General features: G+C 58.5%; 53 protein-coding genes and 1 other RNA gene (1 of these 54 running past the window's edge). 31 read left to right on the plus strand and 23 right to left on the minus strand.

Annotation, left to right across the window (positions count from 1 at the left end):
- Positions 1–221 precede the first annotated feature (221 nt).
- The 3 genes from ACW4YW_RS12225 to ACW4YW_RS12235 all read right to left on the minus strand — a co-directional run bounded on the left by ACW4YW_RS12225 (position 222) and on the right by ACW4YW_RS12235 (position 4,209).
- Positions 222–2,363 carry a TonB-dependent receptor family protein gene (locus tag ACW4YW_RS12225; protein ID WP_457137806.1) on the minus strand — a complete coding sequence of 714 codons (2,142 nt, stop codon included), beginning with the start codon at positions 2,361–2,363 and terminating at the stop codon, positions 222–224.
- A gap of 82 nt (positions 2,364–2,445) precedes the next feature.
- On the minus strand, positions 2,446–3,426 hold the full coding sequence (locus tag ACW4YW_RS12230) for a PfkB family carbohydrate kinase (protein ID WP_457137807.1): 981 nt from the start codon (positions 3,424–3,426) through the stop codon (positions 2,446–2,448).
- A 6-nt stretch (positions 3,427–3,432) separates the two neighbouring features.
- Entirely contained in the window at positions 3,433–4,209 is a 777-nt protein-coding gene (locus ACW4YW_RS12235) for a GntR family transcriptional regulator (RefSeq protein WP_457137808.1), read from the minus strand.
- Between the two features lie 194 nt (positions 4,210–4,403).
- On the opposite strand from ACW4YW_RS12235, the gene ACW4YW_RS12240 reads away from it, so the two are divergent.
- Positions 4,404–4,526 carry a hypothetical protein gene (locus tag ACW4YW_RS12240; protein ID WP_457137809.1) on the plus strand — a complete coding sequence of 41 codons (123 nt, stop codon included), beginning with the start codon at positions 4,404–4,406 and terminating at the stop codon, positions 4,524–4,526.
- 229 nt (positions 4,527–4,755) lie between these two features.
- Here the strand turns inward: ACW4YW_RS12240 and moeA are convergent, their stop codons facing one another.
- The 4 genes from moeA to moaA all read right to left on the minus strand — a co-directional run bounded on the left by moeA (position 4,756) and on the right by moaA (position 8,276).
- Entirely contained in the window at positions 4,756–6,021 is a 1,266-nt protein-coding gene (gene moeA / locus ACW4YW_RS12245; RefSeq protein WP_457137810.1) for a molybdopterin molybdotransferase MoeA, read from the minus strand.
- Positions 6,018–6,566, minus strand: coding sequence for a molybdopterin-guanine dinucleotide biosynthesis protein B (mobB, locus tag ACW4YW_RS12250; RefSeq protein ID WP_457137811.1), 549 nt, complete (start codon positions 6,564–6,566; stop codon positions 6,018–6,020). Before mobB ends, moeA begins: the two co-directional genes overlap by 4 nt.
- On the minus strand, positions 6,563–7,141 hold the full coding sequence (mobA, locus tag ACW4YW_RS12255; RefSeq protein ID WP_457137812.1) for a molybdenum cofactor guanylyltransferase MobA: 579 nt from the start codon (positions 7,139–7,141) through the stop codon (positions 6,563–6,565). Before mobA ends, mobB begins: the two co-directional genes overlap by 4 nt.
- 127 nt (positions 7,142–7,268) lie before the next feature.
- Positions 7,269–8,276: a GTP 3',8-cyclase MoaA gene (gene moaA / locus ACW4YW_RS12260; protein WP_457137813.1), complete on the minus strand. Its 1,008-nt coding sequence runs from the start codon at positions 8,274–8,276 to the stop codon at positions 7,269–7,271.
- A gap of 122 nt (positions 8,277–8,398) precedes the next feature.
- On the opposite strand from moaA, the gene ACW4YW_RS12265 reads away from it, so the two are divergent.
- Entirely contained in the window at positions 8,399–8,746 is a 348-nt protein-coding gene (locus tag ACW4YW_RS12265) for a winged helix-turn-helix domain-containing protein (protein ID WP_457137814.1), read from the plus strand.
- Between the two features lie 19 nt (positions 8,747–8,765).
- Here ACW4YW_RS12265 and ACW4YW_RS12270 read toward each other — a convergent pair whose 3' ends face one another.
- The 4 genes from ACW4YW_RS12270 to trxA form a co-directional block, all read right to left on the minus strand.
- Complete coding sequence (locus ACW4YW_RS12270) at positions 8,766–10,469, minus strand: ArnT family glycosyltransferase (protein ID WP_457137815.1); 1,704 nt, start codon at positions 10,467–10,469, stop codon at positions 8,766–8,768.
- A gap of 119 nt (positions 10,470–10,588) precedes the next feature.
- Positions 10,589–10,831, minus strand: coding sequence for a type B 50S ribosomal protein L31 (locus ACW4YW_RS12275; RefSeq protein WP_457137816.1), 243 nt, complete (start codon positions 10,829–10,831; stop codon positions 10,589–10,591).
- 137 nt (positions 10,832–10,968) lie between these two features.
- The gene (gene rho, locus ACW4YW_RS12280) at positions 10,969–12,228 is read right to left on the minus strand and encodes a transcription termination factor Rho (protein ID WP_457137817.1); all 1,260 of its coding nucleotides are present in this window, start codon (positions 12,226–12,228) and stop codon (positions 10,969–10,971) included.
- Between the two features lie 132 nt (positions 12,229–12,360).
- Positions 12,361–12,687 (minus strand): thioredoxin TrxA, encoded by a 327-nt coding sequence (trxA, locus tag ACW4YW_RS12285; protein WP_226757751.1) that lies wholly within the window; start codon positions 12,685–12,687, stop codon positions 12,361–12,363.
- A gap of 207 nt (positions 12,688–12,894) precedes the next feature.
- Here trxA and ACW4YW_RS12290 point away from each other — a divergent pair, with 207 nt between their 5' ends.
- Entirely contained in the window at positions 12,895–14,154 is a 1,260-nt protein-coding gene (locus ACW4YW_RS12290; RefSeq protein WP_457137818.1) for a sensor domain-containing phosphodiesterase, read from the plus strand.
- Between the two features lie 80 nt (positions 14,155–14,234).
- On the opposite strand, the gene ACW4YW_RS12295 is transcribed toward ACW4YW_RS12290, so the two are convergent.
- The 6 genes from ACW4YW_RS12295 to ACW4YW_RS12320 form a co-directional block, all read right to left on the minus strand.
- A complete protein-coding gene (locus ACW4YW_RS12295; RefSeq protein WP_457137819.1) occupies positions 14,235–15,770 on the minus strand; it encodes a hypothetical protein in 1,536 nt (511 codons plus the stop codon).
- A 109-nt stretch (positions 15,771–15,879) separates the two neighbouring features.
- On the minus strand, positions 15,880–16,203 hold the full coding sequence (locus tag ACW4YW_RS12300; RefSeq protein ID WP_457137820.1) for a DUF3579 domain-containing protein: 324 nt from the start codon (positions 16,201–16,203) through the stop codon (positions 15,880–15,882).
- Positions 16,204–16,287: 84 nt separating this feature from the next.
- On the minus strand, positions 16,288–16,872 hold the full coding sequence (locus ACW4YW_RS12305; protein ID WP_457137821.1) for a BON domain-containing protein: 585 nt from the start codon (positions 16,870–16,872) through the stop codon (positions 16,288–16,290).
- Position 16,873: 1 nt separating this feature from the next.
- A complete protein-coding gene (locus tag ACW4YW_RS12310; protein WP_457137822.1) occupies positions 16,874–17,467 on the minus strand; it encodes a phosphoheptose isomerase in 594 nt (197 codons plus the stop codon).
- Positions 17,468–17,496: 29 nt separating this feature from the next.
- Positions 17,497–17,838, minus strand: coding sequence for a YraN family protein (locus ACW4YW_RS12315; RefSeq protein ID WP_457137823.1), 342 nt, complete (start codon positions 17,836–17,838; stop codon positions 17,497–17,499).
- A complete protein-coding gene (locus ACW4YW_RS12320) occupies positions 17,835–19,475 on the minus strand; it encodes a penicillin-binding protein activator (RefSeq protein ID WP_457137824.1) in 1,641 nt (546 codons plus the stop codon). Before ACW4YW_RS12320 ends, ACW4YW_RS12315 begins: the two co-directional genes overlap by 4 nt.
- On the opposite strand from ACW4YW_RS12320, the gene rsmI reads away from it, so the two are divergent.
- From rsmI to ACW4YW_RS12455, 27 genes are all read left to right on the plus strand, one after another.
- Complete coding sequence (gene rsmI / locus ACW4YW_RS12325; protein ID WP_457137825.1) at positions 19,467–20,312, plus strand: 16S rRNA (cytidine(1402)-2'-O)-methyltransferase; 846 nt, start codon at positions 19,467–19,469, stop codon at positions 20,310–20,312. The two genes, ACW4YW_RS12320 and rsmI, sit on opposite strands and share 9 nt — an antisense overlap.
- Before the next feature lie 34 nt (positions 20,313–20,346).
- Positions 20,347–21,381 (plus strand): dihydroorotase, encoded by a 1,035-nt coding sequence (gene pyrC, locus ACW4YW_RS12330; RefSeq protein ID WP_457137826.1) that lies wholly within the window; start codon positions 20,347–20,349, stop codon positions 21,379–21,381.
- Between the two features lie 185 nt (positions 21,382–21,566).
- Positions 21,567–21,899: RNase P RNA component class A (gene rnpB, locus ACW4YW_RS12335), an RNA gene on the plus strand.
- A 377-nt stretch (positions 21,900–22,276) separates the two neighbouring features.
- Positions 22,277–22,723 carry a division/cell wall cluster transcriptional repressor MraZ gene (gene mraZ, locus ACW4YW_RS12340; protein WP_309566220.1) on the plus strand — a complete coding sequence of 149 codons (447 nt, stop codon included), beginning with the start codon at positions 22,277–22,279 and terminating at the stop codon, positions 22,721–22,723.
- Complete coding sequence (rsmH, locus tag ACW4YW_RS12345) at positions 22,720–23,685, plus strand: 16S rRNA (cytosine(1402)-N(4))-methyltransferase RsmH (RefSeq protein WP_457137827.1); 966 nt, start codon at positions 22,720–22,722, stop codon at positions 23,683–23,685. Before mraZ ends, rsmH begins: the two co-directional genes overlap by 4 nt.
- Positions 23,685–23,945, plus strand: a complete 261-nt coding sequence (gene ftsL / locus ACW4YW_RS12350) for a cell division protein FtsL (protein ID WP_309566222.1) — start codon at positions 23,685–23,687, stop codon at positions 23,943–23,945. Before rsmH ends, ftsL begins: the two co-directional genes overlap by 1 nt.
- Entirely contained in the window at positions 23,942–25,693 is a 1,752-nt protein-coding gene (locus ACW4YW_RS12355) for a peptidoglycan D,D-transpeptidase FtsI family protein (RefSeq protein WP_457137828.1), read from the plus strand. Before ftsL ends, ACW4YW_RS12355 begins: the two co-directional genes overlap by 4 nt.
- The gene (locus tag ACW4YW_RS12360; RefSeq protein WP_457137829.1) at positions 25,690–27,114 is read left to right on the plus strand and encodes a UDP-N-acetylmuramoyl-L-alanyl-D-glutamate--2,6-diaminopimelate ligase; all 1,425 of its coding nucleotides are present in this window, start codon (positions 25,690–25,692) and stop codon (positions 27,112–27,114) included. The genes ACW4YW_RS12355 and ACW4YW_RS12360 overlap by 4 nt, the downstream gene beginning before the upstream one ends.
- Positions 27,111–28,463, plus strand: coding sequence for a UDP-N-acetylmuramoyl-tripeptide--D-alanyl-D-alanine ligase (locus ACW4YW_RS12365; protein WP_457137830.1), 1,353 nt, complete (start codon positions 27,111–27,113; stop codon positions 28,461–28,463). The genes ACW4YW_RS12360 and ACW4YW_RS12365 overlap by 4 nt, the downstream gene beginning before the upstream one ends.
- Entirely contained in the window at positions 28,463–29,548 is a 1,086-nt protein-coding gene (gene mraY, locus ACW4YW_RS12370; protein WP_457137831.1) for a phospho-N-acetylmuramoyl-pentapeptide-transferase, read from the plus strand. The genes ACW4YW_RS12365 and mraY overlap by 1 nt, the downstream gene beginning before the upstream one ends.
- 20 nt (positions 29,549–29,568) lie before the next feature.
- A complete protein-coding gene (murD, locus tag ACW4YW_RS12375) occupies positions 29,569–30,930 on the plus strand; it encodes a UDP-N-acetylmuramoyl-L-alanine--D-glutamate ligase (protein ID WP_457137832.1) in 1,362 nt (453 codons plus the stop codon).
- Positions 30,927–32,105: a putative lipid II flippase FtsW gene (gene ftsW, locus ACW4YW_RS12380; RefSeq protein ID WP_457137833.1), complete on the plus strand. Its 1,179-nt coding sequence runs from the start codon at positions 30,927–30,929 to the stop codon at positions 32,103–32,105. The genes murD and ftsW overlap by 4 nt, the downstream gene beginning before the upstream one ends.
- Positions 32,102–33,208: an undecaprenyldiphospho-muramoylpentapeptide beta-N-acetylglucosaminyltransferase gene (murG, locus tag ACW4YW_RS12385; RefSeq protein ID WP_457137834.1), complete on the plus strand. Its 1,107-nt coding sequence runs from the start codon at positions 32,102–32,104 to the stop codon at positions 33,206–33,208. The genes ftsW and murG overlap by 4 nt, the downstream gene beginning before the upstream one ends.
- On the plus strand, positions 33,205–34,632 hold the full coding sequence (murC, locus tag ACW4YW_RS12390; protein WP_457137835.1) for a UDP-N-acetylmuramate--L-alanine ligase: 1,428 nt from the start codon (positions 33,205–33,207) through the stop codon (positions 34,630–34,632). Before murG ends, murC begins: the two co-directional genes overlap by 4 nt.
- Positions 34,629–35,522, plus strand: coding sequence for a UDP-N-acetylmuramate dehydrogenase (gene murB / locus ACW4YW_RS12395; RefSeq protein WP_457137836.1), 894 nt, complete (start codon positions 34,629–34,631; stop codon positions 35,520–35,522). Before murC ends, murB begins: the two co-directional genes overlap by 4 nt.
- The gene (locus tag ACW4YW_RS12400; protein WP_457137837.1) at positions 35,515–36,423 is read left to right on the plus strand and encodes a D-alanine--D-alanine ligase; all 909 of its coding nucleotides are present in this window, start codon (positions 35,515–35,517) and stop codon (positions 36,421–36,423) included. The genes murB and ACW4YW_RS12400 overlap by 8 nt, the downstream gene beginning before the upstream one ends.
- Complete coding sequence (locus ACW4YW_RS12405) at positions 36,413–37,144, plus strand: cell division protein FtsQ/DivIB (protein ID WP_457137838.1); 732 nt, start codon at positions 36,413–36,415, stop codon at positions 37,142–37,144. Before ACW4YW_RS12400 ends, ACW4YW_RS12405 begins: the two co-directional genes overlap by 11 nt.
- A gap of 25 nt (positions 37,145–37,169) precedes the next feature.
- Complete coding sequence (gene ftsA, locus ACW4YW_RS12410; RefSeq protein WP_457137839.1) at positions 37,170–38,408, plus strand: cell division protein FtsA; 1,239 nt, start codon at positions 37,170–37,172, stop codon at positions 38,406–38,408.
- A gap of 89 nt (positions 38,409–38,497) precedes the next feature.
- Entirely contained in the window at positions 38,498–39,661 is a 1,164-nt protein-coding gene (gene ftsZ / locus ACW4YW_RS12415) for a cell division protein FtsZ (RefSeq protein WP_309566234.1), read from the plus strand.
- Positions 39,662–39,776: 115 nt separating this feature from the next.
- Entirely contained in the window at positions 39,777–40,706 is a 930-nt protein-coding gene (gene lpxC / locus ACW4YW_RS12420) for a UDP-3-O-acyl-N-acetylglucosamine deacetylase (protein WP_457137840.1), read from the plus strand.
- 3 nt (positions 40,707–40,709) lie between these two features.
- Positions 40,710–40,892, plus strand: coding sequence for a hypothetical protein (locus ACW4YW_RS12425; RefSeq protein WP_407993082.1), 183 nt, complete (start codon positions 40,710–40,712; stop codon positions 40,890–40,892).
- Between the two features lie 156 nt (positions 40,893–41,048).
- Positions 41,049–42,983, plus strand: coding sequence for a transglycosylase SLT domain-containing protein (locus tag ACW4YW_RS12430; protein WP_457137841.1), 1,935 nt, complete (start codon positions 41,049–41,051; stop codon positions 42,981–42,983).
- A gap of 38 nt (positions 42,984–43,021) precedes the next feature.
- A complete protein-coding gene (locus ACW4YW_RS12435) occupies positions 43,022–43,987 on the plus strand; it encodes a complex I NDUFA9 subunit family protein (protein WP_457137842.1) in 966 nt (321 codons plus the stop codon).
- A 4-nt stretch (positions 43,988–43,991) separates the two neighbouring features.
- Positions 43,992–45,230 carry a multifunctional CCA addition/repair protein gene (locus ACW4YW_RS12440; RefSeq protein WP_457137997.1) on the plus strand — a complete coding sequence of 413 codons (1,239 nt, stop codon included), beginning with the start codon at positions 43,992–43,994 and terminating at the stop codon, positions 45,228–45,230.
- Positions 45,231–45,329: 99 nt separating this feature from the next.
- Positions 45,330–45,902, plus strand: coding sequence for a sigma-70 family RNA polymerase sigma factor (locus ACW4YW_RS12445; RefSeq protein WP_457137843.1), 573 nt, complete (start codon positions 45,330–45,332; stop codon positions 45,900–45,902).
- Positions 45,889–46,926, plus strand: a complete 1,038-nt coding sequence (locus ACW4YW_RS12450) for a FecR domain-containing protein (protein ID WP_457137844.1) — start codon at positions 45,889–45,891, stop codon at positions 46,924–46,926. The genes ACW4YW_RS12445 and ACW4YW_RS12450 overlap by 14 nt, the downstream gene beginning before the upstream one ends.
- A 158-nt stretch (positions 46,927–47,084) precedes the next feature.
- On the plus strand, positions 47,085–49,472 hold the full coding sequence (locus ACW4YW_RS12455; RefSeq protein ID WP_457137845.1) for a TonB-dependent siderophore receptor: 2,388 nt from the start codon (positions 47,085–47,087) through the stop codon (positions 49,470–49,472).
- A gap of 47 nt (positions 49,473–49,519) precedes the next feature.
- Here the strand turns inward: ACW4YW_RS12455 and slmA are convergent, their stop codons facing one another.
- The 3 genes from slmA to argB are packed head-to-tail and all read right to left on the minus strand — an operon-like array spanning position 49,520 to position 51,724.
- On the minus strand, positions 49,520–50,098 hold the full coding sequence (slmA, locus tag ACW4YW_RS12460) for a nucleoid occlusion factor SlmA (RefSeq protein WP_457137846.1): 579 nt from the start codon (positions 50,096–50,098) through the stop codon (positions 49,520–49,522).
- Positions 50,099–50,139: 41 nt separating this feature from the next.
- Entirely contained in the window at positions 50,140–50,817 is a 678-nt protein-coding gene (locus ACW4YW_RS12465) for a pyrimidine 5'-nucleotidase (RefSeq protein WP_457137847.1), read from the minus strand.
- A gap of 22 nt (positions 50,818–50,839) precedes the next feature.
- A complete protein-coding gene (gene argB, locus ACW4YW_RS12470; RefSeq protein ID WP_457137848.1) occupies positions 50,840–51,724 on the minus strand; it encodes an acetylglutamate kinase in 885 nt (294 codons plus the stop codon).
- 442 nt (positions 51,725–52,166) lie between these two features.
- Between argB and ACW4YW_RS12475 the strand changes: the two genes are divergently transcribed.
- Complete coding sequence (locus ACW4YW_RS12475) at positions 52,167–53,843, plus strand: formate--tetrahydrofolate ligase (protein WP_457137849.1); 1,677 nt, start codon at positions 52,167–52,169, stop codon at positions 53,841–53,843.
- A gap of 96 nt (positions 53,844–53,939) precedes the next feature.
- Here ACW4YW_RS12475 and ACW4YW_RS12480 read toward each other — a convergent pair whose 3' ends face one another.
- The 3 genes from ACW4YW_RS12480 to ACW4YW_RS12490 form a co-directional block, all read right to left on the minus strand.
- Positions 53,940–54,689: a PEP-CTERM sorting domain-containing protein gene (locus tag ACW4YW_RS12480; protein ID WP_457137850.1), complete on the minus strand. Its 750-nt coding sequence runs from the start codon at positions 54,687–54,689 to the stop codon at positions 53,940–53,942.
- A 165-nt stretch (positions 54,690–54,854) separates the two neighbouring features.
- The gene (argA, locus tag ACW4YW_RS12485; RefSeq protein WP_457137851.1) at positions 54,855–56,420 is read right to left on the minus strand and encodes an amino-acid N-acetyltransferase; all 1,566 of its coding nucleotides are present in this window, start codon (positions 56,418–56,420) and stop codon (positions 54,855–54,857) included.
- A 74-nt stretch (positions 56,421–56,494) separates the two neighbouring features.
- Positions 56,495–56,708: the end of a 16S rRNA (uracil(1498)-N(3))-methyltransferase gene (locus ACW4YW_RS12490; RefSeq protein ID WP_457137852.1), read on the minus strand. The gene runs 524 nt beyond the window's last position; the window shows 214 of its 738 coding nt (coding positions 525–738); the start codon falls outside the window, past its right edge — the gene reads right to left on this strand; it ends in the stop codon at positions 56,495–56,497.

Consider the following 56,708-nt stretch of genomic DNA (forward strand, 5'->3'; position numbering starts at 1 on the left):
AGTCTTATTCATCATCGTCTCCAAATAGTGAATTAATATTTTGTCTTGCAATGGTGCTCATCCTACTAGACGAAGATCACAAGAAAAACATACTATTCTCTGATCAATACTTCGGGATTTTCGAAGAGTTGAGTTCGGGATCAAATTGATTGCACATGAAAAACAAAAGGGATGCTGCAATCGCAGCATCCCTTTCTATTTGAAGATGAGGTCAGTAAAGCCTAGAAGATATAGGTCGCGTTAAGCCCTAACAACCAATTACGGCCTGCAGCAGGCTCGAAAAAGCGGGCATTGCCATCATTGACGCGGATGGATCCAATGTAATCTTTGTCAAAGATATTCTCTACACGTACATACTCGCTGAAACGCCAGTTTTCTAGCTTTTGCTGCAGTCCTGCACGGATATTGAAGATAGTGTAGGAGCCGGCAGTGTCTGTATTGACATCGTTTACATAGACTTTGCTGTTGTGTCGAGCTTCAAAAGCAGTGTTGAATCCACTGGCTTGATGTTTCCATGCGACTTCACCATAAATCTGGGTTTTGTACGTGCCAGGAAGATAATTACCTGACTCAACAGTGGTGTTGAGAGTATTTGTATAGGTTGAGTCAAATTTTGCATTGAGCAAAGTGTATGAACCGAATAATGAAATATTATTGGCAAATTTTGACTCTATAGAGAGCTCAGCGCCATGACGTTTGGTTTTTCCAGCATTCATATAGGAAGAGCGGCCACTTACCGTATCATCAACGACGATTTCATCGTCTGTTAGTGTCTTAAATAATGTTAAGTTAGCGGAGGTATTATTGCCGATGATTGCCTTGGTACCAATTTCAAAATTACGACTTTCGCTTGGTTTTAAGGATAAATTAGGCGTGCTATTAGCGGCTGTGGATGCATATGCGGCTTCAATGAAAGTCGGAGTTTCAAAGCCCTTGCCATAGTTGGCATAGAAATTTAGGGCAGGAGTTGCTTTCCATACTGCTCCAAAGACGGGAGTCGTTTTTTCATAAGTCACACGGCCGCTATTATCACCATTGGCTCCTTGGCCAGTAATGAAATTATCATCTACTTCCAAAGTTACTTTTGTTCTCCTAACGCCAACATGGAGATCCAGTGATTCAAGAGCAGACCACTTTACTTGGGCATATTTGTCAAAGTTTGTCGCGATATTTTCTTCGTTCCGATTAAGGGACCATGTTTGGCTTAATGAGCGTTTGACGCCATTGTCTGCATTAATGTCCAATCGGTCATCACGCATTTTTCCGTAGGTCAGTCCCAGACTAAAGTTATATGGTCGAGAGAATAGTTCGCCACTATTGTCCCAACGAATATCTGTGCCCCAGAAATCACGGTCAATCTGACTAGCTCTGCCATTTGCGTTGATTGGCGCTGTACGGGGCAGGGCAAGGTATTGCAGGTTTTTGCGGTTACCAACATAGGCAACCATATTAAGTGAGTTATTGTGGTTAATTCTGTGTTCCAGGTTAAAACCAACTTGAGTTTGGCTACGAGACACACGAGTGTTTGATTCAATTGCTACAGGAGATGCTTGCTTACGATCAGCGCGAACTTCTGAGCGAGTCAATCCGATGGGATCATCCGCCTCTTGATCGAACCAATTGACCAGTGTAGTGAGCTTGGTATCTTCGTTCAAGTTGAAGCGGAATTTCGCCGTGCCTTGTTCTTTCTTATTACGGCTATGGTCGCGGTAGCCGTCGGAAGAATAATTACTGTAGTTGATCAGGTATTCCAAGCCATCTGCAGTGCCGGCTGCACGTGCATTCTCGCGGCGGGTATCATAGCTGCCGAACAGCACGCCCGCAGATAACTCATGGCCTGCCGGGGCATTTTCTGTTAGCAACTGCACAACGCCGCCGGAAGAATTGCCATAAAGTGCAGAAAAAGGACCTCTCATTACTTCAATGCCTTGCATGGCGCCCAGGTCAACGCTGCCAGGTTGTCCGCTGCCATCTGGGTAAGTCAAGGGAATGCCGTCTACATATACACGCACTCCGCGCACGCCAAATGCAGAGCGGGCGCCAAAGCCACGACTGGATATTTGCGGGTCTTGCGCCATTTGGGTACGGTTCTGCGCAGTAATGCCCGGAACGCGGATCAGGCTTTCGGACAGGGTCATTTGCGGCAGGCCGTCCTGGATATTTTCTTTGCCGACCACGTCAATTGCCACTGGCAGGTCGAAGCTGCGCTGTGCTGCGCGGGTGGCCGTCACGACAACCGGGGAGATGACTTGAAGGTCATCCTTGTTTTCTTCCTTGGTGTCTTCTGCCAGGGCGGTGCTACTGCAGCATACGCTTAGTACGGCGAGTGGAATGAGTTTGAGGTGAAACCTGGAATGATGCATGCTGACTCCCCGACGATGCTTTTAAACTGTTTTATGAGCAGGCGAGCATAGGTGAAAGCGAGCGGTTTGACCATCAAGATAATCATGAATTTGCACCGGAACCTTGCCCGGTCAGGAAGTCCTGCAAAGTGCTTGCGGTGGGCAGGTGAAGTAGAAGGCCGCGCTGGCGGACCGTCAGGCTGGCACTGGCGCAACCATATTGCAAGGCGGTATTGATGGTTTGGCCTTGTAGCAGGCTGGCAAGCAATGCGCTGGCAAAAGCATCGCCTGCGCCGATGCTATCAACAGCTTCGGCGTGAAATCCTGCTTGTCCATAGGTAGTGCCGTCTTCCAGGATGGCGGCTACACCTTGGTCGCCCAATGTGATGATGAGCGATTTGCCAGGAAAATGCCGGTTAAAGCGCATGGCGTCTAGCCATGCGAGTGCGGCTTCACAGGAAGTGAAGTTTTCTGGTGCGCCATTCAGCCATGCCTGCGCCTCGGCCTGGTTCATGATGAGCACATCGGTAAGCGCGAGCAGCTTGGCGCTGATGTCACGGTAGGGAGATGGATTGAGAACCGTCATGCGGCCTGCGGCATGTGCGATCTTGAAGGCTACCAAGATAGCGGCGTCAGGCAGTTCAAAGGACGAGTAGGCGAGGTCGGCCTGCTGGATGGAGGCTGTTTGCTGCTGGATATGCGTTTCGCCAAGCAGGGCATTGGCGCCGGGATGAACGATGATTTGATTCTGCCCTTGCGCATCGATCAGCGCGACGCCTTGACCATTGTATTCGGCAGTTACGGCGCAAGCGATATGGTCGAGCTGCCATTGCGACAATATGTCCTGGCATTGCTGTTGTGATGACGGATGGCGGCCGCAGGGCATAATGCCGTCGACTGATATTCCCAGTTTGTGTAGGCCGATCAGGACATTCAACCCCTTGCCACCGGTTTCGCAGTAAAAGTCATCTGCCTGCCATGATTCGCCTGGCGCCGGGAAGCGGCGCACGAAATAGATATGCGCGATCATGAGGCTGGCAAGCACGTAGGCGTTCGAGGCTCTTGGTTTGAAGCTTGCCAACATGAGGTTTTACCCTTTCATCTTGACCCGGTAGGCATATGCGTCGCCGCGGAACGTGCCTTCCACATATTCCAGCAGGATGCCGTCCTGCGAATAGCTGCGGCGCTTGATCAGCAGGCAGGGCTGGGGAAAGCTGAAGCCGAAGGCCTGGTTTTCGATATCGTTGGAAAGGACGGCCTCGACTGTCTGTTCGCACCAGTCCAGGCGATGCTGGCATTGCTGGTTGATCGCCTGGTAGATGGAACCGTGCAAGTCGGCAGAGGCGAGCTCCGGCAGGTGGTGCAGGTTATACCAGGCGATTTCGTGCGAGAGCGGTTTGTCGTCTCCATAGCGGATGCGCTCCAGCTTGAGGAGGGGCGTGTTGGAATTGAGGCCGAACATGGAAGCCATGCCGCGGTCATTGACGATGGATTGTTCCAGAATGCGTGTGGAAGGCGTCATGCCCAGCTCGTGCATTTCATCGGTGAAGCCGCGCAGCTTGAACATGTGGGTGTCGAGCCTGCCGGGGGTGAGCACGGTGGTGCCGCCCTTGCGGTTACTGGTGATGAGCTTGCGGTTGCGCAATTCCATGTAGCTGCGCTTGATGGTGATTTTGCTGACGCCGAGCGCTTCCGAGAAGGCGGTCTCGGTGGGCAATTGCGTGCCCGGCTTGAGCTCCTGCTGCAATATTAGGGATTCGAGCTGCTGATAAAGCTGTGCGTAGAGCGGGTCGGCTGCATTCTTGTCCAATGTAATCAAGTTGGTGATGGAGGCTACATTAGCTTTGGTGTTTTTCAATGGGGGCACGCATCAGTCCTACAAAAAATCCAATGGCATATTAACTGCCACTTTGACGAAAATTCAACAGGAATATACAAACATACCCTCAATATGGATATATTTATAAATATAATATTGGCTTTACTTTGAATCCTTCCTCCCCGAGGAAGGTTTGACAACGTGGCTAGCAATTTCATCGGGCAATTGCGCGGTTATGGCGGATGCGCCACATTTCCTCGATGATCCAGATGAGTTTCAGCCATATCGTCGAAAGCGTCCGCCGCGAGTTCGAGGTCGGCGGAGCGATCGGCGATCAATGGGTCATCCCTGGGCCGGTAGCATAGCAAGCTGGGGTACTCGATTTTGGGAGTCGCGCAAAGGTGGCAACAGCCAGAGCGGGTGCCATGGAGGTGTGCTCAACTGGATACAGGCGAAAGGTGTCTGGTTGCAATAAACCTGATATTCCAGTTTTCGGATAAGGTGAAGCTGGGCAAAGGTCGACTTGAGCAATACCTTAAAAGGCTGAGCTAAGCTGCCATAGGCTTGTGCGCTACCCTTTCACGGGTAGCGCGCTTACAAAATCCCTTCCATTACTTGAACTCGGACTTCCGTGCCGGCGGGCAGGTTGCCTACATGGTCATCCAGCACGATAAAGCAATTGGCTTCAGACATGGAGCGCAGGATGCCGGACCCCTGGTTGCCGGTAGGGCGCACTTGCCATACTCCTGCCGGATCGGCAAACAGGATACCGCGCTGGAATTCTGTGCGGCCTTCCAGCTTGCGGATCGGCTCGGTGCAGGTGGCTTTCAGCAATGGCAGCGCTGGCACCGGGTTTTGTCCCATCAGGCATAGCAAGGCATCGCGCACGAACTGGTAAAAGGTGACCATGACCGAGACGGGATTGCCCGGCAGCCCGAAATAGTGCGCCTCCCCCACTTTGCCGTAGGCCAGTGGACGGCCGGGTTTCATGGCGATTTTCCAGAATACGACCTGCCCGAGCTTTTCCAACAGCTGTTTCATGAAGTCGGCCTCGCCAACGGAAACGCCTCCGCTGGTCAGGATGACATCCGCCTGGGCGGATGCTTGCACCAGCGTTTGTTCCAGGGCTTGCGGGTCGTCGGGGACGACGCCCATGTCGGTGATCTCTACACCAAGGCTTTCCAGCATGCTATGCAGGGTATAGCGGTTGCTGTCGTATATTTGCCCCTCGCCCAACGGTTTGCCAATGCTCACCAGCTCGTCCCCTGTCGAGAAAAAGGCTATCTTGAGCTTGCGGTAGACTGAGACTTCACCGATACCGAGCGACGCGACCAAGCCAATGTCTGCGGGACGCAGCTTGCGTCCTTTTGCCAGTACGGCATGGCCGGCCTGGAGGTCCTCTCCGGCATAACGCACGTTTGCCTGTGGGGCAGGCAGTTCGAGCATGGTCATGACATCGCCGGAAACCTGGACGCGCTCCTGCATGATGACGGTATCCGCGCCTGCCGGAATCAGCGCCCCTGTCATGATGCGGATGCACTCGCCGGGCTTCACTGTTTCCGGGAACGGCTTGCCTGCATATGCAGTGCCGATGATCTTCAAGGAAACGGCATTGATGTCGCGGCTATGAAAGGCGAACCCGTCCATGGCAGAGTTGTCGTGACTGGGGACATTCAGCGGCGAGATGATGTCGGTGGCGAGTACGCGTCCGCGAGCGGCTTTCAACGGCAATGTTTCTGTTGCATTGACCGGGCTGAGGAAGTTGCGGATGAATTTCCGCGCCTGCTCGACCGGCATGGAATTGGGGTCGTAATCATCCTGGCAGCTGATGAGCTGGTTCAGTGATGGTGGTATGCTCATGGTGTCAAATCCTTCATCCAGTGCGCGATGAAGTCGGCAATCGCTTCCGGGTTGTTCAAGTCCAATGTTGGTAATGCCGCAGCGCTGAGCGGAGCATCCGTAGCCACCGCGATGATGCTGTTGTCACTTGGCGCTAGAAGCGGATAGCCTAGGCTGGGGCGGTGGATCTCGATCTTGTCGATATCAGTTTGTTTGAAGCCTTCGACCAGCACGAGGTCGATGATGCTGTCGTCAAGTTGGGGAAGCAGCTCCGAGAGTTCTATATTGGTGCTTTGCCGCTCGGGAATGCGCTGGCGCTCTGTCATCAACGCCCAGCGGGTATCCGAGCCTACCAATGTCTGTAATGCGCCCGCTTCGCGCAAGCGGTAACTGTCCTTGCCTGGCTTGTCGACATCGAATTTGTGGTGCGCATGCTTGATGACTGACAAGCGCAAGCCGCGTGCCGTGAGTACCGGGATCAGGCGGGTGAGCAATGTCGTTTTGCCCGACCCGCTGCCGTAGGCGCAAAAGCCCAATATAGGGCGGGTGAATGCGGCGGTGCTCACGCTGCCTGTTCCAGCCCGCGCAGCTCTTCAGGAGTATTGATGTTGGTGAAGGCGAGTGCCTGGTCTGTAAAGGAGACTTCGATACTGTCGAGTTCGGCGATCCAGTCTGCTATTTTACGCTCGCCGCGTTCAAGAAACTGCCCAAGGCTGGGGAGCAATGCACGGCGGCACAGGCTGAAGACGGGGTGGGCCTGTTTGCCGGTTTTTGCAACGGCGATATCCGCATCACGTTCTATCAATGCGTTCATCAGGCGCTTTGCCAGGCTGGGCGGCAACAAGGGGGAATCGCACGGCACAGTGAGGATGTAAGGGTGCTGCGCGTGCTGCATGCCCGCATGCAAGCCCGCCAATGGGCCGGCAAAACCACTGATTTCATCCTCGATGACGCGGTAGCCCAATTGGTTGTAACGCTCGATCTCCCGATTGGCATTGACAAGCACTTCGTCCACTTGCGGGGCAAGACGCCGTAATACATGCGCGACCATGGGCTGGCCGTTGAATTCCACCAAGCCCTTGTCCGCGCCGCCCATGCGCTTGCCTTTGCCGCCTGCAAGTACGATACCTGTAATGCTCATATGCTTTGCCCGGATATTGCGCCGCGGTGAAGCGGCACCAATAAATATTGTTGATTTAAAATGTAAAATTCTACTTTATTTTCCGTCGACGCTACAGCGCGACGATGCCATGCGGGCGCCAGCATGGTCAGCCGCCTGTCTGCGACATGAAGCGGATGACGGATGGCGCCTGGCGGCGCAGGTCAAAGTCATGTCCCTTGGGTTTGACCTGCATGGAGGCAAGAATGGCTTCTCTCAAGGGCTGGTCGTCATCGGGATATTCACGCAGCAAGGGCATGAGGTCCACCTTGCTCTCCTGTCCCAGGCAGAGATAAAGCTCACCCTTGCAGGTAATGCGCACGCGGTTGCATGCCTCGCAGAAATTGTGGCTATGCGGCGAGATGAAGCCGACGCGGGTATTGGTGTGGGCGACCCGCCAATAACGTGCCGGGCCTCCCGTCGTCTCCGTACTGCTGATCAGCGGGAAGTGGCTCTGCAGCAGCTTGAGGGTGGCCTGGTTGCTGACATAAGTGGCGCCCCGGCTGTGGTCGACCTCGCCCAATGGCATTTCCTCGATGAAGGCGACATCCAGCCCTTGCTGGATGGCAAATTCCAACAGGGGAACGGCTTCCATATCATTGAAGCCGCGCATGAGCACGGTATTGAGCTTGATGTGGGCAAAGCCTGCATCCTTGGCAGCCTGGATGCCGCGCAACACCTTGTTGAGGTCGCCGACGCGAGTGATCTTGCGGAAGCGCTCGGGATCGAGGCTATCCATGCTGATATTGATGCGATGCAGCCCGGCTTGCTTCAGGTCTTGGGCGTAATGCTCGAGCTGCGAGCCGTTGGTGGTCATGGTCAGTTCGCGCAGCCCGGGAAGGTGGCCGATTTCCTCGAAAAGAGAGAGCGCATTTTTACGCACCAGCGGTTCGCCGCCGGTAATGCGCACCTTGCTCACACCCAGACTGACGAAGGTTTTGACCAGGCGGGCGCACTCTTCCAGCGTCAACACTTCTTCACGCGGCAGGAAGGTCATGTCTTCGCCCATGCAATAGACGCAACGGAAATCGCAGCGGTCTGTGATCGACAGGCGTATATAGTCCACGCGACGGCTAAACTGGTCGATCAACTGGGGAGTGTGGGCGATGGCAGACATTGGGCAGCTATTCAGGCCTGGCAAGGATGCGATAAGATGCGTGGATTGTAAGTCCTTCAGTCAATACAAACAATAAATCTTGAAGACTGTCGTATGACCCCGACGAGAGGTGAAAATTCCACATGAGTGCAATCAGTATCAAGATTCGCCTGCCGTATCAACACTTGGTTGCCATTGGGCCCGGCAAGGCCGACTTGCTGGAAGCCATAGACAAGAGCGGCTCGATATCAGCAGGCGCCCGGGCCATGGGAATGTCCTATAAGCGTGCCTGGGACCTGGTCGATGCCATGAATAAAAGCTTTCGCGAGCCGCTGGTGGCGACGGCGACAGGCGGGAGCCATGGCGGCGGTGCGAAAGTGACGCCGTTTGGCCAGGATGTGCTGGCGCGTTACCGTGCGATGGAGGCCAAGGCCAATCACAGTATCGCCCAGGACGCTGAGGCGCTGGTATCCTTGCTGCAGCCGCTCTGATTGCCTGATCAACGTCTTTTCATGGGACGGGTTGCCCGGCATTTTCACCCGCTTGCGCCGATACGCCGGCCTGACGCTTAAATAGCCGGAAGCTCTCTCGCCTATCCATTGCACGGTTGCCGGACCATACCAATTCCCAGCTCTCGCCAGGCGTGAGGCTGGGATGGCGGCTGTCTTCCTGCACTATGTACAGGTCGCAGGCGGGATTATGGCTTTGCGGCAGGCTCTGTGGCTGGATGGCAAGGCCGGTGTAGTAGTCAAGCAGCGCAGTCTGCGCGGCCCCTATGCTATAGCTGTTGATACAGGAGTAGTGCGCGGGCATGGCCTCGTTGAGATCCTCGAACACATTCTTGTAGCTGCGCGCGTTGTCTATCCATGGCAGCCATAGCGTCATCAAGAGCCCCCATGCCATGGTCATGCCGACCGCCCAGTTGGTCAAAGCACCGCGATTCGAGCGCTTGCTGTTCGCGATCACAAACAGCCAGATGATCGTGACGGTCAGGGCCGCGGCCAGCGCCAGGATATTCAGGTGCGCTTCCTGGGTGGCGGCAAGAAATTGCATGCGTTCGGCGATCTTGGCCGGCGTGCCAGTCAGCATGGCAAACCAGCCCAGCCAGACCAGCGATCCCAGCAGGCCGAACAGCAGCAAGCCAAACCAATCCAATGCGCCGGCGGCCCCGCGCTTCAATGTCTCAACACTGCCGCCTGCCAATGCCGCCAACGGCAGTAACAGCGGCAGGATATGGATCTCGCGGCGCTCGAAGCCGATGCCAATGACCAAGAAGCTGGCTGCGGAAAACACCAGCAGCAACTGCATTTTGGGCTTGTTGAGCAGTACAGCGCGGTAACGCCATGCGCCCCATGCCGCAATAGGCAGCGCCGGCCAGGAATACCAGAGCAGGGTACGCAGGATATAGGGGTAATTGACGGTGCTGGAGCCGCTGATGCTGTTTTGCCACCATGCAGTGAGTTGAGCTGGGTCGGCATTGAATAGCAGCCACGGCCAGATGAAGAGCCAAGGGCTGGCTGCCAGTAGGCTTAACACCGAGACAATGGCAAAGCTCTTGCTACGCCATTGCGCGAACAGGATGGGTAATAGCAGCATGGTCGCCAACACGATGAGGGCGCTGGCCGGACCCGTGGCAAGGAAACTAATGCCTATGCCCGAACCCAGCAACGCTGATGCCCTTAATGGGCGGCGCTTGGCGAGCGCTAGGGCATACAGTGCCATGGACAATCCGGCCAGGGAGGCGACCTGGGGCATCAACAGGTGCGAGGATGCAATCAGCCCAATGGAGGCAATGAAGATGAAGGTGATCTGGCGGCCAATGCCCACCCCCCATAGCTCGCGTCCCAGCATGCCGACCATGAGCAGGGTGATGGTCATCCAGACGCTGTTGATCAGTCTGGCAGCGTCATGCAAGGGAAGGATGGACGACAGCAGCTTGCCAGAGCCCGCAGCGCTCCAGTAATACAATGGGGGATATTCTATGGATTGCTGCCCTGCGGCAATCGGGGCCAGCAGTCCCTCGCCTTGCACCATGTTCTTGACGATGCTGATGGTTTGCGCTTCGTCCGGCTTCCAGGGCTCGTGCCCGACCAATCCCAGGAATATCCATGCAATGCAGAGCAGGATCAGCAGATGTGTCTTGGCGCGTTCCCCGACCCGCGCGCGCGGGGTCGCCAAGTGTGCTTGCCAATCGTGCTCAAGCTCGAATGCCATGGATATCCTTTAGTCTTATTCGGTAATACCCGCCTATTTTAATCATCAGGCAGTTGATATGGAAAACAAAAAAGGCAGCCCAGGCTGCCTTTTTGCGACAACATACAATCCTTGTTGGATTACATGCCGTATTTCTGACGGAACTTCTCAACACGGCCAGCCGTATCGAGAATCTTCTGCTTGCCAGTATAGAACGGGTGGGATTGGGAAGAAACTTCAATCTTGACCAGTGGGTATTCCTTGCCGTCCGTCCACTTGATGGTTTCTTTCGCAGCGATAGTGGAACGTGTCAGGAAGCTGAAATCAGCAGCGATGTCCTGAAATACAACTTCGCGATATTCTGGGTGAATGCCAGGTTTCATAATGTTTTACCTCTATATTGCCGGTTTGTGCGGCGGGCCAGTGTAGGTTCCTGCCTAGCAGGGAAGTCGGGCATTATATTAAGCTTGTCAAGAAATTGCAAATTTCCCGAACGGGCTTTTTTCAGTTGTCGCTGGTGTTAGCCCCTGCGCATGGAGTCAAAGAAATCGGCGTTGTTCTTGGTTGCCTTGAGCTTGTCCAGCAGGAATTCCATCGCTTCGAGGTCATCCATCGGATAGAGCAGTTTGCGCAATACCCATATCTTTTGCAGCACGTCCTTTTCGATCAGCAGCTCTTCGCGGCGGGTGCCGGACTTATTGACGTTGATGGCAGGGTAGATGCGTTTCTCTGCCATGCGGCGGTCAAGGTGCAGTTCGGAGTTGCCGGTGCCCTTGAATTCTTCATAAATGACGTCGTCCATGCGCGAGCCGGTATCGACCAGGGCCGTGCCGATGATGGTCAGGGAGCCGCCCTCCTCGATGTTGCGTGCGGCACCGAAGAAGCGTTTGGGGCGTTGCAACGCATTGGCGTCCACGCCGCCGGTCAATACCTTGCCGGAGGCAGGCACCACGGTGTTGTAGGCGCGTGCAAGCCGGGTAATCGAGTCGAGCAGGATCACGACATCCTTCTTGTGCTCGACCAGGCGCTTGGCTTTTTCCAGCACCATTTCGGCGACCTGCACGTGGCGGGTCGCCGGTTCGTCGAAGGTGGAAGCCACGACTTCGCCCTTTACCGAACGGGTCATTTCCGTGACTTCTTCTGGGCGCTCGTCGATCATGAGCACGATCAGTACCACGTCGGGATGGTTGGCAGTGATGGCATGGGCAATATGCTGCATCATCACCGTCTTGCCTGATTTGGGCGGCGCTACCAGCAATGCGCGCTGGCCTTTACCGATCGGGGCGATCATGTCGATGACGCGGCCCGTGATGTTTTCTTCGCCACGGATATCGCGTTCCAGCACCAAGGGCTTGGTGGGGAACAGAGGCGTCAGGTTTTCGAACAGGATCTTGTGCTTGCTGTTCTCCGGCGCTTCGCCATTGACACTGTCCACCTTGACCAGCGCAAAGTAGCGTTCGCCATCTTTCGGGGTGCGAATCTCGCCCTGGATCGTGTCGCCAGTATGCAGGTTGAAGCGGCGGATCTGCGAAGGCGAGACATAGATGTCGTCAGGCCCGGCAAGGTAGGAGGTGTCGGGAGAGCGCAGGAAACCGAACCCGTCTTGCAGGACCTCCAGGGTGCCATCGCCAAAAATGCTGTCGCCTTTCTTGGCCTTGTTCTTCAATATGGCAAAGATCAAGTCCTGTTTGCGCATGCGGCTTGCGCCTTCAATCTCGTTGGCGATCGCCATTTCGACTAGTTCGGTGACAGGGAGGTGCTTCAGGTCTGATAAATGCATATGGGAAGGCTCGTTGAAGATCGGATGTGCTGCAAAAACGGGGATTGTTTGAAGGATGACCGCCAGGTTCCTGTGGCGTATGACGCTTTAAGCGTTTTGTTTTAGACGGAACCTGGCGCCAGGGTAGCGCTATTAAATATTGCTGTCAATAAATGCCGTCAGTTGGGATTTGGAAAGCGCGCCTACTTTGGTCGCTTCCACATTGCCGTTCTTGAACAGCATGAGAGTCGGGATGCCGCGGATGCCGTACTTGGGCGGTGTATTCTGGTTCTCGTCGATATTGAGCTTAGCGATCTTCAGGCGGTCGGCGTACTCTTTGGAGATTTCGTCCAGGATAGGAGCGATCATCTTGCAGGGGCCACACCATTCCGCCCAGTAGTCTACCAGGACAGGAACCTGGGACTGCAAGACTTCCTGGTCGAAAGTATCGTCGCTGATATGGGTAATATGTTCGCTCATTTGAACCTCTAGTGATGGTTTGGTTATGCTGGGTGATGTGTCCGCACCAGCTTGATAGTGGCATAGCGTGCCAAGCAATTCCGCTATCCTAGCGAAAAAAATCCTGCAAGTGAAGTATTGAATGCAGGCATGGATATTGCTGCGCTGCATGGATTTTTGTTATCTGCGCTGTGAACCGCTTCAATGATATATGACAGGGCTTCATCAATGACCGAAAACACGACTGGGAAGTTCCAATTCCTGGACGAGCCTGGAGAGCACGGCAAAGTGTTTGCCGCTTACGAGCATGTAAAGCTGTATAGCGCGTTCCAGCCGATTTATAGCTTGTCGCATTGCCGGGTTGTCGGCTACGAGGGCTTGCTGCGCGCGATTGACGGGCGCCGGCAGGTGTCGCCCTACCAGATATTTTCCCTGGCCCGCGACGAGGCCAGTATCGTGCATTTGGACCGTTTGTCGCGCGCCCTGCATTTGCGCAATTTCTGCAGCATGGGACGTGAAAACGTGGATTGGCTGTTCCTGAACGTGGACCCACGTGTGATCGTCCAGGGCAAGCAATATGGCGCTTTTTTCAGGCAGTTGCTCGAGGAGAACGACATGCCGCCAGAGCGGGTCGTCGTCGAGATCATGGAAGGTGCGATCGACGATGAGCTGCAACTGTCCGAGTCCGTCGGCTTCTACAAGGATCTGGGCTGCCTGGTGGCAATCGACGATTTTGGCGCAGGGCAATCCAATTTCGAGCGGATATGGCGGCTATCCCCCGACATTGTCAAGCTGGACCGCTCCATGATCGTACAGGCCATGCAAAAGCCGATGGCGCGGCGCTTGTTGCCGGGGATCGTATCCTTGATCCACGAGGCAGGCAGCCTGGTGCTGATTGAGGGCATAGAAACCCTGGAAGAGGCCATGGTGGCGATGGAAACCGATGTAGACTTGGTTCAGGGACATTATTTCGGCATGCCGGCCCATACGCTCAATGAAGCGCATAGTGAAGACAAGATATTTTCATTGTTTGAACGTTACCAGGCTTCATCCGCCCTGGATTCTAGCCAGAAATGCCTAGCCTACTACCGCGGCGCCTTCATGCTGGCCGTGTCCCAGCTGCAAGCCGGGCTTGTCCCGGAGCAGGCTTTCCAAAAATTATTGCTGCTGAACGGGGCCGATCGCTGTTATATGCTGGACCAGCAAGGGGTGCAGCTTGGCGCCAGCTGCCTGGCGGATAGCGCAAGAATGGTCACGGATCGGCGCTACCGGCCCTTGGCCGATGGAAGCGGCGCCGTCTGGCTGCGCCGTCCTTATTTGCGCCGGGCCTTGCAGAATCCTGGCTCGTTGCAGATGACGCGGCCTTATCTCTCGATTGCGACAGGCAAGCTCTGCGTCACGCTGTCGATGGCGGTGGTGCTGCATGGCCAGGTTAGCGTGCTGTGCTTCGATTTCAACTGGGTGGACGAGGTCTTCGGCATAAAGTAGTGCGCTGGGCCTGTCATGGCGCACTGTTCTGGTGCCTGGGACCGTGCAACGTCTTCTTGCTGATTGCGTTGAGCAGGCCCTTATAAGGCGCTGAACTGGAAGTGGTCGAATTGGTTGGTGCGCTCAATCAGCCGGGTGATCATGATGCGTTTGCTATTGCCGTCCTCAAGCGTCAAGTCGATGATTTTCGCCGGGCTGTAACTGCCGGGGGCGCCGATCAGGGAGGGCGATTGCTTGAGGGTGGGGATTTCGGGCAGCAACAGCAGCGGTACCGCATGCTCGTTGGCGGATTGCGTGCTGACGGGTTTCGCTTCCGGCGCCAGCAGCTGGATGCCAATGTCCAGGTGGCGATTTTCCGTATGGCTGGCCCAGCGCAGCACGCCGATCGCCCAATGGGTGGTATGGCTGATCCTGACTCCTACCAGGTCTCCAATGTGCAAGTGAGCTTCTGTCGCGGGCAGTTTGCGCAGGGCCATGCCGCCGGCGCTGATATTGAGCGCTTGCCAGCGCGAGTTGCGTGGCAGTTTGCCCGGCGCATTGTCCGCCGCGGCCAATGCCTTGCCGTACAGCGTGGTGTGCAACGCCGACAGGCCGATGACCAGCTCGATGCCGTCGTTTTTTGGCGTACGGTTGTATATGCGCTTCGGGGACGCTCCCCAGTGGCGGAGCAGATAGGTCAGCAGGTCCTGGTAGCGGGGCTGGTTTGCATTTTCCGGCAGGCCGGCTTCCGGCGGAAACGGACCCAATTGGCACTGCTTGATGTGCTGGTGGACCTGGCGCGCCAAGTCCATGGTGAGCAGAAAGAAGTCGTGCTCCTCGTCAACTTTCCGCAGGCGCTTGCCCAGCGGCACGGGCGGCTTGTCCCGATTGCCCGAGATCAGGAAAATGGCTGCCGGGTTTTCCATCGGCTCAGGACGTTGCAATTGGGCAAGATCGGCGAAGCGCGTGATGTAGTCGCAAGTGAGCTTGATGTCCCTCTGCGAAAGGTGCTGAGGGTCGGCCAGGCTGATCAGTAGCGCCTGTTTGTAGACGTGGCTGATGGGCCGTACCTGATTGCGCACCAAGTCGTCGATTGCACTAGCTTCCAGCCCGCGCTTCACGCTCAGGGCGTAAAGCTGGTGCAACTCGCTCCAGAGCGAGGGAGGCTGCGCCCGGTAGGTTTCATAATAAATCTCGATCTGCATGCGCAAGACATCCAGCGTACGATGCAGGCACAGGGTCAGGAGCTTTGTGCCGCCAATCTTGAATAGCCTGGCTTCAAGGTCCAGCAGGGCGAGTTTGTAGCCATAGGCCAACTCGGTCCATAGGGTATTGGCCAGCGTGGCATATTGCTTGTCTTGTTCGGGCAGGGGAAGCGGGGCATTGCAGTAATGGGCCGCGAGTGATTCTGTGACTGAAGCAATGGCAGGCCGGTAGGTTTCCAGCGCCTTGACCCGGGTGTCGGGCGCGACTTTCTGCCGGTTGAGGATTTCCAGCTCTTCCTGCAGCGCCTGGGATGTCTCTAGGATGTTAGTGACGGGGAGTGCGTTCAGAAACTTGGTGATTTTTGCCGGTTTGGTTTCTGCAACAATCAGTGGATGCTCCACCAATGCCGGCACGTTCAAATTCAACAGCATTCCCTAACTCCCCCTTTAAAGTGAGGATGGTAAATAGTCTTGGCTGTTTTGTCACTGCCTGGTTAAAGCCCGAAAGAGCTTTAGCAATGGTGCGGTACTGATGAGCAGGTTAGATTGCGGAGGCTTGGGATGCGTCGATACTGTTGCCTTCGGCATCCAGTATGTTGAGCTGGTTTTCGTCAGCAAAATACATGAGCTGGTTGAAGCCTTCCGGGTTGGTGTCTCTGAGTTTCAGGTCTACCGCCAGGCAGCGTACTCCTTCTATGACGCGCGGCTTGAGGTAGGGCGAATAACGGAGCTTGCGGTCAGCGCCAAAGCTGGCGTAGGTGCTGCACATCCTATCCACCCAGTCGCTGGGGCGGAACGGCTTGCCTGCGCGTGTCAGCCCCTGAATGATGATTTCCTTGATGCCTGATTTTTCTGTCGTGCCCATGCCTTAACCATTAACCCAATCTGACCACACATTCTAGCACCCAATCGGCCGATGCAGCTCGATTGGGTGCACGCTTGCGTGCTGTTAATCAATGTACTCGAATACCTTGACTACCTTGCCCACGCCGCTGGTGCTGCGGGCGATGTCGACGGCGTCCTCAGCTTCCTGCTTGGTCACTAGGCCGAGTAGGAACACGGTGGTGGCTTCCGTCACCACCTTGACATAGTTTGCAGGGAAGCGGTTTTCCTTCACCAGGCGCGCCTTGACCTTGGAGGTGATGTAGGTGTCGTTGTTGCGTTCGCTGAAAGTGCTCTTGGTGTCGATCACGATTTCATTGGTGACATTGCGGACGTTGTCTACGTTGCGTACCGCTTTCTCGGCAGCCTCCTTGCTGGCGGCATCGACCGCTTCGCCGGTAAGCAGTACGTTGCGGTTGTAGCTGGTGACATTGATATGGTTCTTCTCGCCGAGTTCCTGCTTGACGGCATTGGAGGCTTTCAGCTCAATGTTTTGGTCTTCAATATAAATGCCCGAGGTCCTGCGGTCGGCTGCCATGGCGCCGCCGGCGGCGGCGCCGCCAATCACGGCGGGAACGCAGGCGGCGAGTTGGGTGGAGAGCGCCACTGCCAGAAGCAAGGGAGCCAGAGGGAAGAGGGTAAGCGCGCGCATATTAATTCACTCCTAACAAAAGACAATCAATCGCATCGCAAATGCAATGCAGGGTCAACATATAAACTTCCTGGATCCTGGCAGGGTGCTCGTGCGGCACCCCGATATGGATATCTTCCTCGGTGAGAAGTTCCACAAGTTCGCCGCCATCCCCGCCGCTGAAGGCGATCACGTGCATGCCCGCATCCTTGGCTGCGGAGATCGCACGCAGGATATTCCTTGAATTGCCGCTGGTGCTGAGCGCCAGCAACACGTCGCCCTGGTGGCCGAGGGCAGTGATCTGGCGCGCGAACACTTGTTCGAAGTGATTGTCGTTGGCAATCGAGGTCAAGGTGGAGATGTCGGCGGGCAAGGCGATGGCGGCCAGGCCCGGACGTTCCTGGTCATAGCGGTTCAGCATGCGCGACGCGAAATATTGTGCGTTGGATGCCGAGCCGCCATTGCCGCAGGTGAGGATCTTTTTTTCATTGAGCAGTGCCTGCACGATGAGCTCGGCCGAGTCGGCGATCGGTGCGGCCAATAGTTCCGCCAGTTCCAGCTTGAGGCGTCCGCTTTCTTCGAAATGTGCCGTGATGCGTTGGTGAAGGTCAGTCATATTGTGATGTTGGTGTTGTTCTGGTGGAGTCAGGCGCCAAATGCATCCTGAATCCACTCGATTTTATTTGTATCCAGCCTGCTTAATAAAATAGCGTCGAAGCGGCAAGGAGCGCTGCCATGCTGTTGCAGGAAGTGTTCAGCCGTGCGGATGAGCTTTTGTTGCTTGGCAGCATCGATGCTGGCTGCGGCGCCGCCAAATGCGGAATGGCTGCGCATGCGGACTTCAATGAACACGACGGTGTCGCCTTGCTTCATCACCAGGTCTATTTCACCAAAGCGGCAGCGATAATTGCGCCCGACCAGCGCCAAGCCCTGTGTTGCCAGGTAGTGCTCCGCAATGGCTTCTGCGTCATCCCCGAGTCGCTTCAAGGCGTGGTTTCCGGCACGACACCTTGCGCGCTGAAACGTCCGCTGGCAAGCTCGCGGCTGATATCGCCCTCGGGGGATATGCTGATTTTCCCGGTCAGGCCCTGCAAGGTATGCGCCTGCTGCGGATGTTTGCTCACATGGTCGAGGATGCGGTAAGCGTCCACGCCCAAGGCGAACCAGCGTTGCATTTCGCCGGGAGGCAAGTCGGAGGCGGCAGGCCGCAGGCCTGCAAATGCAGCGGAGTCAGGTTCGAGCAGCCAGGGCATGTCGACGAAGCGCACCGCATTGAGGGGCTCGTTTTCCGGGTCCTGCGGAATGCCGGCATAGACGTGCGAGGTCGCGAATGTCGGTGTCGCGGTGTCCAGATAAGGGCGGATGTCTCTCGCTTCTTCATAGCTTGCCGCCAGGAAAATCAGGTCGGACGGGTTGGATGTGATGTTGGCCTGCAGTTCGGTCAGGTTGCTGTCCTCGGTAAACGTCAGCTGTTGGGTGATGCGCCCGCCGGCGTCGTTCCAGGCATTGCCGAACGCTTGCGCCATGCGTTCAGCCAAGTGGTTGCTGCCAGCTGCGATGGTTGCGGTTTGCATGCCCAGGCGTTGCGCCAGCCTGACGAGCTGGGCAATTTCCACTTCAAGAGATAGGCCGAAGATATATAAGTTGGGCGTTTTTCCTGGGTTGGAGTCAGACTGGTTGAGCGCCAGGGTCGGGATGCTGAGAGCCTGCTGGCCCAGGCGCGTGACTTCATCGCGCGTCAATGGCCCTAACGCCACCTGCACGCCTTCATCGACTGCGCGCTGGTATGTTGCGGCAATATTGGCGGGATTGCCGTCGGTGGCGTACAGCGTGAGTTCGCGTTGGTCTTGCGCCTGGGCTTGGGCGGCGGCAAATCCCTGCTCTATTGCATCCGCAGCGGGGTAATAGGCTTCCACCGCAAAAGGCAGGATAACCCCTATTTTGCCGCCAGGAGCGACAGGTGCAACAGCTTCGCCAGGGGCTGGAGCCTCGGGGCGCTGGGAGAGTAACGTCTGGCTGAACCCCTTGCTTGCAGGATGGCCTGGATAGAAGTCAGGCCAGTTCTTCAGTGCGTTGTCATCTTGTTCCTGGGCTGCCAGCGCCAGGTCGATCCAGCCCTGGATGTCCGTGTCCGGGCTTTCGCCGCGTATATTGACCAAGTCTTCGCGGCTCAGCTTGCCCAGGCTGCTCCAGATTTTCTTGTGGTTCTCGGCACGGCCTGGCTCATCATCAAGGAAGCGTTCCGCTGCAACGCGTTGTTCCAGCGCTCGCAAGGGGTCGGGCTCTTGCTCATAGGCGAGCGCGAGGCTTGCGTGTAAACTTGCGGCTGCCTCGTTGTTGAGCGAAATATTGGCCTTCAAAGGCAACAGCAGGCGGAAAACGGAGTCAAAATCCTGTTGTGCGGCGGCAATGTTGCCAGCCAGGAGCTTGGCATAGACCGATTGGCTGGGAATCCGGTTGAGCGCCAGGGTGGCGCAGTCGATATCCTGGGCCTGCAGGCAGGTGATGCCTTCATGAAAACGCGTTTCCGGCGGCACGGCATTCGGGCTGGCTGCTGCTGCCATTGCCTGGGCCGGCAGCAATATCCATGTGAAATACAGAAGGGCGAGCAGTCGTTGAATCATAGTGGGACATTATATGTGGTAGCCACGCCAATTGGAAACCTGCAAGACATCAGCTTGCGGGCGTTGGAAGTGCTCAAGGCAGTGGATGTCGTGGCGGCGGAAGATACCCGGCACACTTCCGGCCTACTGTCGCATTTTGCCATGCAAAAAAAGTTGCTGGCCGTGCATGAGCACAATGAGCGCAAGGCGGGCGAGCAGTTGATCCAGCGTTTGCAGGCTGGCGAATCTGTCGCTCTGGTAAGCGATGCGGGCACACCCGGCATCAGCGACCCAGGCGTTGTGGTGATTGCGATGGCGCATGAGGCTGGAATCAAGGTGGTACCGATACCGGGTGCATCCGCAGTGGTGGCTGCGCTTTCCGCGGCGGGGATCGCGACGCCCGGGTTCCAGTTTCATGGGTTCCTCCCGGCCAGCGGCAGCCAACGCCGTTCGGCCCTGCAGTCACTTGCGGATGTGACGGTGACCCTGGTGTTCTACGAGGCCCCGCACCGGGTGCTCGATAGTGTCTCAGATATGGCTGCTATGCTCGGGCCGGAACGTACGCTCACCATTGCGCGCGAGCTGACTAAGACCTTCGAGACCATACACCGGCTGCCATTGCCGGAAGCTCGGGCTTGGCTGGAGGAGGATGCCAACCGCCAGCGTGGCGAATTCGTGCTGTTGGTGGAACCTGCGCCGGCGAAGGAGCTTGCTGCTGTCGATGACGAGGCGCAGCGCGTGTTGACGCTGTTGCTGGACGAATTGCCCTTGAAGCAGGCGGTCAAGCTGGCGACGGAGATCACCGGCGCCAAGAAGAATGCGCTGTATGAACTGGCGCTCAGCCTCAAGCAATCCTGAACCTTATTGTTAGATATTGAATATAGAGAGTTTCATGACGACTACCATCACCATCACACGTCCTGATGATTGGCACCTGCATTTGCGCGACGGCGCAGCCTTGTCCGCGGTATTGCCTGATGCCGCAAGGCGTTTCGGGCGGGCGATTGTCATGCCCAACCTGCGCCCGCCGGTGACGACCACGGCATTGGCGCACGCATATCGTGAACGCATCGTGCAAGCCTTGCCCGCAGGTTCGAATTTTCAGCCGTTGATGACTTTGTACCTCACGGATAACACCAGTGCCGATGAAATTGTCTTGGCCAAGGACAGCGGCATCGTGCACGGCGTGAAGCTCTATCCTGCCGGGGCTACTACCAATTCCGACTCGGGAGTGACCAACCTCGGGCATTGCGTCAAGGCGCTAGAGGCCATGGAGAAATACGGGGTTCCCTTGCTGGTGCATGCCGAAGTGACCGATGCCGATGTGGATGTATTCGATCGCGAGCGGGTGTTCATCGAGCGCAACATGATCCCGCTGCTGGAGCGTTTCCAGGGATTGCGGGTCGTGTTTGAGCACATCACGACCAAGGATGCGGCAGAGTTCGTCGCCGGGGCGTCGGAGAATATTGCTGCCACCGTCACGGCGCATCACCTGCTCATGAACCGCAACGCTATGTTCAACGGAGGCATCCGTCCGCATCATTATTGCCTGCCTGTGCTCAAGCGCGAGGAGCATCGCCTAGCCTTGGTCGCGGCGGCGACTTCCGGCAATCCCAAATTCTTCCTGGGCACCGATAGCGCGCCGCATGCGAAATCCGCAAAGGAGGTGGCTTGTGGTTGCGCCGGCATGTATACCGCGCATGCCGGGATCGAGCTGTATGCCGAAGTGTTTGATGAAGCTGGTGCGCTTGACAGGCTGGAAGCGTTTGCGAGCTTCCATGGGCCCGATTTTTACCGCCTGCCGCGCAATGCGGACAAGATCATCCTGGAAAAAAGCGCGTGGGAGGTGCCTCCAAGCCTGCCGTTTGCGGGGGATGAGCTGGTGCCTTTGCGTGCCGGCGGCACTATTGCCTGGCGGTTGAGGTAACTGTCTGCTGTGGCTGCCGGTCCGTTTGAAGCGGCTAATAACACCCTCCTGACATTATTGTTCAGCCTTGCCGTACTGCTTGTGCTGGCTCGCCTAGTCAGGACCGCTTCGCTGGGTTTTGTCAGCGCTCTTATTGTCTGGCCTGGCGGGCGTTGGCCCTGTGGCGGATGTGGTAAACTAGCGCCGAAGCTGGCCAGGCAGCCGCCGCTCGTGCAAGCGAGGGGAGGAAAGTCCGGGCTCCACAGAGCAGGATGACGGCTAACGGCCGTACGCAGCAACCTTTATGTTGCAAAACTTAAAGGCCAAGGCGAGGAATAGGGCCACAGAGACGAGTAAGCCGCAAGGCGGACGTGAAACGCGGTAACCTCCATCCGGAGCAAGACCAAATAGGGTAGCAATGGCGTGGCTCGCGTCGCTACCGGGTAGGTTGCTTGAGCCTGGCGGCAACGCCAGGCCTAGATGAATGGCTGCCACCCGCATTGCGGGGACAGAACCCGGCTTACCGGCCAGCTTCTCTTTCATTGATTTTATAGCCCACTGTTCAGACTCCTTTCCTGCCTCGCATATCCCACACCAAGATTCAGTCACCTCTCAAGTGTTTCTAACAAAGCACTTTCACTAAATTTCCTATCTCCTTATTTTTTAAGGATAAAAGTTTTCTCGCAAAAATCATCTAAGTCATTGTCCCATAAAGGAAAAATCCTAAAAAAGCCCTTGCATTGGCATTTTTTTTTATCTATAGTGGGTGTTAGTGGAGAAAAGTGGAGTTTTGTGGGTAATTGTTGGTCAAAGTTGATTGCTCATCTCCGGATGGTTGGCAATTACCCATCTCCCGATCTGACAAATTTAATGCCGGTACCGGTGCGAGAAGCGCTGGTGCCGGCCAAGGGACCTCATGTTTCGCGGTGCGACGTCTTTAAATATGGATGCCAAGGGCAGGCTGGCTGTGCCAGCCAAGCACCGTGACGCCCTGCACGCTCAAAGCGAAGGCAGCCTGGTCCTGACCGCCCATCCTCACCGTTGTCTGCTCCTGTATCCCCAGCCTGCCTGGGAGCCCATCCAATCCAAGGTCATGGCGCTTTCCAGTTTCGACCGCCAGTCCAGTGCGTTGCAGCGCTTGCTGGTGGGGTTTGCCGAAGACGTGGAGCTGGACAGTGCCGGCCGCTTGCTGGTTTCCCCGGTATTGAGGGAATTCGCCGGGTTGGAGAAGCAGGTGATGCTGGTGGGGCAGGGCAGCCACTTCGAGCTCTGGAGCATGGAGGCCTGGCGGGCCCAGTTGCAGCAGGTGATGTCGGCCGAGAATATGGGGCTGCCCGCCGAGTTGGAGGGCTTTTCGCTGTGAGTACAGGCATTCGCCATGTACCCGCCTCCCAGGTTTCTCAGCATGTAACGGTTTTGTTGGACGAAGCAGTGGAAGCGCTGGCGATCAAGCCTGACGGCACTTATGTCGACGGCACGTTCGGCCGGGGCGGACATAGCCGCAGGATACTGGATAAGCTGGGGCCGCACGGGCATCTGGTGGCGCTGGACCGCGACCTGGCCGCCGTTGAGGTCGCACGGGATATCAAGGATGCGCGCTTCACGATCGTCCACAGTCATTTTGCCGCCATGGCGGAAGTCCTGGCGGATCTGAATATTCAACAAGTAGATGGTGTGTTGCTGGATCTGGGAATTTCATCTCCACAGATCGACGAGGGCGAGCGCGGCTTCAGCTTCAGGTTTGACGGCCCGCTCGATATGCGCATGGACCAAAGCCGTGGACAGACAGCGGCAGAGTTCATCGCGGCTGCAACGGAACAAGAACTGACGGGGGTAATTAAGGAATATGGTGAAGAACGGTTTGCTAAACAGATTGCAAGGGCGATTGTTGCGCAGCGCGCAGGAGGGGTGGTCATCTCCACTACCGGACAACTTGCCAAGATCGTGGCAGGGGCGGTCCCAAAAGTCGAGCCTGGCCAAGATCCGGCGACGCGCACCTTTCAGGCTTTACGGATTTTCATCAATCAGGAGCTTGAGGAATTGTCGCTGACCCTTCCTCAGTGCCTGTCGCTGCTGGCGCCGCAAGGGCGTTTGGCCGTGATCAGCTTCCACTCGCTGGAAGACCGCATCGTGAAACGCTTTATCCGTGCCGAGCAGGACAGGGATGACCTGCCCGCGAATTTCCCGGTGCGTGCCAAGGATCTGCCGCAGCCCCGCCTGGTGGCGGTCGACCGCGCGGTGCGCCCGGGCGATGCCGAGGTCAGGTGCAACCCGCGTTCACGCAGCGCCGTATTGCGCGTTGCGGAAAGGACCTCGGTGCAATAGTGGCCAAGCTTAACCTGATCCTCTTCCTGGTGGTGATAGTAGCTGCGCTGGGCGTCATTACGTCCCAGCACAAGGCGCGCAAGCTCTATATCGAGCTACAACAGCAAGAGGATGCGGCCAAGCAATTCGAGATAGAGTGGGGCCAGTTGCAACTGGAGCAAAGCACCTGGGCCATGCATTCCCGCATCGAGCAGATCGCCGAGCGGCGCCTGAACATGCAGGTGCCTGATCCAAGCCGCATCCAGGTGGTTGCGCCATGATGGGGGCGATGCGCATGCGTGTGGGAGCGAAGCCGCGGGTCGTGGTCAGGCTGCCGGTCTGGCGCCGCCGCCTCCTGCTGGTGCTGGTGCTGTGCGGTTTTGCCGTGCTGTTGGGCCGCAGCGTCTATTTGCAGAGCGTGCATAAATCCTTTCTGCAGCAAAAGGGCGATGCGCGCTACAGCCGCCTGCTGAGCCTGCCCGCGCACCGCGGCAAGATCACTGACCGTTACGGCGAGCCGCTGGCGATCAGCACGCCTGTGGAGTCCATCTGGGCCAGTCCGCCAGACGTGAAGGTGACGCATGAGCAATTGGCGAAACTGGCGGGTATCCTCAAGATCAAGCCGGAAGCGATCAAATCCAAGTTTGACAATACGCAGCGTGAATTCGTTTATCTCAAGCGCCGCTTGCCGCCTGAGCTTGCCGCGCAGGTGATGAGCATCGGCATTCCCGGTGTCTTCATGCAGCGCGAGTATCGCCGCTATTATCCTGCCGGAGAAGTGACTGCTCACCTTGTCGGCTTTACCGGCATTGACGATAACGGCCAGGAAGGCTTCGAGCTGCATTCTCAGAAATGGTTGTCCGGCAAGCCGGGCAGCCGACGCGTGATCAAGGATAGGCAAGGGCGCATCGTCGAAGACCTCGAAGCGGTCAAGGTGCCGCAGGACGGGCGCGACCTGGCGCTTTCCATAGACCGCAAGATCCAATACCTGGCTTACCGCGAATTGGCGGCGGCGGTGGAAGAGCACAAGGCCAAGGCGGGTTCTGCGGTCGTGCTGGATGCCAAGACCGGCGAGGTGCTGGCGATGGCAAACGTGCCCAGCTACAACCCGAACAATCCGGTCAACCTGACCGGGGGGCGTTCGCGCAACCGCGCGATCGTCGATACCTTCGAGCCTGGCTCAACACTGAAGCCTTTTACCGCCGCCGCGGCTCTCGATAGCGGACATTACAAGCCGAGCACGCTCATCGATACGTCATCCGGCGCCATGCGCATCGGCAAAGCCACGATCCGTGATGCGCACCCGCAAGGCGTGCTCACGGTCGCGCAGGTGATCCAGAAATCCTCCAATATCGGTTCGGCCAAGATGGCGCTAAGCCTGGAGCCGCACTACATGTGGAGCATCTATAACCAGGTCGGGTTCGGCTCCGTGACGCGCATCGGCTTCCCCGGCGAAGCTTCCGGCAGGCTCCGTAATTACAAGACCTGGCGCCCGATCGAGCAGGCTACCATGTCTTATGGCCATGGCCTCAGCCTGACCTTGCTGCAGCTGGCGCGTGCCTATACCGTATTTACCAACGACGGCGCCTTGCTGCCAGTCTCGCTGCTCAAGCTCAAGGAGCCTCCCGTCGGGCATCAGGTGTATACCCCTGAAACCTCACGTCACCTGCGCGACATGATGGAGACAGTGATCCAGCCTGGCGGCACTGCCCCAAGGGCACAGGTGCTGGGCTACCGTGTCGCAGGCAAAACCGGGACGGCGCACAAGCCCGGCGTTGGCGGCTATCAGGCCAACCATTATGTGTCCTCGTTTGTCGGTTTTGCGCCTGCATCCAACCCGCGCTTGATCATTGCGGTGATGATCGACGACCCAAGTGGCGGCAAATATTACGGCGGTACGGTGGCCGCTCCGGTATTCAGTAAGGTGATGTCGGGCGCGCTGCGCATGCTGGCGGTTCCGCAGGATGCGCCGAACAACAATGTCGTGATTCCTGTCGACGAGCTGCCCGAGATCAAGGAGGTGGTATGAGCCTGGCCAGCCTTGATCGCCATCATTTCACCGGCATGACGTCGGATAGCCGCCGTGTTTCCGCCGGCAGCCTGTTCCTTGCCTATCCGGGAGAACAGGCCGACGGACGCCGTTTCATCGAGCAGGCCATCGCCAACGGGGCGGCCGGCGTGGTATGGGAGCAGGAAGGATTCGACTGGAATCCCGCATGGGCCGTTGCCAACCATCCGGTAATAGGTTTGCGCTACCAGGCAAGCGTCATTGCCGGGGAATTCTACGGTAATCCGTCTCGCCAGCTCTGGATGATAGGCGTGACCGGCACCAATGGAAAAACTTCCTGCAGCCATTGGTTGGCGCAGGCGTTCAACGCCCTTCAACGCAAGGCGGTGGTGATCGGCACCCTGGGCAACGGTTTTCCGGATGCCTTGTACGCTGCGGCGAACACTACGCCTGACCCTATCCTGCTGCAATCCATGCTTGCCGACTACCTGCAGGCGGGCGCCGAAGTGGCGGCGATGGAGGTTTCCTCGCACGGGCTGGACCAAGGGCGGGTGAACGGCATCGATTTCAAGGTCGCCGTACTGACCAATCTGACACGCGATCACCTGGATTATCACGGCGATATGGCGAGTTACGCCGACGTCAAGCGCAAGTTGTTCCGTTTTGACGGCGTGCAGACCGCCATCCTCAACCAGGACGATGCCTTTGGCCAGGAGCTGCTGAGCGAGCTCAAGGCCAAGGGCAAGCATGTGCTGAGCTATGGATTGAGCGGTGGGGACGTGCGCGGCCATGATCTGTACTTCGACGCCGAGGGCCTGCATATGCATGTGCATACCCCGCAGGGTGAAGCCGCGGTGCATGCCAAGCTGGTGGGGCGCTTCAATGCCAGCAACCTGCTCGCCGTATTGGCGACATTGCTTGCATCGGAAGTCGCACTGGAAGACGCGGTGCGCGTCCTGGCTGAAATCCGGCCTGCACCCGGGCGCATGCAGCAACTGGGCGGTGGCGGCCAGCCATTGGTCGTGGTGGATTATGCGCATAGCCCCGATGCGCTGGAAAAGGCATTGCTTGCCTTGCGCGAGCAGACGAAGGCCAGCCTCATTTGCGTATTCGGCTGCGGCGGCGACCGGGACAAAGGTAAGCGTCAGCTGATGGCGGAAGTCGCTTCAAGACTGGCAGATAAGGTGATCGTGACTTCGGACAATCCGCGCAGTGAAGACCCCGGGGCGATCATTGCCGAGGTCGTGGCCGGCTTGCATGGCCCGGCCCAGGTGGAGCCCGATCGGGAAAAAGCCATTATCCAGGCGATCAGGTCGGCACAGGCGGGCGACGTCGTGCTGATCGCGGGCAAGGGGCACGAGGATTACCAGGAAATTTCGGGGATACGGCATCCATTCAATGATGCTGCGGTGGCGGCCAACATATTAGGGGTCGCCGCATGATGTATCTATCTGAAATCGCCAAGGCAACGGGTGGCACTCTGATCGGCGACGACGTGCTGGTCCAGTCCGTAGGCACGGACAGCCGCAAGCTGGAGCCAGCGCAGTTGTTCGGGGCGCTCAAGGGTGAGCGATTCGACGGCCATGATTACGCCCAAGAGGTATTGAACCAAGGCGCTGCTGCCTTGTTGCTATCTCGTGCTGTCGGGGCTGGACCCGCCGTATTGGTCGAGGATACCCGTCTTGCGCTGGGTCAATTGGCCGCCTACTGGCGCCGGAAATTCAATATTCCCGTGGCGGCCATTACCGGCAGCAACGGCAAGACCAGCGTCAAGGAAATGCTGGCAGCGATCCTGCGGGTGGCGGCAGGCGCGGATGACGCCGTGCTTGCGACCCAGGGCAACCTGAACAATGACATCGGCCTTCCGCTTACGCTACTGCGCTTGCGTGAGCGCCATCACTATGCCGCGGTGGAAATGGGCATGAACCATGTTGGCGAGATCAGCTATCTGACACGGATCGGCCACCCGGACGTGGCATTGATCAACAATGCGACTGCCGCGCACCTGGGCGGCCTGGGTTCCGTCGAGGGGGTGGCGAAAGCCAAGGGCGAGATTTTCGAAGGCCTGGCAGATGACGGCGTGGCGGTGATCAATGCCGACGACGCGTTTGCCGACTTATGGCAATCCTTGGCAGGACGGCACCGCATCGTGCGTTTCGGCCTCAATACCGGGGATGTTACGGCGGATTATGCGCTGCATTCGGAAGGCAGCGACCTGCAATTGAGCACTCCGGCCGGCGAACGCGCATTGCGCTTGCCCGTGCCAGGGCTGCACAACATCAGGAACGCACTGGCCGCCACAGCCGTCGCTTTGTCCATGGGCGTGCCGCTGGATGCGGTTGCCGAGGGCCTTGCCGGTTTTGCCGGCGTCAAGGGCAGGTTGCAGCGCAAGCCCGGCAGGCACGGCGCATTGCTGATCGATGACACTTACAACGCCAACCCTGCTTCCATGCACGCCGCGATCGACGTGCTTGCCAGCCAGCCTGGAAAACGCTTGCTGGTCGTGGGCGACATGGGTGAGTTGGGCGAGAACGAAGCGGCATTGCATGCTGAATTGGGCGCGTATGCCAAGGCGGCAGGCGTGGATGCCCTGCATGCGCTGGGCAGCTTGTCTGCCAAGGCCGTGCAAGCATACGGCAGTGGCGCGAGCCATCACGAGACGGTGGAAAGTCTGACGGCATCCCTGCTACCCGAGTTGGATGCCGATACCACGGTGCTGGTCAAGGGGTCGCGTTTCATGCGCATGGAGCGTGTCGTCGACTTGCTGCAAGAACAAAAGGAGAAACCATAATGCTGCTTGAACTCGCCCGTTGGCTGGCCCAGGATATTCGCGGCTTTAATGTGTTCAATTACATCACGCTGCGCGCCGTCCTCGCAACATTGACGGCATTGACGATTTCCTTCCTGGTGGGTCCCAAACTGATCCGTAAGCTTACCGAATACAAGGTCGGGCAGTCCGTGCGCGATGATGGCCCGCAAACCCACCTGGTAAAGGCTGGCACCCCGACCATGGGCGGCGCGCTGATCCTCATCGCGATTGCAGTCTCGACCCTGCTTTGGGCCGACCTCTCCAACCGTTTCGTCTGGGTGGTGCTGATCACAACCCTGGGTTTCGGCGTGATTGGCTGGATCGATGACTGGCGCAAGGTGGTCTACCGCAATCCCAAGGGTTTGTCAGCCAAGGCGAAATATTTCTGGCAGTCATTGATAGGTGCGGGCGTTGCGGCTTATTTGTTCCATACCGCGACGGTGCCGGCGGAGACCGAGCTGATCGTGCCGTTCTTCAAGCACCTGGTGCTGCCGATGGGTGTGGTGAGCTTCATTGTGCTGACCTACTTCGTGATCGTTGGTACCAGCAATGCGGTCAACCTGACCGACGGGCTGGATGGCCTCGCGATTATGCCCACCGTGATGGTGGCGAGCGCACTGGCGGTGTTTGCCTATGTCGCGGGCCATCTTTACTTCTCCAAGTACCTTGGCGTGCCCTATGTGCCCGGGGCGGGTGAGCTCACCGTGTTCTGTGCGGCGATCGGCGGCGCGGGCCTAGGCTTCCTCTGGTTCAACGCCTATCCCGCGGAAGTGTTCATGGGCGACGTCGGCGCACTGGCGCTAGGAGCCGCGCTGGGCACCGTGGCTGTGATTGTGCGCCAGGAAATCGTGCTGTTCATCATGGGCGGTGTGTTCGTGATGGAAACCATTTCGGTGATGCTGCAGGTGGGGTCGTTCAAGCTCACGGGCAAGCGGATATTCCGCATGGCGCCCCTGCATCACCACTACGAGCTCAAAGGCTGGAAAGAGACGCAAGTCGTGGTCAGGTTCTGGATCATCACCATGATGCTGGTGCTGGTTGGCCTCTCCACGTTGAAGCTGAGATAAGAAAACCGGTTAAAGGATTTATGCTGCAACTTAAGGACAAACAGGTGTTGGTGCTGGGGCTGGGAGATACCGGTCTTTCGGCATTGCGCTGGCTCGCTCGCCAGGGCGCACGCCTGTCCGTTGCCGACAGCCGTGAACTGCCGCCAGGCCTGGATGCGGTCAGACAGGAGTTTCCCGGCATTGCAGTGCATCTGGGGCCGTTCACTGCGGCTGCGTTCCAGGGGGCGGACTTGATCGTGGCCAGTCCGGGCGTGCCTGTGGTTGAACCTCAAATCCAGGCTGCCCTCGAACGTGGCGTGCCGGTGGTAGGCGACGTCGAGTTATTTGCCCAGGCAAAGCCGGCGCATGCCAAGGTCATCGCGATCACCGGCGCGAACGGCAAGAGCACTGTTACTACGCTGGTGGGCGAGGTTTGCAAGGCCGCGGGATTGAAAACGGTGGTGGCGGGGAATATCGGTCTGCCAGTGCTGGATGCGATCGACACGGTGGCAGATGTCTATGTGCTCGAGCTCTCCAGCTTCCAGCTCGAAACTACCTATAGCCTGAAGGCGGATGCCGCCACGGTGCTCAATATCAGCGAAGACCACATGGACCGCTATGTCGACATGCAGGCGTATGCCGATGCCAAGGCGCGCATTTTCGCCCATGCCGGACTGCAGGTGCTCAATGCCGACGACATATGGAGCCGGGAAATGTCAGTTGACGGCATCGCCCAGCTTACGTTCGGCCTAGGTGCGCCGCGCAATGAACAGGAGTTCGGCCTGCTGCATGACGCCGGCGAAGCCTGGCTTGCCCGCGGACAGCGCAAGCTCATGCCGGTAGCCGACCTGAGGATTACAGGCCTGCACAATGCAGCCAACGCCCTGGCGACGCTGGCTTTATGCAGCGTGCTTGATATCGACGAGGCTATTGCCTTGCAGGCATTGCGCGATTTCAAGGGCTTGCCGCACCGGGTGCAATGGGTGGCCGATGTCGACGGCGTATCCTTTTATGATGATTCCAAGGGCACCAATGTCGGCGCCACCGTCGCGGCGCTCAACGGCTTGAACCGCAAGCTGGTGCTGATTGCGGGCGGCGATGGCAAGGGACAGGATTTTGCGCCCTTGCAAACGCCCGTGGCCGGGCATGCGCGCGGCGTAGTGCTGATAGGGCGCGATGCCGCGATGATTGCTGATGCATTGCAGGGCACAGGCGTGCCGCTGGAGCATGCCGATACGCTCGAAGAAGCCGTGGTGAAGGCGTTCGGCCTGGCGGACATCGGCGATGCCGTGCTGCTCTCGCCAGCTTGCGCGAGCCTGGACATGTTCCGCAATTACGTGCACCGCGCAGAGGTGTTCGTGCAGGCGGTCAATGGCCTGCAGAAAAGAGAGGCGCGTGCATGAACAACATGATGTACATGCTGAGCGGGCGCGACCGACTGACCTCCTCATCGTCAACTTATGACCAGGGCTTGGTCTGGGTCACCCTGATCCTGCTCGGCATCGGCCTGGTCATGGTGTATTCCGCTTCGATTGCATTGGCGGAGGCCGACAAGATGACCGGGCACCAGCCGACCTATTTCCTGGTACGCCACTCCATTTTCCTCGTGATCAGCCTGACGGCGGCCTTGCTCGCATTCCAGGTGCCTACCCGGTTCTGGCAGAAGATGGCGCCGTATCTGTTCCTGCTGGGCCTGTTCCTGCTGGTGCTGGTGCTGATTCCCGGCGTCGGCCGCAATGTCAACGGCAGCCAGCGCTGGCTGTCGCTGTTCGTCATCAATCTGCAGCCTTCGGAATTCATGAAGCTGTTTGCCGCGATCTATGTCGCGGACTACACCATCCGCAAGGCGGAAGTGATGGACAGCATCAAGCGCGGCTTCCTGCCCATGGTGGCGGTGATGGTGGTGGTCGGCTGGCTGCTGCTGCGCGAACCTGACTTCGGCGCATTCAGCGTGATCGTGTCGATTTCCATGGCGATCCTCTGGCTCGGCGGCATCAACGCCCGCATTTTTGTCGGCCTCATGGCTCTGCTGCCGGTGGCGGTCGTGGGGCTGATCTGGAGTTCGCCATACCGCCTGCAGCGCGTGATCGGATTCATGGATCCCTGGGCCGACCCGTTTGGCAAGGGCTACCAGCTTTCGCATGCCCTGATTGCATTCGGGCGTGGCGAATGGCTGGGCGTCGGCCTGGGCGCCAGCGTGGAGAAACTGCTCTACCTGCCTGAAGCGCATACTGACTTCCTCATGGCGGTGATCGCCGAGGAGCTGGGCTTCATCGGCGTCATGGTCGTGGTCGCCTTGTTCGCTTGGCTGGTGGTCCGCGCCTTCCGTATCGGCAAGGAAGCCGTCGCCAACGAGCGTTACTTCTCCGCCCTGCTCGCGCAAGGCATAGGTGTCTGGATCGGTGTGCAGAGCATCATCAACATCGGCGTGAACATGGGTGTGCTGCCTACCAAGGGCCTGACCCTACCCCTGCTGTCGTTCGGCGGCAGCGGCATTTTGGCCAACTGCATTGCGTTGGCGATTCTGCTCAGAGTCGACTGGGAGAATAGACGGATACAGAAGGGCTTGCCAGCATGAGTAAGACCTTACTCATCATGGCAGCAGGCACCGGCGGGCATGTCATGCCGGGCCTGGCCATCGCCAAGGCCATGCAGGTGCGTGGCTGGAACGTACATTGGCTGGGAACTTCGCATGGCATGGAAAACCGCCTGGTACCGCCAAGCGGGTTGCCGATGACTCAGCTCAAGTTCTCAGGCCTGCGCGGCAAGGGTTGGAAGCATACGGTGCTGGGTGTATTCCGCCTGCTGGGCTCTACTTGGAAGGCATGGCGACTGCTGCGCGAATTGAAGCCGCAGGCCGTGCTCGGCATGGGCGGCTACGTCACGGTGCCGGGTGGCTGGGCCGCCAGGGCGGCAGGGGTGCCGCTGGCAGTGGTGAATGCGGATGCCGCCTTGCTGATGTCGAACCGTGCGCTGGTCAAGCATGCCAAGCGCGTATTGTTCGGCTTCGACGGTGGCGCTGCGACATTGGGTGACATGGCGTTCAAGGCGCGCGTGACCGGTAATCCGGTGCGGGCCGAGATCGTGGATATTGCACCGCCGGAGCAACGCTTTGCCGGCCGCCAAGGGCCTCTTCGTTTATTGGTGGTGGGTGGCAGCCTGGGCGCGCAGGTATTGAATGCGACCTTGCCCAAGGCGCTGGCCTTGCTGCCGGCAGCGCAGCGGCCGGTGGTGACCCACCAGTCCGGTGCGCAGCATATCGATGCCTTGAGCGCAGCTTATAAGGAAGCGGGCGTGGAAGCTAGTGTGGCGCCTTTTATCGACGACATGGCAGCCGCTTACGCCGAGGCAGATGTGCTGGTATGCCGTGCGGGAGCGATCACGGTGAGTGAGCTGGCGGTGGCCGGCGTTGCCAGCATCCTGGTGCCGCTGGTGGTGTCGACGACTTCGCACCAGCGCGACAATGCGCGCTGGATGGCGGAACACGGCGCGGCTATCCATTTGCCGCAGCAGGAAATGACGCCGCAGAGGCTGGCTGCGCTGCTGCAGGAACTGACTCGCACTCGCCTGCTGGCGATGGCGCATGCCGCGCGCGAGTTGGGCAGGCCGAAGGCGACAGAGACGATTGCGAATGAACTGGAAAGTATTGCCCTGCCGTTGCAGGGAGGGAAGCGCCCATGAAACATAAAGTGAAACACGTGCATTTCGTCGGTATCGGCGGTTCGGGCATGAGCGGCATTGCCGAAGTCCTGCTCAACCTGGGCTTCAACGTGAGCGGTTCCGACCTTGCCGATAACGCCACCACGCGCAGGCTGGCCGGGTTCGGCGCCAGGCTGCACCAGGGACACGCCGCGGAGAACCTCGGGGAGGCCGATGTGGTGGTGATTTCCAGCGCGGTCAAGGACGACAACCCCGAAGTGGTCGCGGCGCGCGAGCGCAGCGTTCCCATCATTCCGCGCGCGCTGATGCTGGCCGAGCTCATGCGTTTCCGCCAGGGGATCGCGATCGCGGGCACGCACGGCAAGACCACGACCACCAGCCTCATTGCCAGCATCCTGGCGGAAGCCGGGATGGATCCTACCTTCGTGATCGGCGGGCGGCTGGAAGCCTCGGGCAGCAATGCGCGCCTGGGGTCGGGAGAGTTCATTGTCGCGGAAGCCGATGAATCGGACGCCTCCTTCCTGCATCTCACCCCCATCATTTCCGTGGTCACCAATATCGACGCCGACCATATGGACACGTACGGCCATGATTTCGAGCGCCTCAAGGGCGCGTTTGTCGAATTCCTGCAGCGCCTGCCGTTCTACGGCATGGCCGTGGTATGTATCGACGACCCGAATATCCGCGCCATCCTGCCGCAGGTTTCCAAGCAGGTGATGCCGTATGGCTTCTCGGAAGAGGCTCGTATCCGCGCCAGCAACGTGCGCGCGGAAAATGGCCGCATGCATTTCACAGTAAGCCGTGTCAACGGCGTGACGACCACGTTTGATGTGACGCTCAACCTTCCCGGCAGGCATTACGTGCTGAATGCGCTGGCTGCGATTGCGGTGGCCAGCGAGCTCAACGTACCCGATAGCGCCATCATCAAGGCGCTGGCCGAATTCAAGGGCGTGGGGCGCCGTTTCGAGCGCTACGGCGAAGTGCCGGCCAGAAGCGGCGGACAGTTCACATTGATAGACGACTATGGTCACCACCCGGTCGAAATGAGTGCCGTGATTGCCGCCGCGCGCGACGCCTTCCCAGGGCGCAGGCTGGTGCTGGCTTTCCAGCCGCACCGCTATACCCGTACGCGGGATTGTTTCGAGGATTTCGTCAAGGTGCTCTCGGGCGCCGATGTGGTGTTGCTGACCGAAGTGTATTCCGCAGGCGAGGCGCCCATCGTGGCTGCCGACGGGCGTTCGCTTGTGCGTGCAATCCGCGTTGCGGGCAAGGTGGAACCGCTGTTCGTGGAAACGACGCAGGAGTTGCCGCAGGCAATCGTGGACATGGCGCAGGATAGTGACGTGGTGATCGTGATGGGCGCGGGCTCCATAGGCCAGGTCGCCGCCAAAACCAGGGAGTTGGCGGCCGCTGCAGAGAGCGTACCCATGGAGGCTGTGCAGTGACGGTCACGGTCGCGACAGGCAACTTGCTCTATGACGAGTCATTGGCCCGTTATACCAGTTGGCGTGCGGGCGGAGCAGCCGAGCGGCTGTATATTCCCGCCGGCCTGGACGATCTACAGCAATTCCTCGCGGGGTTGCCTGCCGACGAGCCGCTGCATTTCATTGGCCTGGGTTCCAACCTGCTGGTGCGCGATGGTGGCGTCAAGGGAACAGTGGTTCTCATGCATGGCGCATTGACCACGCTGCAGGCGGATAAAGGATTTGTCTACGCCGAAGCAGGCGTGACCTGCGCCAAGCTTGCCAAGTTTGCCGCGCGCCAGCATAAGCATGGCGCGGAGTTCATGGCGGGCATACCGGGCACCGTGGGCGGTGCCCTGGCGATGAATGCCGGCTGCCATGGCGGCGAGACCTGGGAGATTGTCGACCGCGTGCTGACCATAGACCGCGAAGGCAAGCTGCACGAGCGCAACCACCAGGCGTTCGCCACCGCCTACCGCCATGTGGAGATGCCGGTGGCGGACGAATGGTTCGTCGCCGCCTGGTTCAGGCTGGCGGATGGGGATGCGGTGGAAGCGGAGGCGAGGATCAAGCAGCTGTTGGCAAGGCGTCTGGCGACCCAGCCGTTGAACCTGCCGAATGCTGGGTCGGTATTCCGCAACCCGCCGGGAGACCATGCGGCGCGATTGATCGAGGCCAGCGGCCTCAAGGGGTACAGCATCGGCGGGGCGCAGGTGTCGGAGAAGCATGCCAACTTCATCGTCAACCAGGGCGGTGCGACGGCAAGGGATATCGAGCAATTGATCCTGCATGTGCAGGCGGTAGTGAAGCAAAAGCAGGGCGTGGACCTGCAACCGGAAGTGAGAGTGATTGGAGAGGATGGGCATGAGTAGGAGTTTCGGCAAGGTGGCCGTGCTGCTGGGCGGCAAGTCGGGCGAGCGCGAGGTGTCGCTGAAGAGCGGTGGCGCTGTGCTGGCTGCCTTGCGCCGCGGCGGCGTCGATGCCCATGCCTTCGACCCGGACGAGCGCGAGCTGAGCGAGCTGGCCGGATTCGACCGCGTGTTCATCGCACTGCATGGCCGCTATGGCGAGGACGGCACCATCCAGGGCGCGCTGGAGCTCATGGGCATCCCGTATACCGGCAGCGGCGTGATGGCGTCCAGCGTGGGCATGGACAAATGGCGCACCAAGCTGCTCTGGCGCGCGGCTGGCGTGGCGACGCCCGAGTTCGAGCTGGTCGATGCCGATAGCGACTTTGCCGCGATCGAGCAGCGTCTCGGCCTGCCCTTGTTCGTGAAACCGGCCAATGAAGGCTCCAGCATCGGTATCAGCAAGGTGAAGGCGGCAGGCGGCCTCAAGACGGCCTACGAGCTGGCGGCCAAGTCCGACCCGCTGGTGATCGCGGAGCAATTCGTCGGCGGCGGCGAATACACGGTGGGCATTCTCGGCGATGAAGCCTTGCCCGTGATCCGCATCGTGCCTGCCAACGAGTTCTACGACTACGAGGCCAAGTACTTGCGCGACGATACGCAATACCTCTGCCCGTGCGGGCTGGATGCCGCCTTGGAGGAAAAGATCAAGGCCGAGGCGTTGCAGGCGTTCCGCGTGGTCGGCGGGCAAGGTTGGGGCAGGGTGGATTTCCTCATGGATGAGGTCGGCCGGCACTACTTCCTTGAAGTGAACACCTCGCCCGGCATGACTGACCACAGCCTGGTGCCGATGGGAGCAAAGGCGGTCGGGCTCAGTTTCGATGAGCTGGTGCTGAAGGTATTGGAGCTTGCGCATGTGGGATAAGCCGCGCGCCCTCAACTGGGTGGCGAACCTGCTCAATGCGCTGGCGGCAGTGATGTTTTTATATGGGCTGGTGTATGTGGTCGTGCACCTGCCGATTTTCCCGCTCAAGGAAGTGCGGGTGGAAGGCAAGCTGGAGCATGTGACGCGCGAGCAGATCAAGCTGATCGCGGACCGGCATTTGCAGGGCAATTTCTTCACGGTGGACGTGGTGAAGGCGCGCGACGCCTTCCAGAAGCTGCCGTGGGCGCGCAAGGTCAGCGTGCGCAAGCGTTGGCCCGACCGCCTGGAAGTGGTGATCGAGGAACAGAGGGAGCTGGCGCGCTGGGGCAATATTGCGTTGGTGAACACTTACGGCGAGTTGTTTCATGCGGCATCCGATAGCGACCTGCCGGTGTTCTACGGTCCCGGTGACGGCGTGGCGGAAGTGGCGAAGCAATACGGCGTCTACAGCCAGATACTAGGAACTGGCACCGGCATGCACATCGCGCAGCTGGCGTTGACCCCGCGCCGCGCCTGGCAGATCAAGACCAATACCGGCATGGTGATCGAACTGGGCCGGGAAGAGATGGAGACGCGCTTGCAGAAGTTCGCCAGCGTATACGAACAGACATTGGGCGGGTTGAAAGTGGCGATCAACTATGCCGATTTGCGCTATCCCAACGGTTTTGCCGTACGCAAGCCCGAGGGATTGAAGCCAAAACGCAAGACAGGAGCAGCCTGAGTAACATGGAAAATTGGAGAAATAAATGAGCAGGGTCCGGGAAGATAAGAACCTCATCGTCGGGCTGGATATAGGCACTTCGAAGATCGTCGCGATCGTGGCCGAGTTGCAGGTGGACGGCAGCCTCAAGGTCATCGGCCTGGGGCAGAACACCTCGCGCGGCCTGAAGAAGGGCGTGGTGGTGAATATCGATTCCACCGTGCAGGCCATCCAGCGCGCGCTGGAGGAGGCCGAGCTCATGGCGGATTGCAAGATCAGCACCGTGTTCACCGGCATTGCGGGCTCGCATATCAAGAGCCTCAATTCGCACGGCATGGTGAAAATCAAGGATGCCGAGGTAACGCAGATGGACGTGGACCGCGTGATCGAAACCGCACGCGCGATCGCCTTGCCGTCCGACCAACAGATCTTACATATCCTGACGCAGGAATTCATTATCGACGGCCAGGAGGACGTGCGCGAGCCTCTGGGCATGAGCGGCATGAAGCTGGAGGTCAAGGTGCATATCGTCACCGGCGCCGTTTCCGCTGCGCAGAACATCGTCAAGTGCATCAAGCGTTGCGGCCTGGAGGTGAGCGACCTCATTCTGCAGCCGCTGGCTTCCAGCCTGGCGGTGTTGACTGAGGACGAGAAGGAGCTCGGCGTCTGCCTGGTGGATATTGGCGGCGGCACGACCGACATCGCCGTGTTCAAGCAGGGCGCGATCCGCCATACGGCCGTGGTGCCGATCGCTGGCGACCAGATCACCAACGACGTGGCGGTGGCGTTCCGCACGCCTACTCAGTCGGCGGAAGAGATCAAGATCAAGCATGGCTGCGCCTTGCGCCAGCTGGCCGACTCGCGCGAAGTGGTGGAAGTGCCCGGCGTCGACGGCCGCGACCCGCGCCAGTTGTCGGTGCAGACACTGGCGGAGGTGATCGAGCCGCGCGTGGTCGAGCTGTATGAATTCGTGCTCGGCGAGCTGCGCCGTAGCGGCATGGAGGAAATGATCGCCTCCGGCATCGTGATTACAGGCGGTTCCTCCCTCATGAAGGGGATGGTGGAACTGGGTGAAGAGATTTTCCACATGCCGGTGCGCCTTGGCATGCCGCGCAATGTGGGAGGTTTGTCCGAGGTGGTAGGCAATCCGCGGTATGCCACCGGGGTGGGACTGGTGTTGATGGGCCAGCAACAAGTGGAACGTCAGCTCCAGGGACAGATGGAGTCCAATTCTTTCAGCCAGGTGTTGAGCCGGATGAAGAGTTGGTTCCAGGGTAATTTCTAGTAGTTGAGTGGATCGGTTTGTAAGCGATTGTGTGTAAGCAATAGTGCTTTTTTCGAGTTTAGGCAGACGTAACTTTGGAGGAATTTAACATGTTTGAGATTATGGACAGGGACTCACAAGAGGCCGTGATCAAAGTGATAGGCGTGGGCGGTTGCGGTGGTAACGCAGTGGCGCACATGATTGCCAAGGAAGTCGGCGGCGTGGAATTCATTTGCGCCAATACCGACATGCAGGCGCTGAAGAAGAGCCAGGCCAAGACTGTGCTACAGATCGGCACCGACATTACCAAGGGGCTGGGTGCTGGTGCGAAGCCAGAGATTGGTCGCGAAGCTGCGCTGGAGGACCGTGACCGTATTGCCGAGATCATCGACGGCGCGGACATGCTGTTCATCACCGCTGGTATGGGTGGCGGTACCGGTACTGGTGCTGCTCCTATCATTGCCGAAGTCGCCAAGGAAATGGGTATCTTGACCGTTGCGGTAGTGACTAAGCCATTCTCTTTTGAAGGGAAACGTACCAAGGTCGCACAGGAAGGCCTGGAAGAACTTTCCAAGCACGTCGACTCTCTTATCATTATCCCTAATGAAAAGCTCATGCAGGTGCTGGGCGAGGACGTGCCGTTTCTGGAAGCGTTCCAGGCGGCTAACGATGTGTTGCATAACGCGGTTTCCGGCATTGCCGAAATCATCAATTGCCCTGGCATGGTGAACGTCGACTTTGCCGACGTGCGTACCGTGATGTCCGAGATGGGCATGGCGATGATGGGGTCTGCAACGGCTACCGGCAGCGAGCGTGCGCGTATCGCGGCTGAACAGGCCGTGGCAAGCCCTCTTCTGGAAGACGTGAACCTGGCCAATGCGCGCGGCGTGCTGGTCAACATCACTGCAAGCACTTCCTTCAAGATGAAGGAATACTACGACGTGATGAACACCATCAAGGAGTTCACTGCGGATGATGCGACCGTGATCGTCGGTAATGTATTCGACGAGTCCATTGGCGATGGCTTGCGCGTCACCATGGTGGCAACCGGCTTGAATGGCGCAGTAGCACGCCGCCAGCAGAAGCCCGAGCTGCGCGTGATGACCCAGGTGCGCGACGGTACGACCAACCAGCCTGTCTACATGGGCGGCATGGATGACGAAGGCCCGGCGGTATTCAGCTCCAATGGCCGACGCGCCCAGGTGGAAGCCATGAAGATGTCAGGCGTGGAGGAATACGATATTCCTGCATTCCTGCGCAAGCAGGCTGATTAAGGCATTGCCTGGGCCCGCAAGGGCCGGTGGGATGCCTGCCCGCTCCGGGCGGGGCAGCGCCACGTGCTATAATATGGCAATTATGTGAATGAGGGCTCTCGCGAGAGGGACAGCAGTGCTTAAACAAAGAACGCTGAAAAAAGAAATAAGCGCCACCGGTGTTGGCTTGCATTCCGGCGACAAGGTTACCCTGACCTTGCGGCCGGCGGCGCCCGATACCGGTATCGTATTCCGCAGGGTCGATCTGCCCGAGACTGCGGAATTCAAGGTGCAGCCTCATCTCGTTACCGACACCAAGTTGTGTTCCGCGCTGGAATGCAACGGTGCGCGGGTTGCCACGATCGAGCACCTGATGTCTGCCCTGGCTGGATTGGGCATAGACAACATCCACATCGAGCTCAACGCGGGCGAAGTGCCTATCATGGACGGCAGTGCCGGGCCTTTTGTCTTTCTTCTGCAACAGGCCGGCATTGTCGAACAGGATGCGATGAAGAGGTTCATCCGCATCAAGAAAGCCGTCGAGTATCGCGAAGGCGACAAGTGGGTGCGTTTCGACCCATATTTCGGCTTCAAGCTCGACTTCACGATTGATTTCAACCATCCTGCGGTGGAGCATACCGGGCAGCGGATTACCATCGATTTCGCCGATAATTCCTATATCAAGGAAATCAGCCGCGCACGCACGTTCGGCTTCATGCACGAAGTGGAAGCCTTGCGCTCCATGGGTCTGGCCCGCGGCGGCAGCCTGGACAACGCCATTGTGCTGGACGAGTTCCGCGTGTTGAACAGCGACGGATTGCGCTACGACGACGAATTCGTCAAGCACAAGATGCTGGACGCCATCGGCGACCTGTACGTATTGGGACACCCCTTGATCGGCGCGTTCAGCGCGTACAAGGCGGGTCATTACATGAACAACCAACTGTTGCGGACATTGCTGGCCGACGGCGATGCCTGGGAATACGCTACTTTCGAGAAGTTCGAGGAAGCGCCCGGTGCCTTCCAGAATCCCATCGGCCTGCCGCCCGCATTGCAATACGTCTAAGCCATGCTGGTATTGCGCATCCTGCTGGTACTGGGCTTGATCTCGGTTGCCGTGTCGCTGGGTGTCTACTTCATCTCCGGCGACAAGCGCTATCTCAAGTTCACTTGGCAGTTGACCAAGTTCACATTGGTCATGCTCATGGTGGTGGCTCTGGTGATCTCCATGGGTCGCATCATTCTTTACTAGATTCCTCAATTGCAGCGGCCATCCACGGGTGGCTATGCTATGCTTGGTCAAGCGTCATGGTTTGGGTATAACACAATGCAGTTAAGTAAGGTTGACGTCACGCAGGCAGCCGGTCTGCGACGTGCAGGCAAAGCCAAATGGTTGGGCAATTGCAGGATGGCTTTGGCTTCAATCCTGCTGGCTGGCGCGTTGGTGCTGGGCAATCAGCCTGTGCATGCCGCCGGCCCCGACGACCTCTTCCTGAGCGCGCGTGCCGCGTATAACGCGCGCAACCTCAATGCGCTCACCACCGCTTCGCAAAGCCTGCATGCGCAGCATTACATTCTCGCTCCCTATACCGATTATTGGCGCTTGCTGCTCGACCTGAACCAGGCCAGCAGCCAGTCCGTGCAAAACTTTCTCGAGCAATACAAGGACGCTCCGTTTGCCGATCGCCTGCGTGGCGAATGGTTGAAGGTGCTCGCACGGCGCCAGGATTGGGACGCGTTTTTTGCGGAATATCCCAAGTTCCAGCGCGAGGATATGGCTGTCAGCTGCTATGCGGCTGACGGCGGCATCCAGCAAGGGCTGGAGTCCGCCGTCAAGGATGGCAAAGCACTTTGGATGACGGGCAGCGAGCTGCCTGCCAATTGCGGCGCCGTGTTCGAGCGCTTGCAGAAAGGCGGGGTGTTGCGCGAGGAGGATATCTGGGCGCGGACCCGTCTGCTGCTGCAAGGCTCGAAGATCACCGTCGCCAAAACCGTGCTGCAACGCCTGCCCGACATTGATAAGAATAACCTCAAGCTGTTGGACCGGGTTTACCAAAATCCGCAGCAAGTGCTGGAAAAGCGCCAGATCAGCTTCAAGAGCCGCTTGGGCAGGGAGCTCAACCTCTATGCGCTGGAGCGACTGAGCCGCAGCCAGCCCGCATTGGCACTGGACTTGTGGGAAAAGCTGCATGGCAATTTCGATGTGGCCGACCGCGACTATTTCTGGGGGCGTTTTGCCCTGCATGCCGCACGCAAGCACGACCCCGCCGCGTTGACCTATTTCCAGCGCGCTGGCAGCACCGTATTGGACAAGGACCAGCAGGAATGGAAAGCCAGAGCTGCCATGCGCGCCGGCGACTGGAAGGCATTGCAGGCCGCTATTGCCGCCATGCCGGAATCGCAGCAGGAGGAACAGGTGTGGCAGTACTGGAAGGCCCGTGCGCTCAAGGAGCAGAAGCAGATCGTCGCGGCCAACCTGATACTGGTCAAGCTTGCCAAGGAAAACACCTATTACGGCCTGTTGGCGGAAGAAGAAATGGGGGATGCCCTGGGCGCTACGCCCGATCCTTACAAGGCGAGTGCGGACGAAGTGCGGGCAGTATTGGATCAAGCCGGCATACAGCGCGCCCTGGCGCTGCGCAGGTTGGAGATGCGTTGGGAGTCGCGCGAAGAGTGGCGATTTGCCAGCCGCGACTTCGATGACAAGCAGCTGATCGCCGCTGCCGAAGTGGCGTTCCGTGAAGGCTGGTACGACATCGCCATCAGCACGGCCGACCGCACCAAGCTGCTGCACGATTTCGCTTTGCGCTATCCCACGCCCTATCGCGACCTCATGCAGGGCTATGCCGCGGATAACGCCTTGGACGAGGCCTGGGTATACGGCCTGATTCGCCAGGAAAGCCGCTTTGTCAGCTGGGCCAAGTCCGTGGTCGGCGCCTCCGGCCTGATGCAGGTGATGCCTGAGACCGCGAAGTGGATCGCCAAGCGCATGGGCATGGGGGACTACAAGCCTGCCATGATCAACCAGCTCGACACCAACCTGAAGTTCGGCACGCATTACCTGCGCTATACCATGGACAAGATGGACCAGCAGCCGTTGATGGCGACCGCAGCTTATAATGCAGGGCCGGGAAGGCCCAAGCGCTGGACGTCGGACAAGCCGCTGGAAGGGGCCGTGTATGCGGAAACCATTCCTTTCAGCGAAACGCGGGATTACGTCAAGAAAGTGCTGGGCAACTCCATCTATTACTCGCAGCAGCTGGGCACTAAGCCCCAGACGCTGAAACAGCGGTTGGGGACTGTGCCGGGGATAGGTGAGCCCGTCAACCCGGAACAAGATTAGCAGGCACTCAACATAGGCAAGCAAAGGGACATGAGGTAATGCAACGTATCAGGCAAGTATGTGTGATTGGTGGCTCTGGTTTCGTGGGCAGTGCGGTCGTGCACAAGCTCAGCGTCGCCGGGTATGACGTCAAGGTATTGACCCGCAGACGCGAAAGCAGCAAGCATCTCATCCTGTTGCCCAACGTGCAGGTCGTCGAGTGCGATATCTTCAATGACACGGCGCTCTCCGGGCACTTGCACGCCCAGGATGCCGTGATCAACCTGGTCGGCATCCTGCATGAATCCTCGCAAGCCGGTTTCGACAAGCTGCATGCCGAGTTGCCGGCACGCATCGTCGACATCTGTTGCAAACAAGGCGTGAAGCGCCTGCTGCACATGAGCGCGCTCCAGGCCAACGCCAATGCCAAGAGTGCCTATCTGCGCTCGAAGGCGGCTGGCGAGGCCGCTGTGCTGGCGCGTGCCCGCGAGGTCGATGTGACGGTGTTCCGTCCCTCCGTCATCTTTGGCCGCGGCGACCAGTTCCTCAACCTGTTCGCCAACGTGGTCAAGATATTGCCCGTGGTGGCCGTCGCCAAGCCCAATGCACGCTTCCAGCCGATCTGGGTGGAGGATGTCGCCCATGTCTTCGTCGCCGCCCTGGATAATGTCAGCACCTATGGCCGCAGCATCGACCTAGGCGGACCCCAGGTCTACACCTTGCAGCAGCTGATCGAGTTCGTGGCGTTCCTGCTCGGTAAGAAACGTCGGATTGTCCCGCTCAACGATACGCTTTCCTATTACCAGGCTTATGTCATGGAAAAGCTGCCGGTGAAGCTCATGACGCGCGACAACCTGTTCAGCATGGAGGTGGATAGCGTATGCGCCGCGCCGGTGAAGGAGCTGTTCGGTGTCCCGACCACGGCGCTGGAGGCGGTGGCGCCGGAATACCTCGTCGGCGATACTCCGCGCAGCGCCTATGACCGTTTCCGCAGCCTGGCCGGGCGTACGTTCAGCAAGCGGTAAACTCATGCGCACCTATACGGTTGGCGGCGCTGTTCGGGACAGGCTTCTGGGCCTGCCGGTCAAGGACCGCGACCACGTCGTGGTGGGCAGCACGCCAGAAGCCATGGTGAAACTGGGCTACAGGCCGGTAGGCAAGGATTTCCCCGTATTTCTGCATCCCGAGACGCATGAGGAATATGCCCTGGCACGCACCGAGCGCAAGACCGGCAAGGGCTACAAGGGATTCCAGGTGTATGCCGACCCGGAAGTCACGCTGGAACAGGACTTGGCGCGACGCGACCTCACCATCAACGCGATTGCCGAGGACGAGCATGGGCAATTGATCGATCCCTACCATGGCGTAGCCGACCTCGATGCCAAGCTATTGCGCCATGTCAGCCCGGCCTTCAGCGAAGACCCGGTGCGTATCCTGCGCGCCGCGCGCTTTGCGGCGAGGTTCACCGAATTCACCGTGGCGGAAGAAACCATGACGCTGATGCGCGACATGGTGGAGGATGGAGAAGTCGATGCCCTGGTGCCGGAGCGCGTATGGCAGGAACTGGCCAAGGGTCTCATGGAACAGCAGCCGAGTCGCATGTTCGACGTGCTGCGGGCCTGCGGCGCCCTGAAACGGCTGCTGCCCGAGGTGGACAGGCTGTTCGGCGTGCCGCAGACGGCCAAATACCATCCTGAAATCGATACCGGCATCCATGTCATGCTGGTGATCGATTATGCCGCCCGTGCGGGCTTCAGCCTGCCGGTACGTTTTGCGGCATTGACGCACGATCTCGGCAAGGGCACGACGCCTGCCGATATCCTTCCCCGGCATATCGGGCATGAGGAACGTAGCGTGGGGCTGTTGCAGTCTTTGGTAAAGCGCTTGCGCGTACCGAACGATTGCAAGGAGCTGGCGCTGGTGGTGGCGAAATTCCACGGCAAGGTGCACCAGGTCGGCGAGATGAAGGCGGCAACCGTCCTGCGTTTCCTGCAAGAGACCGATGCGTTACGCCAGCCGCAGCGGTTCCGTGATTTCCTGTGTGCCTGCGAGGCCGATGCCCGCGGGCGTACCGGCTTCGAGCAGCAGGCGCTGCCGTTGTTTCCGCTATTGCTGGAGATATTGAACCTCGTGACGTCAGTGGATGCTGGAGCAATTGCCCGTACGCAATCCAATCCAGAGGCGATCAAGGATGCGGTGTTCGCGGCGCGGGTGGCCGCGATGGAAGCGGCATACCGGTTTCCGTTCAAAGAACCGGCCGACCATTGACCATCGCCGCGCCGCTGCGGCTATCTAAATCTCCAGCCCGCTGATAAAATGAGAAGCGTTCTCAATTGAATGGTGGCCCCGCTCACCATAACATGACACATGAGCAAGTCTCCCTCTTCATTGCTGCAGGCCTTATACCTCAACCATCACGCATGGTTGCAGTCCTGGCTGCGCAGGAAGCTGGGTTGTCCCGACAACGCGGCGGATCTCGCCCACGATACATTCACGCGTATCCTGGCCGCCGAGGATATGCGTCCCGTATCTGAAATCGCCGAGCCCCGGGCCTATCTCACCACCATCGCCAAGCGGCTGATGGTGGATTTCTTCCGCCGTGCCGATCTTGAGCGCGCCTATCTCGAAGCTTTGTCGCAATTGCCCGAAACCATGCAGCCTTCCGCTGAGGAGCGTTTGCAAACCGTGCAGCTGCTGCAGGAAATGGACAAGCTGCTGGACGGATTGAGCGCAAAGGCGCGCGCCGCCTGGCTGTATAGCCGGCTGGATGGCCTCAAGCATGCGGAAATTGCCGAGTTGCTCGGAGTGTCGGTGCCTCGCGTGCGCCAATACCTGGCGCGTGCGGCGCGACAGGCATACCTGATGCGTTACGGCAGCGAGGAGGCCAGCGCCAACGAGGTTCGCGCCGTGCGCCGGTCTGCTAGACATGAGCCATCCTGATTCCCCGGTTTCCCGGCGCGTGCTGGACCAGGCCATCGATTGGCAAGTGCGCATGAGTTCCGGGGAAAGCACCGAACGTGATGCGATCGCGCTGGAATTCTGGCTTTCGGCGCATCCGGACCATGCCCGGGCCTGGCAACAGCTTGCCCGCCTGGATGCCTCGCTTGCTCCCGCCGAGTCCCAGCCTGTGCGCCATGTGCTGACCCAGCCGCTCAAGGCGCGCAAGGCCAAGCGCATCGCTGGCTCGCTGGGAGCGGTGCTGGCGATTGCATCGGCTGCCGCATTGTATGGCCAGTACCAGCCATGGAGCGGCTGGTTCGCGGATTACCATACCGCCACCGGCGAGCGGCAGTTGGTGGTGTTGCCCGACAATACCGTGATCCGCCTCAATACCCGCACCGCCATCGATATCGAGGAAGACGCGGAACAGCGCACCATTGTCCTGCGCGACGGCGAGATTGAGGTGGAAACCGGTCATGGCGCTGTCGAAAACCGGCCATTGGTGGTGGCGACGCAGGCAGGGAATCTGCGTCCGCTCGGCACGCGGTTCGTCGTGCGCAAGCTCGGCGAGGACACCGCCCTGCTTAGCGTGACGCAGGCCGCCGTGGGGGCACGGCCAGCCAGTTGCAGCCGCCGGGCCAATGAGGCATGCGACGCCGAAGTCCTGGTCGGGGAAGCGCAATCCATTGTTCTGCACCCGCAAGTATTGTCCCAGCCTTTGGCGAGCCCGCCGTTGATAGATGCGTGGAAGGACGGCATGCTGGTAGTGGAGAATGCGGCGCTGGAGGACGTGGTAGCGGAGTTGTCGCGTTATCATGTCGGCGTTATCAGGGTGCATCCTGATGTGGGCAGGCTGCGGATTACAGGTACATTCCCCGTCGACGATATCGATTACTCCATCGCGGCGATCACGCAGGCATTGCCGGTGCGTGTGACCAATGTCGCCGGGTTGTGGCGGAATCTTACACCCTTGAAAGATATCGGTTTTGCCCAGAAGCGCGAACAGAGCGTCAACGAAAAATAACAAAAATAAGAATTTTTTCTATTTACCCCTATCACTTTTCCTGACTGCTTCGACAAATACAGGAAGGCGCCTGTTCCTGGCGCTCATTGACAGGGGAGTTCAGATTGTTTTCCATCGTTTTTCCATCCATGAATCATGCGCAGCTCCGGCCGCTGGCCATGGCATTTGCTTTGGGTATGGCCGGTGCCTCTTCATTGCCTGCCTATGCAGCTGAGGCAGATTACGATATCCCGACAGCCTCGCTCGCGTCGACGCTGAATACGATCGCCAAGCAGGCTGGTGTTGCTTTGACGGTTGATGCCAGCCTGGTTGCAGATAAACAGGCCGCTGCCGTGCATGGCCGGTACACCGTGCAACAAGCCCTGGAACAGGCTCTGGTCGGTACAGGCCTCAGTCTGGTCGTGACCGAGGTGGGCAGCTTCAGCCTCAAGCCGGCCCCTGTGGCTGCCAGCCCGCGTAAGGCGGACGTGCTGCCGGAAGTCAGCGTGGTGGCAAAAACTGAAGGCCGTCGGCTGAGCGCCATGACCGGCGAGAGCATGTCCTATACTTCCAATATTGTGACCATCGGCAAGGGCGAGCAAAAGCTCAAAGATATACCGCAGTCCGTGAGTGTCCTGACGCGCCAGCGCATGGATGACATGGGCATTACTGATCTGCGCGACGCCGCCAATACCGTGACTGGGATGGTAGGCGTCGCGGGGGTGGGGCAGGGAATGGTACTTTCAGCGCGAGGCTTTCAAATCGATGCCTGGCAATATGACGGCGTTCCGATTCCGCGCAATACCTATGCACTGGGCAACTGGGGTGCAGAGGGCATGGTATTTTTCGACCGCTTGGAAGTATTGCGTGGAGCCTCGGGGCTGCTGCAGGGAACGGGCAGCCCCGGAGGCGCCGTCAACCTGGTGCGCAAGCGGGGGCAATTGGAGAAAACCATCGTGATGACCGCCAAAGCGGGGTCTTGGGATCATTACGGGTTGCAGCTTGATGCAGGCGGGCCTTTGAATGAAGAAGGCAGCCTGCGCGGGCGCATCGTCATCGATGAGGATCGTACGAAATCTTTTATCGATTATGTTTGGCAAAATACCCGGTCGCTGTATGCCGCGCTGGATTATGACTTGGGGCCCGATACCACGATCGGTATCGGCATCAGCAATTCGGAGAGCGATTCGCGCCCAATGATCCGCGGCTTGCCCCGTTATCCCGATGGCAGCGATATCGGCTTGTCACGCTCCACTTACGTTGGCGCGGTATGGAATCGTGCCGAGATCGATCAGACCACGCTATATGCCGATCTTGAGCACCATTTCAATAGCGACTGGAAAGTGAAGGTTTCCGCCCTGCGTATGCGTGAGAGAAATACCTCCGTACATCAGCGCATGCATGGAAATGTCGCTGCCGATGGTAGCGGGTTGACATTCGCCAACTGGGCTACGGATTTCGATGCCACTAAGACTGGTTTGGATATGTATGTGCGGGGCCAGTTTGAGGCATTTGCATTGAAAAATGAAGTGACCGTTGGCGCCAACTACTCGAAATACACTTCCAATGACATGTGGGCCCGCACTTTCACTCCCGGCGGCAATATTTTCGCCATCGATCACCACAGGCCTTGGCAGGATTACGCTTCCATTATGGCGGCTGGAGGCGTTGATAGCTTTACCAATTACGATGTGCGGCAAAAAGGCATCTATGGCAGCTGGCGGGTCAGGTTGACGGAACCCTTGACTGCGATTGTGGGGGCACGCACCAGCTGGTATGACTATTCTTACACCAAGCCATCGACGAATTACGAGGCGGTCAATAATGTCGCCGGCGAAGTTAGTCCCTATCTAGGTTTGGTCTATGCGTTGAGCGATCAATGGTCTATCTACGCAAGTTATACCGATGTCTTTGAACCCCAGTCGGAGAGGAACATAAGCGGAAAGAGCCTAGATCCAATTATTGGCTCCAATTACGAGCTTGGTATCAAAGGCGAATTGATAGGCGGGTTGGTCAATACCTCGCTGGCATTATTCAGGTACGACCATGAAAACCGGGCCGTGACCGACTACGCTTCTGGTTTTGCCTGCAGTGGTAGCTATTGCTCCATCGCTTCGGGAAAAGTGCGTAGCGAGGGAGTGGAGGCGGAGGTAAGCGGCGAGGTGGCTGCTGGCTTGCAACTATCGGCTGGGTATACTTTCAACACGACGAAATTCATCAATGATCCAATCAATGAAGGAAGGGTTTTCAGCCAATGGACCCCGAAACATATGCTGCGGATATGGGCCAATTACCAGTTTCCTGGTGAGTGGGGAAAGCTTAGCCTTGGGGGAGGGGTCAATGCACAGAGTCATACCCTGGGGTATAACCGGGAATATGAAGTGCCAGGATTTTCGGTCTTGAATGCGCGCATGGCGTATCAAATCACGCCTGAAGTATCGCTGGCGTTGAACATCAACAATATCCTGGATAAGCGCTACTACATTCCGGCGTATAACGAAACCAACGGCAACAATATGTATGGTGCGCCTAGAAATGCCATGCTGACTTTGAAGTACAGCTATTAAGTTGCTTGGACAACAGGCCTTGCAAAGGCTTGTTGTCCATGATGCTTTTATTCTTCCAGGCCGTATAGCAACGTCAGTTGCTGCTGCACGAACTCCATCGGCTTGCGCTTGAAGCCGCTCTTGGCGAACTGGTGCCAGCGGCCGATCACGAAGCACAGCAGCAGGTTGGCCTGGGATTCTGGGTCGAACTTGCGGCCGGTCTGGGTTTCGGCGATGCGCAGGCTTTGCTTCAGGGTGGACTCGATGCGGTCGAACAGTTGGTTGATGCGGATCTGCAGGGCAGGGTCCTCGTTGACCAGCGCATCGCCGATCAGTACGCGGGTCATGCCGTGGTTCTTTTCCGCGAACAGCAGCAGGATGGTGACGATGCGGCGTGCCTGGCGCAGGCCTTCCTCTTCTTCAGAGGTGATCTTGTTGATGAGGCCGAACAGCGTTTGCTCGATGAACTCGATGAGGCCGTCGAACATGCGAGCCTTGCTAGGAAAGTGACGGTAGAGCGCTGCTTCGCTGACCTCAAGCTTCGCGGCCAGGGAAGCCGTGGTGATTTTTTCGCGCTTGGGCGATTCCAGCATCTTCGCCAGGGTTTCCAGGATTTGCTGCTTGCGTTCTCCGGGTTTCAAAGCCATTTCTTTACCTCTTGATCCAGGCAGAAAGCCAAGCCGGGAAGCTACGTTCCCGGCGGCTGGCAATATTCTGCATTGTTGTACGTTTTATAAAGCCAGGTATGCGGCAACTCCAGCACGCTGGAAATGCGTGCATCCACATAACTGGGGCGTCTTGGCCGGCGCGAGACATGGATGGTCTTCATGCCTAGTCGCTTGGCCGTCATCAATGCCGGCAGGCTGTCCTCAAGTAGAATGCAATCGCCGGCGCTGACCTTGAGCGTTTGCAGCAGGTGCTGAAACCCACGCATGGCAGGCTTGGGGTGGAAGCCAGAGGATTCCACGCTGAACACCTGGTCGAACAAGTCGTCAATAGCGAGTAATTTTAACACTCTTTTGGCATAACTCATCGGCGCGTTAGTGAATACTACCTTACGGCCAGAGAGTTGCTGCAAGGTGTGCCGCAGTTTTTTCACCGAGCGCACCATTCGTGGCAGGTCGTCGAGCTGGTGGGTGGTTTGCAGGAAGTGGTGCGGATGTACGCGGTGATGGCGCATCAGGCCTTTTAGGGTGGCGCCGTAGATGCGCCAGTAATGCTGGCGCAACAGGCAGGCTGCCTCTTCCTCCAGCCTGAGCTCGCTCATGATATAGCGCGTCATCTCGATGTGCAGATGCGGAAAGATTTCCGCATCTGCATCATGCAAGGTATTGTCGAGGTCGAAGATCCAGACCTTGGGCGGCATGAGTTCGGGCTGGAGTATGCGCTTACTTGGCGGTGATGAGGGTGCCTACGCCGGCGTCGGTCAGGACTTCCAGCAGCAAGGCATGCTCGACACGGCCATCGATGATATGCACGGATTTGACCCCGCTGCGCGCAGCGTCCAGCGCCGAGCTGATCTTGGGCAGCATGCCGCCCGATAGGGTGCCGTCGGCAACCAGGTCGTCTATCTGCTTCGGCGTCAGGCCGGTGAGCAGGTTGCCTGCCTTGTCCAGCACGCCCGGGGTATTGGTGAGCAGAATCAATTTCTCGGCACCGAGGATTTCCGCCAGCTTGCCTGCCACGACGTCGGCGTTGATGTTATAGGTCTCCCCGTCCGCTCCCACGCCGATAGGCGCAATGACAGGGATGAAGTCGCCGCTGTCGAGGAACTGGATCAGGCTGGGGTCGATGCCGCTGATCTCGCCCACCTGGCCGATGTCGATCATGTTGGCCGGGTTTTGCAGGTCCTGCACCAGCAGCTTGCGGGCGTGGATGAAATTGCCATCCTGGCCGGTCAGGCCGACCGCCTTGCCGCCGTTGCGGTTGATCAGGTTGACGATTTCCTTGTTGACCTGGCCGCCCAGCACCATTTCGACAATATCCATGGTCTCTTCGTCGGTGACGCGCATGCCCTGAATGAATTCGCCCTTCTTCCCCAGCTTGTCCAGCAATTCGTTGATCTGCGGCCCGCCGCCGTGCACCACCACCGGGTTCATGCCGACCAGCTTGAGCAGTACGACATCGCTGGCGAAGCATTCTTTGAGGTGGGGGTCGGTCATGGCGTTGCCGCCGTACTTGATGACGATGGTCTTGTCGAAGAAGCGCTTGATATAGGGCAAGGCCTCGGCGAGGGTTTGGGCTTTCTGGGCGGCGGTGGTTTGGTTGAGCATCGACTCTCTCTGAAAATGCGAGTGAATGAATATTCGGCTATTTTAACTGGTTTAACATGAAAATCACGCGACAGCTCGCTAAAACTCCTGAGAGCCTGTTCACGATCTTTTCATAGGGCGAGTTGCCCCGGCAGGATAGGCGATGCAAGGTGCAAACCGCAGCCGTGCTGATTGCCCGGCGAGGATTTGCAACGCAACAGCGGCTGGGCTGCCGGGGCAACCCGGAGGGCACGGTCCCAACACCCGCCCGCTCCGCGTTGCAGTCCTTGGCAAGGCATAAGCATTACCTGCGGTCTGCGCCTTGACCGGACGCATCTTGGAACCATGCGCGCCCTATGAAAAGATCGTGAACAGGCTCTTACAAACCATGGACGGCAGAGGTACACTGAATTCGAGAGCAATACCTTCCTGGCATCCGTCAACAATCAGAACAGGAAAATGCATGCCCCGCGATATTGAAATTGCCCAGCAGGCAAAACTCCGGAAGATCAGCGAGATTGCCGCAGGTCTCGGCCTGAGCGAAGACTCCATCACGCTTTACGGACAATACAAGGCCAAGATAGACCTCAATGCCAACCCGCAGCTGCAAGCGAGGCCGGACGGCAAGCTGATTCTGGTGACGGCGATAAGCCCGAGCCCGGCGGGAGAGGGCAAGACCACGACTACTATAGGTCTCGGTGATGCCTTGCAGCGCATGGGCAAGCGTGCCGTCATCTGCCTGCGCGAACCTTCCATGGGGCCGGTATTCGGCATGAAGGGCGGCGCAGCCGGTGGCGGTTATGCCCAGGTGGTGCCGATGGAGGATATCAATCTGCACTTCACCGGCGATTTTGCCGCGATCGCGCTAGCGCACAACCTGCTTGCCGCCATGGTCGACAACCACATCCACCACGGCAACGCCTTGCAGATCGACCCGCGCCAGGTCACATGGAAGCGGGTGGTCGACATGAACGACCGCGCCTTGCGCCAGGTCGTGATCGGGCTGGGCGGCAAGGTCAACGGCCAGCCGCGCGAAGACGGTTTCGATATCGTCGTGGCTTCGGAAGTGATGGCCGTATTTTGCCTAGCGGACTCCCTCAAGGACCTGCGCACACGTCTGGGCAACATCGTGATCGGATATACATTCGCAGGCAAGCCGGTAACGGCGCAGGACCTCAAGGCACATGGGGCGATGGCCGCGCTGCTCAAGGATGCGATCAAGCCCAACCTAGTGCAGACCTTGGAACATACGCCCGCGCTGGTGCACGGAGGGCCGTTTGCCAATATCGCCCATGGCTGCAATTCGGTAATCGCCACTAGGACGGCGCTCAAACTTGGTGAAATCGTCGTGACCGAGGCCGGGTTCGGCGCCGACCTGGGCGCCGAGAAGTTCGTCGATATCAAATGCCGCAAGGCCGGCTTGAAGCCGGATGCCTGCGTCATCGTGGCAACCGTCAGGGCGCTCAAGTACCACGGCGGCGTGGATGTTCCTGCGTTGGCAAAGGAGGATCTTGGCGCGCTGGAGCGCGGCATCGCCAACCTGGAAAAACATGTGGAAAACGTCACGCAGCATTACGGCCTGCCTTCCGTGGTGGCGGTGAACCGCTTCGACCATGATACTGCGGCGGAGCTGGACCTGTTGGTCGGGCGCATGGCCAGGCTGGGCGTCAAGGTGGTGCTGGCTGAGCATTGGGCAAAAGGCGGTGCCGGGGCGGCGGCGCTCGCGAACGCGGTGGTTGAGCTGATAGATGGCAGCGATGCGCCGGGCATGCATTATGTCTACCAGGATGAGGACAGGCTCTGGGACAAGCTGGGCAAGGTGGCGCGCAATATCTACGGCGCTGTCGAGGTGCATGCGCCCCGCCGCGTGCGTGCCATGATCGACAAGTTGCAGGACGAGGGCTACGGGCATTACCCGATCTGTATTGCCAAGACCCAGTATTCGTTTTCCACCGACGCTTCTCAGCGCGGCCTGCCGCACGAGCATATCTTAACGGTGCGGGCTGTACGGCTGTGTGCCGGGGCAGAGTTTGTCGTGATGATTTGCGATGACATCATGACCATGCCTGGCCTGCCCGCGGTGCCCAGTGCGACGCGCATTGATATCGACGATGACGGGCGGGTGATCGGCCTGGATTGATGTGGCCGCAGCCTGCCGGAAAAGAAAAACGGCAACCTCCCTGGACTGCCGGGAGATTGCCGCACCGGGGTAGATGGTGAGGTGGCCTGTAGTGAATCAGGCCTTCTTGCGGCGGGCTGCGAAGCCAACCAATGCCAAGCCGCCAAGCATCAATGCATAAGCGGAAGGTTCGGGTACCGCGGCAGCGATCTGGTCAACCTGGAATGCTACGACACTGCTGTGCAGGTGCGCCAGGAATGAAATTTCATAAGAAGTGATCGGCTCGCTGATGCCGCTAAAGTCCCAAGTGAAATAGCCAACTGCGCCTTCAGCGACTGGGTTTTCAGGATCCCAGAAAGGAGAGTTTTCATCCACTGGAGCATCTGATAAGGTAAAGCTGCTCGCCGCCAGCAGTTGATTGCCGCCGTTATAGCTTAGATACACATCGGAAATCGCAGCGGCAAGGCCGCTTTGCCCGCCGAGAGACTGATTGCCGCCCGGGAACAATTCACTTTGGAACACGATGGAACCGAGATCCGAAATCAATGTGTTATCGGTAATGCTGAATAAAGAGTAATCCGTGCCGGACCATTGATACAGGCCCAACGATGCTGGATATGCATTGCCGTAAGTGCGTTTGAATACGGCATCACCGGCAGGTGCGTTGCTGTTGATGCCGTCAACAATGGCTTGGATGCCGGTTGCGCCGCTGCCTAGACGGGAAGCTGTCAGTTGATTGAAGCCGTCTGTCGCTGCAGAGCCGTCGACGTCGGAAAAATACTGGCTGGTAGAAGTTGCCGCCTGGGCGAAGGATGTTGCAGCGAGCAAGCTTAAAGCAAGGATACTTTGAGTGTAAGCAATTTTCATTTATTTCCCCTTGAATCTGGTTGAGAGCCTGAGCACTATGAGCGTGACCGGCACTAAAGTATCAATTAATGGGAATCAGTATTATTTCCATAATCGACAATTAATAGTAATTATTCTCATTTAAAAGGTCAACACTTTATTTTCCATTTTGGGAAAATGAATGGCTCAAATATGCTTGATGAAGACCTTGGAGCGGCGCTGCAGGTTGTACAACTTCTGTTTTTCGCCTGGTAGTTGCTCCACGCCGGTTTCGATAAAGCCCCGTTCGAGGAACCAGTGCTCGGTGCGCGTGGTGAGGACGAAGATGGATTGCAGGCGGAGTTCGCGGGCCTGCTCTTCGCAATAACTGAGCAGGCGGTCGCCGCGCCCGCCGCGGCGGAACGAGGAGTGAATGGCCATGCAGGCGAGCTCCGCGGTCTTGGTGCCGGGGAACGGGTAGAGCGCTGCGCAGCCGATGATCTTGCCGTCGTGCTCCATGACGTGGAAGTGGCTGATCTCCATTTCCAGGCGCTCCCGTCCGCGTCTGACCAGTATCCCTTCGTTCTCCAGCGGCTCGATCAGTTGCAATATACCGCCCACGTCGCCAATATCCGCAGGCCGCATGGCTTCCAGCGGGTCTTCCGTGACCATGGTGCCTATGCCGTCATGGGTGAAGAGTTCCTGCAGGATCGCCCCGTCCACATGGCGGCTGATCAGGTGCGTGCGCGCCACGCCCTGTCCGCAGGCGCGGACCGCGGCCGGGAGGTAATAGAATTCATCTTCGGTGATCTGCTGGGCAACGTTGTCGCCGATATGGCGCAACAGGTTCCTGGCCTTGTCGGTAGTCATTTCCCGCAGCAATTCCCCGCGGATATTGTGCACCCCGCTGGAGTCCATGAGGAAAATCAGCTTATCGGCATCCAGCGCAATGGCGGCGCTGGTGGCAACGTCCTCAAGGGTCAGGTTGAACACTTCTCCCGTGGGTGAATAGCCCAATGGGGAAAGCAGCACCAGTTCTCCGTCGTCCAGGCGCTTCTGGATGCCGATCGCATCGACCTTGCGGACCTCGCCGGTATGCTGCAGGTCTATGCCTTCGCGCACTCCCAGCGGCTTGGCGGTGACGAAGTTGCCGCTCGCGACCCGGATGTCCGCGCCGGCCATCGGGGAATTGATCAGTCCCATGGACAACAGCGACTCGATCTCGACACGTACGGCGCCATTGGCTTCCTTCACCGCCTCCATGGCTTCGTCATCGGTGACGCGCAGGCCGTTGACCAGCTTGGTCTGCAGCTTGGCGCGCCGGAGGCGGCTCTCGATTTGCGGACGCGCGCCGTGCACCAGCACCAGCCGCACTTCCAGGCTGGCAAGCAGGTTGAGGTCGTGCGAGAGGGCGACGAACTGGCCGTCGTCCACCACTTCGCCGCCGAAGGCGATAACGAAGGTGCGTCCGCCGAAAGCGTGGATATAAGGAGCGGCGGCACGGAACCAGCGCACGAATTCCTGGGGCTGGTGCAGGGTCAGGCGGGACGTGTTGGTGCTGTTGCCACTTTCCGCGTCACTTTGCGCATAAAGGTGGGCGGCGGTGCAATCCAGCGCGGTGCAGAGTTTGCGCAGCATGACCTCGGAAACGCCCTGCGCCCCACGCTCGATGCGTGAAAGGTTGCCGCTATTGGCGTTGACCTTGCGCGCAAGCTCCTGCAGCGTCATGTTGAGTGCCTTGCGGCGTTTGCGGATTGCGCTGCCTAAAGCCATGGGTATGGGTCCTGATTTTGCGTTTAAGGCATATTTTTATAGCAAAAGGCCTTTTAATGCAATTTTGATCTGCATCAGCGGGTAAAGTCCCCCCACAGCGCCTGCATGCTGGCAATGGCGGCCAATGCGGCGGTTTCCGTGCGCAGAATGCGCGGCCCCATGCGCACAAGGGCGAAGCCATGCTGGGCAGCCAGCTCGATTTCGTGGTCGGTCAGGCCGCCTTCAGGGCCGATCAGCAGGCAAATATTGTTTCCGGGCGGGCTGGTTTGCGCGAGCGCGGCTGGAGCA

The sequence above is a fragment of the Methylobacillus pratensis genome, from assembly GCF_054072455.1.

Bases quoted from the DNA above. Each gene is read 5' to 3' on its own strand.
- ACW4YW_RS12440 (WP_457137997.1), top strand. From the start codon at position 43,992: ATGCGCACCTATACGGTTGGCGGCGCTGTTCGGGACAGGCTTCTGGGC.
- ACW4YW_RS12455 (WP_457137845.1), top strand. From the start codon at position 47,085: ATGGCATTTGCTTTGGGTATGGCCGGTGCCTCTTCATTGCCTGCCTAT.
- ACW4YW_RS12310 (WP_457137822.1), bottom strand. From the start codon at position 17,467: ATGACTGACCTTCACCAACGCATCACGGCACATTTCGAAGAAAGCGGA.
- argA (WP_457137851.1), bottom strand. From the start codon at position 56,420: ATGGCTTTAGGCAGCGCAATCCGCAAACGCCGCAAGGCACTCAACATG.
- ftsZ (WP_309566234.1), top strand. From the start codon at position 38,498: ATGTTTGAGATTATGGACAGGGACTCACAAGAGGCCGTGATCAAAGTG.
- ACW4YW_RS12465 (WP_457137847.1), bottom strand. From the start codon at position 50,817: ATGCCGCCCAAGGTCTGGATCTTCGACCTCGACAATACCTTGCATGAT.
- ACW4YW_RS12320 (WP_457137824.1), bottom strand. From the start codon at position 19,475: ATGATTCAACGACTGCTCGCCCTTCTGTATTTCACATGGATATTGCTG.
- ACW4YW_RS12405 (WP_457137838.1), top strand. From the start codon at position 36,413: ATGTGGGATAAGCCGCGCGCCCTCAACTGGGTGGCGAACCTGCTCAAT.
- ACW4YW_RS12270 (WP_457137815.1), bottom strand. From the start codon at position 10,469: ATGGCATTCGAGCTTGAGCACGATTGGCAAGCACACTTGGCGACCCCG.
- ACW4YW_RS12450 (WP_457137844.1), top strand. From the start codon at position 45,889: ATGAGCCATCCTGATTCCCCGGTTTCCCGGCGCGTGCTGGACCAGGCC.
- ACW4YW_RS12295 (WP_457137819.1), bottom strand. From the start codon at position 15,770: ATGCTGTTGAATTTGAACGTGCCGGCATTGGTGGAGCATCCACTGATT.
- ACW4YW_RS12435 (WP_457137842.1), top strand. From the start codon at position 43,022: ATGCAACGTATCAGGCAAGTATGTGTGATTGGTGGCTCTGGTTTCGTG.
- ACW4YW_RS12305 (WP_457137821.1), bottom strand. From the start codon at position 16,872: ATGCGCGCGCTTACCCTCTTCCCTCTGGCTCCCTTGCTTCTGGCAGTG.
- moaA (WP_457137813.1), bottom strand. From the start codon at position 8,276: ATGTCTGCCATCGCCCACACTCCCCAGTTGATCGACCAGTTTAGCCGT.
- mraY (WP_457137831.1), top strand. From the start codon at position 28,463: ATGCTGCTTGAACTCGCCCGTTGGCTGGCCCAGGATATTCGCGGCTTT.
- moeA (WP_457137810.1), bottom strand. From the start codon at position 6,021: ATGAGCATACCACCATCACTGAACCAGCTCATCAGCTGCCAGGATGAT.
- mraZ (WP_309566220.1), top strand. From the start codon at position 22,277: ATGTTTCGCGGTGCGACGTCTTTAAATATGGATGCCAAGGGCAGGCTG.
- ACW4YW_RS12360 (WP_457137829.1), top strand. From the start codon at position 25,690: ATGAGCCTGGCCAGCCTTGATCGCCATCATTTCACCGGCATGACGTCG.
- ACW4YW_RS12225 (WP_457137806.1), bottom strand. From the start codon at position 2,363: ATGCATCATTCCAGGTTTCACCTCAAACTCATTCCACTCGCCGTACTA.
- mobA (WP_457137812.1), bottom strand. From the start codon at position 7,141: ATGAGCATTACAGGTATCGTACTTGCAGGCGGCAAAGGCAAGCGCATG.
- ACW4YW_RS12230 (WP_457137807.1), bottom strand. From the start codon at position 3,426: ATGTTGGCAAGCTTCAAACCAAGAGCCTCGAACGCCTACGTGCTTGCC.
- ACW4YW_RS12290 (WP_457137818.1), top strand. From the start codon at position 12,895: ATGACCGAAAACACGACTGGGAAGTTCCAATTCCTGGACGAGCCTGGA.
- ACW4YW_RS12300 (WP_457137820.1), bottom strand. From the start codon at position 16,203: ATGGGCACGACAGAAAAATCAGGCATCAAGGAAATCATCATTCAGGGG.
- murD (WP_457137832.1), top strand. From the start codon at position 29,569: ATGCTGCAACTTAAGGACAAACAGGTGTTGGTGCTGGGGCTGGGAGAT.
- ACW4YW_RS12355 (WP_457137828.1), top strand. From the start codon at position 23,942: ATGATGGGGGCGATGCGCATGCGTGTGGGAGCGAAGCCGCGGGTCGTG.
- slmA (WP_457137846.1), bottom strand. From the start codon at position 50,098: ATGGCTTTGAAACCCGGAGAACGCAAGCAGCAAATCCTGGAAACCCTG.
- murC (WP_457137835.1), top strand. From the start codon at position 33,205: ATGAAACATAAAGTGAAACACGTGCATTTCGTCGGTATCGGCGGTTCG.
- ACW4YW_RS12480 (WP_457137850.1), bottom strand. From the start codon at position 54,689: ATGAAAATTGCTTACACTCAAAGTATCCTTGCTTTAAGCTTGCTCGCT.
- trxA (WP_226757751.1), bottom strand. From the start codon at position 12,687: ATGAGCGAACATATTACCCATATCAGCGACGATACTTTCGACCAGGAA.
- ACW4YW_RS12265 (WP_457137814.1), top strand. From the start codon at position 8,399: ATGAGTGCAATCAGTATCAAGATTCGCCTGCCGTATCAACACTTGGTT.
- murG (WP_457137834.1), top strand. From the start codon at position 32,102: ATGAGTAAGACCTTACTCATCATGGCAGCAGGCACCGGCGGGCATGTC.
- rho (WP_457137817.1), bottom strand. From the start codon at position 12,228: ATGCATTTATCAGACCTGAAGCACCTCCCTGTCACCGAACTAGTCGAA.
- argB (WP_457137848.1), bottom strand. From the start codon at position 51,724: ATGCTCAACCAAACCACCGCCGCCCAGAAAGCCCAAACCCTCGCCGAG.
- ACW4YW_RS12400 (WP_457137837.1), top strand. From the start codon at position 35,515: ATGAGTAGGAGTTTCGGCAAGGTGGCCGTGCTGCTGGGCGGCAAGTCG.
- ACW4YW_RS12430 (WP_457137841.1), top strand. From the start codon at position 41,049: ATGGCTTTGGCTTCAATCCTGCTGGCTGGCGCGTTGGTGCTGGGCAAT.
- ACW4YW_RS12475 (WP_457137849.1), top strand. From the start codon at position 52,167: ATGCCCCGCGATATTGAAATTGCCCAGCAGGCAAAACTCCGGAAGATC.
- ftsW (WP_457137833.1), top strand. From the start codon at position 30,927: ATGAACAACATGATGTACATGCTGAGCGGGCGCGACCGACTGACCTCC.
- pyrC (WP_457137826.1), top strand. From the start codon at position 20,347: ATGACGACTACCATCACCATCACACGTCCTGATGATTGGCACCTGCAT.
- ACW4YW_RS12275 (WP_457137816.1), bottom strand. From the start codon at position 10,831: ATGAAACCTGGCATTCACCCAGAATATCGCGAAGTTGTATTTCAGGAC.
- ACW4YW_RS12425 (WP_407993082.1), top strand. From the start codon at position 40,710: ATGCTGGTATTGCGCATCCTGCTGGTACTGGGCTTGATCTCGGTTGCC.
- ftsA (WP_457137839.1), top strand. From the start codon at position 37,170: ATGAGCAGGGTCCGGGAAGATAAGAACCTCATCGTCGGGCTGGATATA.
- ACW4YW_RS12240 (WP_457137809.1), top strand. From the start codon at position 4,404: ATGCGCCACATTTCCTCGATGATCCAGATGAGTTTCAGCCATATCGTC.
- ACW4YW_RS12365 (WP_457137830.1), top strand. From the start codon at position 27,111: ATGATGTATCTATCTGAAATCGCCAAGGCAACGGGTGGCACTCTGATC.
- ACW4YW_RS12445 (WP_457137843.1), top strand. From the start codon at position 45,330: ATGAGCAAGTCTCCCTCTTCATTGCTGCAGGCCTTATACCTCAACCAT.